General features: G+C 63.3%; 51 protein-coding genes and 1 tRNA gene (1 of these 52 only partly in view). 32 read left to right on the plus strand and 20 right to left on the minus strand.

Annotation, left to right across the window (positions count from 1 at the left end):
* Window positions 1–158, plus strand: a 158-nt coding sequence (locus NKJ20_RS04570) for a GIY-YIG nuclease family protein (RefSeq protein ID WP_502902795.1), incomplete at its 5' end; no start/stop codon positions are given.
* 364 nt (window positions 159–522) lie between these two features.
* On the opposite strand, the gene NKJ20_RS04575 is transcribed toward NKJ20_RS04570, so the two are convergent.
* The 5 genes from NKJ20_RS04575 to NKJ20_RS04595 form a co-directional block, all read right to left on the minus strand.
* On the minus strand, window positions 523–987 hold the full coding sequence (locus tag NKJ20_RS04575) for a Ros/MucR family transcriptional regulator (RefSeq protein WP_352451311.1): 465 nt from the start codon (window positions 985–987) through the stop codon (window positions 523–525).
* A 164-nt stretch (window positions 988–1,151) separates the two neighbouring features.
* Complete coding sequence (locus NKJ20_RS04580) at window positions 1,152–1,856, minus strand: ROK family protein (RefSeq protein WP_352623014.1); 705 nt, start codon at window positions 1,854–1,856, stop codon at window positions 1,152–1,154.
* A 19-nt stretch (window positions 1,857–1,875) separates the two neighbouring features.
* A complete protein-coding gene (zwf, locus tag NKJ20_RS04585; protein WP_352451309.1) occupies window positions 1,876–3,252 on the minus strand; it encodes a glucose-6-phosphate dehydrogenase in 1,377 nt (458 codons plus the stop codon).
* A gap of 22 nt (window positions 3,253–3,274) precedes the next feature.
* Complete coding sequence (gene gnd / locus NKJ20_RS04590; RefSeq protein WP_352742809.1) at window positions 3,275–4,291, minus strand: phosphogluconate dehydrogenase (NAD(+)-dependent, decarboxylating); 1,017 nt, start codon at window positions 4,289–4,291, stop codon at window positions 3,275–3,277.
* Between the two features lie 100 nt (window positions 4,292–4,391).
* Window positions 4,392–6,803, minus strand: coding sequence for a glucan 1,4-alpha-glucosidase (locus NKJ20_RS04595; RefSeq protein WP_352742811.1), 2,412 nt, complete (start codon window positions 6,801–6,803; stop codon window positions 4,392–4,394).
* A gap of 218 nt (window positions 6,804–7,021) precedes the next feature.
* Here NKJ20_RS04595 and NKJ20_RS04600 point away from each other — a divergent pair, with 218 nt between their 5' ends.
* The 4 genes from NKJ20_RS04600 to NKJ20_RS04615 all read left to right on the plus strand — a co-directional run bounded on the left by NKJ20_RS04600 (window position 7,022) and on the right by NKJ20_RS04615 (window position 11,529).
* Window positions 7,022–8,035 (plus strand): ABC transporter substrate-binding protein, encoded by a 1,014-nt coding sequence (locus NKJ20_RS04600; protein ID WP_352742813.1) that lies wholly within the window; start codon window positions 7,022–7,024, stop codon window positions 8,033–8,035.
* A 74-nt stretch (window positions 8,036–8,109) separates the two neighbouring features.
* Complete coding sequence (locus NKJ20_RS04605; protein WP_352681931.1) at window positions 8,110–9,603, plus strand: sugar ABC transporter ATP-binding protein; 1,494 nt, start codon at window positions 8,110–8,112, stop codon at window positions 9,601–9,603.
* Window position 9,604: 1 nt separating this feature from the next.
* Window positions 9,605–10,579, plus strand: a complete 975-nt coding sequence (locus NKJ20_RS04610) for an ABC transporter permease (protein WP_023678190.1) — start codon at window positions 9,605–9,607, stop codon at window positions 10,577–10,579.
* Between the two features lie 2 nt (window positions 10,580–10,581).
* The gene (locus tag NKJ20_RS04615) at window positions 10,582–11,529 is read left to right on the plus strand and encodes an ABC transporter permease (RefSeq protein ID WP_352456288.1); all 948 of its coding nucleotides are present in this window, start codon (window positions 10,582–10,584) and stop codon (window positions 11,527–11,529) included.
* Here the strand turns inward: NKJ20_RS04615 and NKJ20_RS04620 are convergent.
* Window positions 11,526–12,239 carry a hypothetical protein gene (locus tag NKJ20_RS04620; protein ID WP_352451304.1) on the minus strand — a complete coding sequence of 238 codons (714 nt, stop codon included), beginning with the start codon at window positions 12,237–12,239 and terminating at the stop codon, window positions 11,526–11,528. The two genes, NKJ20_RS04615 and NKJ20_RS04620, sit on opposite strands and share 4 nt — an antisense overlap.
* Before the next feature lie 208 nt (window positions 12,240–12,447).
* Here NKJ20_RS04620 and NKJ20_RS04625 point away from each other — a divergent pair, with 208 nt between their 5' ends.
* Window positions 12,448–14,517, plus strand: coding sequence for a 3-hydroxyacyl-CoA dehydrogenase NAD-binding domain-containing protein (locus NKJ20_RS04625; protein WP_352451303.1), 2,070 nt, complete (start codon window positions 12,448–12,450; stop codon window positions 14,515–14,517).
* 8 nt (window positions 14,518–14,525) lie between these two features.
* Here the strand turns inward: NKJ20_RS04625 and NKJ20_RS04630 are convergent, their stop codons facing one another.
* On the minus strand, window positions 14,526–15,338 hold the full coding sequence (locus tag NKJ20_RS04630; RefSeq protein WP_352451302.1) for a helix-turn-helix domain-containing protein: 813 nt from the start codon (window positions 15,336–15,338) through the stop codon (window positions 14,526–14,528).
* A gap of 114 nt (window positions 15,339–15,452) precedes the next feature.
* Between NKJ20_RS04630 and NKJ20_RS04635 the strand changes: the two genes are divergently transcribed.
* The 10 genes from NKJ20_RS04635 to NKJ20_RS04680 all read left to right on the plus strand — a co-directional run bounded on the left by NKJ20_RS04635 (window position 15,453) and on the right by NKJ20_RS04680 (window position 26,482).
* Window positions 15,453–16,583 (plus strand): ABC transporter ATP-binding protein, encoded by a 1,131-nt coding sequence (locus NKJ20_RS04635; protein ID WP_023678187.1) that lies wholly within the window; start codon window positions 15,453–15,455, stop codon window positions 16,581–16,583.
* Window positions 16,564–17,727 (plus strand): ABC transporter substrate-binding protein, encoded by a 1,164-nt coding sequence (locus NKJ20_RS04640; protein ID WP_352451301.1) that lies wholly within the window; start codon window positions 16,564–16,566, stop codon window positions 17,725–17,727. Before NKJ20_RS04635 ends, NKJ20_RS04640 begins: the two co-directional genes overlap by 20 nt.
* A 76-nt stretch (window positions 17,728–17,803) precedes the next feature.
* A complete protein-coding gene (locus NKJ20_RS04645) occupies window positions 17,804–18,667 on the plus strand; it encodes an ABC transporter permease (protein WP_352451300.1) in 864 nt (287 codons plus the stop codon).
* Window positions 18,667–19,479: an ABC transporter permease gene (locus tag NKJ20_RS04650; RefSeq protein WP_292657203.1), complete on the plus strand. Its 813-nt coding sequence runs from the start codon at window positions 18,667–18,669 to the stop codon at window positions 19,477–19,479. The genes NKJ20_RS04645 and NKJ20_RS04650 overlap by 1 nt, the downstream gene beginning before the upstream one ends.
* A gap of 12 nt (window positions 19,480–19,491) precedes the next feature.
* The gene (locus NKJ20_RS04655; RefSeq protein ID WP_352742815.1) at window positions 19,492–20,253 is read left to right on the plus strand and encodes an SDR family NAD(P)-dependent oxidoreductase; all 762 of its coding nucleotides are present in this window, start codon (window positions 19,492–19,494) and stop codon (window positions 20,251–20,253) included.
* Between the two features lie 142 nt (window positions 20,254–20,395).
* Window positions 20,396–21,601 (plus strand): 3-oxoadipyl-CoA thiolase, encoded by a 1,206-nt coding sequence (gene pcaF, locus NKJ20_RS04660; protein ID WP_352742817.1) that lies wholly within the window; start codon window positions 20,396–20,398, stop codon window positions 21,599–21,601.
* Window positions 21,602–21,753: 152 nt separating this feature from the next.
* Window positions 21,754–22,785 (plus strand): BMP family protein, encoded by a 1,032-nt coding sequence (locus NKJ20_RS04665; protein ID WP_352451297.1) that lies wholly within the window; start codon window positions 21,754–21,756, stop codon window positions 22,783–22,785.
* Window positions 22,786–22,995: 210 nt separating this feature from the next.
* Window positions 22,996–24,486: an ABC transporter ATP-binding protein gene (locus tag NKJ20_RS04670; protein WP_502894787.1), complete on the plus strand. Its 1,491-nt coding sequence runs from the start codon at window positions 22,996–22,998 to the stop codon at window positions 24,484–24,486.
* Window positions 24,486–25,541 (plus strand): ABC transporter permease, encoded by a 1,056-nt coding sequence (locus NKJ20_RS04675; protein ID WP_352742819.1) that lies wholly within the window; start codon window positions 24,486–24,488, stop codon window positions 25,539–25,541. The genes NKJ20_RS04670 and NKJ20_RS04675 overlap by 1 nt, the downstream gene beginning before the upstream one ends.
* Complete coding sequence (locus NKJ20_RS04680) at window positions 25,538–26,482, plus strand: ABC transporter permease (protein ID WP_352742820.1); 945 nt, start codon at window positions 25,538–25,540, stop codon at window positions 26,480–26,482. Before NKJ20_RS04675 ends, NKJ20_RS04680 begins: the two co-directional genes overlap by 4 nt.
* Window positions 26,483–26,496: 14 nt before the next feature.
* Here the strand turns inward: NKJ20_RS04680 and NKJ20_RS04685 are convergent, their stop codons facing one another.
* The gene (locus NKJ20_RS04685) at window positions 26,497–27,264 is read right to left on the minus strand and encodes an SDR family NAD(P)-dependent oxidoreductase (protein WP_352681879.1); all 768 of its coding nucleotides are present in this window, start codon (window positions 27,262–27,264) and stop codon (window positions 26,497–26,499) included.
* A gap of 264 nt (window positions 27,265–27,528) precedes the next feature.
* Here NKJ20_RS04685 and NKJ20_RS04690 point away from each other — a divergent pair, with 264 nt between their 5' ends.
* The gene (locus NKJ20_RS04690; RefSeq protein WP_023678176.1) at window positions 27,529–27,684 is read left to right on the plus strand and encodes a hypothetical protein; all 156 of its coding nucleotides are present in this window, start codon (window positions 27,529–27,531) and stop codon (window positions 27,682–27,684) included.
* A gap of 130 nt (window positions 27,685–27,814) precedes the next feature.
* Window positions 27,815–28,762, plus strand: coding sequence for an LLM class flavin-dependent oxidoreductase (locus tag NKJ20_RS04695; protein ID WP_352742822.1), 948 nt, complete (start codon window positions 27,815–27,817; stop codon window positions 28,760–28,762).
* Window positions 28,763–28,796: 34 nt separating this feature from the next.
* Here the strand turns inward: NKJ20_RS04695 and NKJ20_RS04700 are convergent, their stop codons facing one another.
* From NKJ20_RS04700 to NKJ20_RS04710, 3 genes are read right to left on the minus strand one after another with little or no spacing between them, the layout of a single operon-like run.
* Window positions 28,797–29,747: a dihydrodipicolinate synthase family protein gene (locus tag NKJ20_RS04700; protein WP_352742823.1), complete on the minus strand. Its 951-nt coding sequence runs from the start codon at window positions 29,745–29,747 to the stop codon at window positions 28,797–28,799.
* A complete protein-coding gene (locus tag NKJ20_RS04705) occupies window positions 29,737–30,732 on the minus strand; it encodes a Gfo/Idh/MocA family protein (protein ID WP_352742825.1) in 996 nt (331 codons plus the stop codon). Before NKJ20_RS04705 ends, NKJ20_RS04700 begins: the two co-directional genes overlap by 11 nt.
* Entirely contained in the window at window positions 30,729–31,700 is a 972-nt protein-coding gene (locus tag NKJ20_RS04710; protein ID WP_352742827.1) for a Gfo/Idh/MocA family protein, read from the minus strand. The genes NKJ20_RS04705 and NKJ20_RS04710 overlap by 4 nt, the downstream gene beginning before the upstream one ends.
* Before the next feature lie 97 nt (window positions 31,701–31,797).
* Between NKJ20_RS04710 and NKJ20_RS04715 the strand changes: the two genes are divergently transcribed.
* The 7 genes from NKJ20_RS04715 to NKJ20_RS04745 all read left to right on the plus strand — a co-directional run bounded on the left by NKJ20_RS04715 (window position 31,798) and on the right by NKJ20_RS04745 (window position 38,963).
* Entirely contained in the window at window positions 31,798–32,511 is a 714-nt protein-coding gene (locus NKJ20_RS04715; RefSeq protein WP_352742828.1) for a FadR/GntR family transcriptional regulator, read from the plus strand.
* A gap of 32 nt (window positions 32,512–32,543) precedes the next feature.
* Window positions 32,544–34,124 carry an ABC transporter substrate-binding protein gene (locus NKJ20_RS04720; protein WP_352742830.1) on the plus strand — a complete coding sequence of 527 codons (1,581 nt, stop codon included), beginning with the start codon at window positions 32,544–32,546 and terminating at the stop codon, window positions 34,122–34,124.
* 66 nt (window positions 34,125–34,190) lie between these two features.
* Window positions 34,191–35,150 (plus strand): ABC transporter permease, encoded by a 960-nt coding sequence (locus NKJ20_RS04725; RefSeq protein ID WP_023678169.1) that lies wholly within the window; start codon window positions 34,191–34,193, stop codon window positions 35,148–35,150.
* Window positions 35,147–36,052 (plus strand): ABC transporter permease, encoded by a 906-nt coding sequence (locus tag NKJ20_RS04730; RefSeq protein WP_023678168.1) that lies wholly within the window; start codon window positions 35,147–35,149, stop codon window positions 36,050–36,052. Before NKJ20_RS04725 ends, NKJ20_RS04730 begins: the two co-directional genes overlap by 4 nt.
* Before the next feature lie 18 nt (window positions 36,053–36,070).
* A complete protein-coding gene (locus NKJ20_RS04735) occupies window positions 36,071–36,988 on the plus strand; it encodes a dihydrodipicolinate synthase family protein (RefSeq protein WP_352742832.1) in 918 nt (305 codons plus the stop codon).
* Complete coding sequence (locus NKJ20_RS04740) at window positions 36,985–37,995, plus strand: ABC transporter ATP-binding protein (RefSeq protein ID WP_352743003.1); 1,011 nt, start codon at window positions 36,985–36,987, stop codon at window positions 37,993–37,995. The genes NKJ20_RS04735 and NKJ20_RS04740 overlap by 4 nt, the downstream gene beginning before the upstream one ends.
* On the plus strand, window positions 37,995–38,963 hold the full coding sequence (locus NKJ20_RS04745) for an ABC transporter ATP-binding protein (RefSeq protein WP_352742834.1): 969 nt from the start codon (window positions 37,995–37,997) through the stop codon (window positions 38,961–38,963). The genes NKJ20_RS04740 and NKJ20_RS04745 overlap by 1 nt, the downstream gene beginning before the upstream one ends.
* A gap of 16 nt (window positions 38,964–38,979) precedes the next feature.
* Here the strand turns inward: NKJ20_RS04745 and NKJ20_RS04750 are convergent, their stop codons facing one another.
* The 3 genes from NKJ20_RS04750 to NKJ20_RS04760 form a co-directional block, all read right to left on the minus strand.
* Window positions 38,980–39,693 (minus strand): haloacid dehalogenase type II, encoded by a 714-nt coding sequence (locus NKJ20_RS04750; RefSeq protein WP_352742836.1) that lies wholly within the window; start codon window positions 39,691–39,693, stop codon window positions 38,980–38,982.
* 289 nt (window positions 39,694–39,982) lie between these two features.
* A complete protein-coding gene (locus tag NKJ20_RS04755; protein ID WP_352742838.1) occupies window positions 39,983–40,315 on the minus strand; it encodes a DUF167 family protein in 333 nt (110 codons plus the stop codon).
* On the minus strand, window positions 40,312–40,614 hold the full coding sequence (locus NKJ20_RS04760) for a YggT family protein (RefSeq protein ID WP_292657287.1): 303 nt from the start codon (window positions 40,612–40,614) through the stop codon (window positions 40,312–40,314). The genes NKJ20_RS04755 and NKJ20_RS04760 overlap by 4 nt, the downstream gene beginning before the upstream one ends.
* A 166-nt stretch (window positions 40,615–40,780) precedes the next feature.
* Between NKJ20_RS04760 and NKJ20_RS04765 the strand changes: the two genes are divergently transcribed.
* From NKJ20_RS04765 to NKJ20_RS04780, 4 genes are all read left to right on the plus strand, one after another.
* A tRNA-Ala gene (locus NKJ20_RS04765) sits at window positions 40,781–40,856 on the plus strand.
* 239 nt (window positions 40,857–41,095) lie between these two features.
* Window positions 41,096–41,554, plus strand: coding sequence for a hypothetical protein (locus NKJ20_RS04770; protein WP_352742840.1), 459 nt, complete (start codon window positions 41,096–41,098; stop codon window positions 41,552–41,554).
* A 120-nt stretch (window positions 41,555–41,674) separates the two neighbouring features.
* Window positions 41,675–44,887 carry an AfsR/SARP family transcriptional regulator gene (locus tag NKJ20_RS04775; protein WP_352742842.1) on the plus strand — a complete coding sequence of 1,071 codons (3,213 nt, stop codon included), beginning with the start codon at window positions 41,675–41,677 and terminating at the stop codon, window positions 44,885–44,887.
* A 224-nt stretch (window positions 44,888–45,111) separates the two neighbouring features.
* Window positions 45,112–46,449, plus strand: a complete 1,338-nt coding sequence (locus NKJ20_RS04780; RefSeq protein WP_352742844.1) for an LGFP repeat-containing protein — start codon at window positions 45,112–45,114, stop codon at window positions 46,447–46,449.
* Between the two features lie 383 nt (window positions 46,450–46,832).
* Here the strand turns inward: NKJ20_RS04780 and NKJ20_RS04785 are convergent, their stop codons facing one another.
* The 4 genes from NKJ20_RS04785 to NKJ20_RS04800 all read right to left on the minus strand — a co-directional run bounded on the left by NKJ20_RS04785 (window position 46,833) and on the right by NKJ20_RS04800 (window position 50,771).
* Entirely contained in the window at window positions 46,833–48,887 is a 2,055-nt protein-coding gene (locus tag NKJ20_RS04785; protein ID WP_352743004.1) for a M3 family metallopeptidase, read from the minus strand.
* A 90-nt stretch (window positions 48,888–48,977) separates the two neighbouring features.
* On the minus strand, window positions 48,978–49,385 hold the full coding sequence (locus NKJ20_RS04790) for a nuclear transport factor 2 family protein (protein ID WP_352743005.1): 408 nt from the start codon (window positions 49,383–49,385) through the stop codon (window positions 48,978–48,980).
* Between the two features lie 13 nt (window positions 49,386–49,398).
* A complete protein-coding gene (locus NKJ20_RS04795) occupies window positions 49,399–50,043 on the minus strand; it encodes a carbonic anhydrase (RefSeq protein WP_352451260.1) in 645 nt (214 codons plus the stop codon).
* Window positions 50,044–50,234: 191 nt separating this feature from the next.
* The gene (locus NKJ20_RS04800; protein WP_352742846.1) at window positions 50,235–50,771 is read right to left on the minus strand and encodes a TetR/AcrR family transcriptional regulator; all 537 of its coding nucleotides are present in this window, start codon (window positions 50,769–50,771) and stop codon (window positions 50,235–50,237) included.
* 149 nt (window positions 50,772–50,920) lie between these two features.
* Here NKJ20_RS04800 and NKJ20_RS04805 point away from each other — a divergent pair, with 149 nt between their 5' ends.
* A complete protein-coding gene (locus tag NKJ20_RS04805) occupies window positions 50,921–52,198 on the plus strand; it encodes an efflux RND transporter periplasmic adaptor subunit (protein WP_502894784.1) in 1,278 nt (425 codons plus the stop codon).
* On the plus strand, window positions 52,195–55,278 hold the full coding sequence (locus NKJ20_RS04810) for an efflux RND transporter permease subunit (RefSeq protein WP_352451257.1): 3,084 nt from the start codon (window positions 52,195–52,197) through the stop codon (window positions 55,276–55,278). The genes NKJ20_RS04805 and NKJ20_RS04810 overlap by 4 nt, the downstream gene beginning before the upstream one ends.
* 71 nt (window positions 55,279–55,349) lie before the next feature.
* Here NKJ20_RS04810 and NKJ20_RS04815 read toward each other — a convergent pair whose 3' ends face one another.
* A complete protein-coding gene (locus tag NKJ20_RS04815) occupies window positions 55,350–55,811 on the minus strand; it encodes a L,D-transpeptidase (protein WP_352681846.1) in 462 nt (153 codons plus the stop codon).
* 596 nt (window positions 55,812–56,407) lie between these two features.
* Between NKJ20_RS04815 and NKJ20_RS04820 the strand changes: the two genes are divergently transcribed.
* Window positions 56,408–56,575, plus strand: coding sequence for a hypothetical protein (locus NKJ20_RS04820; RefSeq protein ID WP_352451255.1), 168 nt, complete (start codon window positions 56,408–56,410; stop codon window positions 56,573–56,575).
* A 75-nt stretch (window positions 56,576–56,650) separates the two neighbouring features.
* Here the strand turns inward: NKJ20_RS04820 and NKJ20_RS04825 are convergent, their stop codons facing one another.
* Window positions 56,651–56,736, minus strand: partial view of a response regulator transcription factor gene (locus NKJ20_RS04825; protein ID WP_023678149.1) — the end only. Its footprint extends 601 nt past the window's final position; 86 of the gene's 687 nt are visible here — the last part of the coding sequence; its start codon lies off the right edge, out of view — the gene reads right to left on this strand; the stop codon is at window positions 56,651–56,653.

Raw genomic sequence — 56,736 nt, forward strand, 5'->3', positions numbered from 1 at the left:
GCGTGCAGCGCCTGGTCTGGTACGAGGAACATTTCGACATTCGTGACGCCATTCAGCGCGAGAAGTCGCTGAAGCGCTGGCCGCGCCAATGGAAGATCGAGCTGATCGAGAAGACCAACCCAGAGTGGTTCGAGCTTTTTCGCGGAACGGGGTGGTAGTTCGGTTCTGGTCCGCAGGCGCACTGCCGCGAGGTAACGGCATGGATCCCAGGGTCTGCGCCGCGTCGCTTCGCTCCTTGCTCCGCCCTGGGATGACGAAGTGGAGGGGTGTTCGGCCAATCTCGAGAGCTTGTAATTCGCCATCAATCGTCGTCCGATACACCGGACGCGCTGCCCCTCTCCGATATCAGCGATTAGCCTTCAGCCATCCTACCTTCGTCCTAGGGCGGAGCAAGGAGCGAAGCGACGCGGCGCAGACCCTAGGATGCTATGCCGTTAGCTTCGAGCGTCGCAGCTTCCGCTGAACACCAACAGACCGATCAGCAGAACGCGTTCAATGTGCATCCCGCTCGATCCAATGGTATCAAGCCGTCGCCTTGGCTTTCCTGCCCCGGCCCTTGACGGGCGTGGGCGGGGGGGCTTTGCGGCCGAGACCGATCGCCTTGGCCAGCTGCGAACGCGAGGCCGCGTAGTTGGGGGCGACCATCGGGTAGTCCGACGGCAGGCCCCATTTGGCGCGATAGGCGTCGGGCGTCAGCCCGAAATGAACGCCGATATGGCGCTTCAAGGATTTGAACTTCTTGCCGTCCTCGAGACAGATGATGTAGTCCGGCGTCACCGATTTCTTGGGATTGACGGCAGGCGTCAGCGGCGCGGCGACCGGCACTGCCGGTTGCCCGAGCCCGCCTATGGCAGCGCTGACGCTGGCGATGAGATCGCCGAGGCCGGAAGCCGGCAAGCGGTTCTTCTCGACGTATGCGGAGACGATATGGGCGGTCAGCTCGAGCAGGTCGATGTCTTTGCGAGCGTTGTTGTTGTCGTCGGTCAATCTATCTCTCCGTCCATGGGGGTCGCAGAAATTTCTAGTCGGCAAATCTGCGCAATGCAATGACGCCGCACCACGTCACACATTATTTTGAATAATAATACTAACGGCAGCGCGGGATTAACAACCCTGAGCCGGTGCTCGATAATATCAGACAATCAGCAATATCAAATAATCAGGGATTTGTCGCGCCATAGTCGAAATCCGCCCTCGAAGGCGCGTGTGTTGTCGCCGCGTCTGCAATCGGCGGGCAAGTCGGTGAGTTCGTCGACATTGCCGCCGCCGATGACCACGTAATCCGGCTGCATGGCGGCGCGAAGCCGGTCGACCACGTCGAAGACGTGTTTGCGCCATTTCTTCTTGCCGCGCTTTTGCAGGCCGCGTTCGCCGACATAGTCTTCGAAACTGCCGCGCTTCTTGTAGGGAAGATGGGCAAGCTCCATCGGCTGGGCAACGTTATCAACGATCATCGCGGCCCCCAGGCCGGTGCCGAGGCCAAGGAACAGCATGCGGCCGCCCTCATAACTGCCGATGGCCTGCATGAGCGCATCGTTAACGACCTTGACCGGTTTGCCGAACTCGGCGGCGAAATCGCAGCCGACCCAGCCCTTGCCGAGATTGGCGGGTTCGGTCAGCGGCCGGTTGTGGTGCACCGGGCCCGGATAGCCCATCGAGACGACATCGTAGTGCAGCCCTTCGGCGAGCGTCTTCACCGCCGCGACCATCTGCTGCGGCGTAAGCTCCGGTCCGGAAGCGGTCTTGCGCTCGTCGCCGCCGGCGCTGGTGCGGATCTTGACGTGCGAGCCGCCGATATCGATCGCAAGCACGATCTTTTCTTCCTCCGATGCCGGTTGCTTCACCGCCTTGGCCATCGCTTTCGCCTCCCAGAACTCATTTCGCTGGATTGATCCAGCCGTTCGGCGGCCCGAATCCAGCCATGGCTTCGGCCGGCCCCCACGTCTTTGGCGCGTAGACAGGGGGCGGCGTGGTGTCGCCGAGCACCGGGCCGACGATGCGCCAGGCGAGCTCGCTGGCGTCCTGGCGGGTGAACAGCTGGCCGTTGCCGTTCATGGCGTCGCCGATCAACCGCTCGTAAGGCGGCATGTCGCCCTTCGAATCGTCCAGCGCGGTGAGCTCGACCTGCTCACCGACCATGTCATCGCCGGGCGCCTTGCGCCGGGCTCCGATCGAGATTGCCACCTGAGGATCGATGCGGAAGCGCACGTGATTGCAGTCGCCGGGCTTGATCGGATCGAAGACGTCGAGCGGCGGCCGCTTCAGCCGCACGATGACCTCGGTGGCGTGCACCGGCAGGGATTTGCCGGCGCGAATGAAGAACGGCACATCCTGCCAGCGCCAGGTATCGACGAAAAAGCGCACCGCCGCGAAGGTCTCGACCGGCGAGTTCGGCGCCACGCCCGGCTCGTTGAGATAGCCGTCGAACTGGCCGCGCACCACATCGTCCCTGGTCAGCGTCCGGATCGCCCGCAGGACCTGCACCTTCTCGTCGATGAGATCGTCGGCCGAGCGGCCGACCGGCGGTTCCATGGCGAGCAGCAAGAGGATGTTGAGCAGATGGTTTTCGATGACATCGCGAATGCAGCCGACCTCGTCATAGAAGCGGCCGCGGCCCTCGACACCGAAATCCTCGGCCATGGTGATCTGCACGCTCTCGACGTAATTGCGGTTCCAGATCGGCTCGAGGAAGGAGTTGGCGAAGCGGAAATAGAGCAGGTTCTGGATCGCCTCCTTGCCGAGATAATGGTCGATGCGAAAGATCGACTTCTCGTCGAAGACCAGATGCAGCACCCGGTTCAGCCAGCGCGCCGATTGCAGATCGTGGCCGAACGGCTTTTCCACCATCAGGCGCGCGCCCTGGGCGGCGCCCGACTGCTCCAGCCCCTGGACGACCACCTCGAACATCGCCGGCGGCACCGCCAGATAGTGCAGCGGCCGCTCAGCGCTGCCGAGCGCGGTCTTCAGCTTCTCGAAGGTCGCAGGCGCCCGATAGTCGCCGCTGACATAGCGCAGCAGCGATGCAAGCCTGGCAAAGATCTTGTCGTCGATGCTGCCCAAGGCGTTGACGATGCCGTCGCGGGCGCGCGCCTGCAGCTTGGCGAGGTCCCAGGGATCGAAGGCGACGCCGATCACCGGCTCGTTCAGCGTCCCTTTGGCCACCATGGCGTAAAGGGCGGGGAAGATCTTCTTGTGGGCGAGATCGCCGGTGGCGCCGAAAAGCACCAGCGTGTCCGATCGTTCCTGGCTCATGGGCGTGCCTCCCTGTCGCCCGTCACAAGCCGGCCTTGGGTTTTTCGACATGGCCGCCAAAGGCATAGCGCATGGCGGACAGAAGCTTGTCGGCGAATTCGGATTCGCCTTGCGAGGAGAACCTGTCGAACAGCGCCGAGGACAGCACCGGCGCCGGCACGCCGGTGTCGATCGCCGCCTTCAGCGTCCAGCGGCCTTCGCCGGAATCCGAGACCCGCCCGCCGAACTGCGTCAACGACGAATCGGCCTTCAGTACGCCGGCCGTCAGGTCGAGCAGCCACGAGCCGATGACGCTGCCGTGCCGCCAGACCTCGGCCACTTCAGCGATGTCGATGTCGAACTGGTAATATTGCGGGTTTTCGAGCGGGCTGGTTTCGGCGTCGGCGGTGCGCTGCCGTTTGCCGGCATTCGCCGATTTCAGGATGTTCATGCCTTCGGCATAGGCGGCCATGACGCCATATTCGATGCCGTTATGGACCATCTTGACGAAATGGCCGGCGCCGCTCGGCCCGCAATGGAGATAGCCGAAGGGAGCGGTTCCGGCGTCCTTGGCAGGGGCAGGCGAAGCGGCGTCGGCGCCGGGCGCCAGCGTTGCAAAGACCGGATCGAGATGCTGGACCGCGCTGTCGGGGCCGCCGATCATCAGGCAGTAGCCGCGCTCGAGGCCCCAGACACCGCCGCTGGTGCCGACATCGACATAGCTCAAGCCTTTCAAGGCGAGGCGCGCGGCGTGGTCGACGGCCTCGTGATAATAGGAATTGCCGCCGTCTATGATGATGTCGCCCGGCTCCATCAGGGCAGCCACCTGGTCGACGATCTTGCCGGTGATCGCCGCCGGCAGCATCAGCCAGGCGCTGCGCGGCTTCGCCAGCTTGCCGACGAACTCCTCCATCGAGGCGGCTCCGACCGCGCCGGCGCTCACAAGCGCGGCGACGCTCGCCGGGTTAATATCGTAGACGACGCATTCGTGGCCATCACGCAGCAGGCGCCGAACCATGTTGGCGCCCATCCGGCCCAGTCCCATCATTCCTATCTGCATGGTCTCGTCCTGCCTTACTTGAGGGATCGATGATCTAGTGGCGCTGTGATTGAAGCATGATCTTTTCCGAAAACCGGTCTCCACTTTGCGGGATCATGCTCTATCCGGTATCGCCGATGCCGACAGAAAAGCCAGCATTCTCCCAATGGCCGCTATCGGGCCAGAAGAAAGTGAAGACAATGCTATTGCCCGGGCTATTGCCCGGAGCAATCTCGGCAACCTGCAATTCCGCAAGATGGATGCCGAAAGCATTCGCGCTGGTCTCGGTGTCATGGACGGTTGCCCAATTGTCGCTGCTCCAATGAACCACCGCCCGGGCCAGAAGTTCGATGCGCAGCGCCTTGCCTGCCGGGATGGTACGGATCTTGTGGTTGAAGCGCCATGCCCTGAAGCGCGACACCGTCCTGCCCTCGATATAGCGCTTGACGCCTTGCGGCGGCATGTCGAACACCGTGCCGTCGCGCAGCGACCGCAGCAGCTTGATGTGCTCGGAATGCGCCCAGACCAGCGGCTTGGCGCTGCCGGAGGGCCCGCCATGCCGCAATTCGCGCTCCGGCATGTCGGGACCGTCCCAGACCTGCTCCGGTAGCAGGCCGCCCGGTCCGGCAGAGTTCTCGAACGTCCTGAGCAGGCTTGCCGCACTATCCCTACGGCCTGCCGCCAGCTCGTAATGAGCGCGCTCGCCGACCAGCAGCGGCCAGGGCCGGCCCCGGCCGGTTCCATCGAAGGGCGCGCCGTCGGCATGCTCGCCATAGCCATCGCCATTGTAGCGGTACCAGAGCGGGCCCTGCGGCAGTTCGCAGCGCAATTGCGCGTCGATGACCTTGACCGTGTCGAGGATGCGCGGATCGTCGGCTGCCCGCAAGCCGAAGCGGACCAGCGCCAGCGCATCGGGGCTGACGATCGCCTTGGCCGGCCGGTCCGTATCCGCCGGCGGGCGGTTCTTGATCGGGACGTAGCCGTCTTTCGGCGATGCCGCGCCGGCTTTGTCGGGCGGCGCAATGCGGACATAGTGGCCCTCGACGCCGGCTTCATCGCCCGAGGAGCTACCGGCGACGTAGGTCCAGCGTTCGATCTGATCGTTCCAGACATCGGCGGTTTCGCGCAGATAGTTTGCCGGCTCTGTTTTGCTGGCGGCATCGAACATGTCGGCAGCCGCTAGCAATGCGGCGATCTCGACCGCAAGTGTGAACGGGCTGTAGCCGGCGTCTTCTTCCCAGCGGTCCTCGCCGGTGACCGGGCCGTTGCGCACGACATAGGCGGCAGCGCGCTCGATCATCGGCATGAACGAGGAGAGTGCGGCAGGCGGCAAATGCCCGGCGCGGCGCAGTGCGTCGGCAAGCAGCAGCGGGAAGGCGCATTCGTCCATCTGGATGCCCGGCCAATAGGCCGATCCGTCGAGCCAGGCGTTCTGCGGCCAACGGCCGTCCGGCTCCTGGATCGCGCGCAGATAGCCAAGGATGCGCAAGGCTTCCGCCGGGTCGCCGGCGGCGAGGAAGCCGCCGGCGGTTTCGACCAGATCGCGCGGCCAGACCAGGTGATAGCCGCCGAGGTCGTCGTCGCCCTTGTTGAAGCCCCACGGGATCGACAGGCTGGCAACGGCTGCTCCGGCAGACGAGCGGTGTGCCGCCAGCACCGCCGTGCTGAGGCGGTAGCTGTTGAGGCCGGACGCCGCATGCCGGTCCAGCGGCAGCAATCCGGCCTGCCATTTGCGCCATTTGTCGACGTAGGATCTGGCTGCGGGCCCAAAACCTTGCTTCAGGCTGGCGAAAGCAGTTTGCGCCGCCTGTTGCGGCGTCGCGCCGAAGCCCAGTGCCAGCAATATTTTTGGGTTCGCAGCCGAAAAGGCGATCTCGCCGGTCAGCGCGACATTGCCGTCCTCGGCCCTGCGGCAGGCCGGATCGAGCCGGCCGCCTTGACGAAGCTGCTGCCAGCCGTCGGAGACGCCGACATAGCCGGCCGAGCACACCTTCCACGGCAGCGACGAGGCGAGCGCCAGGCAGGTGCCGCGTCCCGATGCAAACAGGACAGGCTGTCCTTCATGGTCGTCGATCCAGGCGGTGTTGCCCATGCCGGCGTTGACGAGGTGCGGTGCCAGCAGCGCGTAGACGCGGTAGTCGGCGGCCGCGCCTTTGAGCGGCGTGAACATAATCTCCTGCAGCAAGACGGGACGTTCCGGATCCGTCAGGATGCGCTTTTCGATCCTGTAGGTTCCATCGCTTGCGGTGTTGACCAGCCGGTAGGCAGGCACCCCGTCCGCCAGGGGTTCGATACTGTGTTCGGCGTCGCGTTTTTCTTCCGAGAAATAGCCGTCGGGTCCGGTGACGATCAGCCCCAGATCGCGGGTGCAGGCGCTATCGAGGCGCGGGTAGTAGATCTCGTTGAGGATACCGTGGCTGATGGTGAACCAGATCGGGCAGGCCGGCGAGAGCGCGGTGCCGACGCCGCTCTTGGCGCTCGACGTCCAGCGTGCCGGAATGCCGGGTGCACCCGGGGCAAGGTTCGTTGCCATTCAATCGGTCTCCAGTGCCATCCCTAGACCAGGAGTCGAACCGGTTTCAATGATTGCACCGCAAGTTGATCGCCGGCCATGGATTGCTGTTGACAGCTTGCCGCCTATCTGCATTTGTCTGATAATAGATAAAAAACAAGATTGTGAGCGTATCAGCCAATACCCACCAGCCAGCCATTAACCACCAGTAAGACAGCAACTCACGGGAGGAGTATGACATGAGGAAAATATTCGTTTTGGGGGCTCTTGCGGCGATGCTCGCCGCAGGTACCGCGTTTGCCGACACCAGCGGCAAGAAAATCGCCTTCTCCAACAATTACGCCGGCAATTCCTGGCGGCAGGCGATGCTGGACAGCTACGCCATCGTTACCAAGAAGGCGGTTGCCGACAAGGTGGTCGGCGCCGCGGACGTCTTCACGACGGCCGACAAGGAAGTGCCGACGCAAGCAGCCCAAGTGCAGAACCTGATCCTGCAGGGCTATGACGCGATCGTCATCAACGCGGCGTCTCCGGATGCGCTCAACGGCGCCATCAAGCAGGCCTGCGACGCCGGCATCGTCGTCGTCTCCTTCGACGGCATCGTCACCGAACCCTGCGCCTACCGCGTCGTCGTCGACTTCAAGGACATGGGCAAGCAGGAAGTCGAGCAGATGGCCAAGTTCCAGCCCAAGGGCGGCAACCTGCTGGAAATCCGCGGCCTCGCCGGCACCTCGATCGACGATGCCATCCATGCCGGCATCCTCGAAGGCGTCGCTGCCCATCCCGAGTTCAAGATCGTCGGCTCGGTGACCGGCGACTGGGACCAGACCACGGCACAGAAAGCCGTAGCGACGATCCTGCCTTCGCTGCCGGATGTTGTCGGGGTCGTCGACCAGGGCGGTGACGGCTACGGCGCGGCGCAGGCTTTCGCCGCCGCCGGCAAGCCACGCCCGACCATCATCATGGGCAATCGCCAGGACGAGTTGCAGTGGTGGAAGGAGCAGAAGGAAAAGGACGGTTACCAGACCTGGTCGGCATCGATCGCACCGGGCGTATCGACGCTTGCCTTCTGGGTGGCGCAGCAGGTGCTCGACGGCCGCACCGACGTGCCGCACGACCTGCTGGTGCCCTATCTTGCCTTCACCCAGGACGATTTCGAGGCCGCGCTGCCGAAGATTCCGAAGGGCGGCGTCGCCAGCCACGAATACACGCAGGAAGACGCCGTCGCGGCGATCAAGGCCAACATCAAGTGAGCATGGCGCTATTGTTGCCGCCACGGATAACCGGGTATCGTTGAGGGATGCCCGAGGCCAATGCAGACATCATCATGCCGGACGGCGCCGAAAAGCTTTTCGGCGCCGTCAGTTTTGACATCATAAGACTGGACGGAGCCGAAAAACATTTCGGCGCCGTCAGGGCGCTCGCCGGTGTCGATTTCAGCGTTCGTGCCGGAGAATGCGTCGGTCTCGTCGGCCATAACGGCGCCGGAAAATCGACGCTCATGCATATGGTGGCGGGCACGCTTGCCCCCGACAGCGGGCAGATCGCGGTCCGCGGCGGTGTCGAGGCAAGTTATTCGGTGCCGCGCGCGCAGCAGCTCGGCATACGCTGTGTGTTCCAGGAGCTGTCGCTCTGCCCGAACCTCAGCGTCGCCGAGAACACGCGGATCAACCACGCGTCGCTGCATGGCTTCGGCTGGCGGCGCAAAGTGGCCGATCTGATCGCTGCCAAGCTCGACGAGATCTTCCCCGGCCACAGCATCTCGGCATCCGACATCGTCGGTGATCTTTCCATCACCAGCCGGCAGATGGTGGAGGTGGCGCGCGCCTTCACGGTCACGCAGGAGCCGCTTGAGCTGGTTATCCTCGACGAGCCGACATCCTCGCTCGACGCGCATACCGCCGGCCAGCTGCTGGCGTTCGTGCGCCGCTTCATCGCCGCCGGCAAGAGCTGCATCCTGATCTCGCATGTGTTGGGCGAAGTGCTCGGAAATGCCGACCGGATCGTGGTGATGCGCGACGGCAAAGTGGTCTCCGCCGGGCAGGCCGACGCCTTCGACCGCGACAGGCTGGTGACGGCGATGGGCGGAGCGGAGGCGCGCGAGAAGACCGCCGCAGAGATTGCGAGCGGCAAGCCGGAGCCCGGTCCGCTGCGGGTCCGGGCGCGCCCGGCGCGACAGCAGGACGGCAACGAGCTCGTCGCCCGTGCCGGTGAGATCATCGGCCTTGCCGGACTTGCCGGGCATGGGCAGACCGATCTTTTGCTGGCTATCTTTGCTGCGGCTTCCCGTGCCAAGACCGGCATCGAGGTCACCGCGCCGGTGGCGCTGGTTGCCGGCGACCGCCAGTCGGACGGGATTTTTCCGCAATGGTCGATTGCCGAGAACATCGGCATCCGTTCGCTGGCGCGATTGCGCAACGGCCTCTTGATCTCGCCGCAGCGCGAAGCCGAGCTCGCCGAGTTGTGGCAGCGGAAAATCGGCATCCGTACGCCCGACATGAACAACAACATCTTCTCGCTGTCCGGCGGCAACCAGCAGAAGGCGCTGTTCGCGCGGGCGCTCGGCTCCGACGCCAAGATCGTGCTGATGGACGATCCGATGCGCGGCGTCGACATCGGCACCAAGCTCGAAGTCTACGACCTGGTGCGCGAGGAGGCTCGCCATGGCCGCACTTTCCTCTGGTACACCACCGAAACCGAAGAGCTCGACAATTGCGACCACATCTATGTGTTCAAGAACGGCCGGATCGTCGCCAACCTTCGTCGCGACGAACTGACGGAGGAAAAGATCATCCAGTCGTCGTTCGGCGATGCGGCCTGAGATGACAGCGGTATCCGTCGAGAATGGGCTAAAATCTTCGGCTCGCGCCACCAGGCGGGCGCGCATGCTGCGCAGCCTGCTGCCGGCACTGTCGCTGGCGCTGGTGCTCATCGCCATCGCCTGGCTCAACCCGCGCGCCATCAGCTATTTCGGTTTCAGCCTGATGCTCAATCTGGCGATCCCGATCGCTCTGGCGACGATCGCGCAGATGTTCGTCATCGCCGGCAACGAGCTCGATCTGTCGATCGGCACCTTTGTCGGCTTCGTCGGCTGCGTGACGGCGACATGGCTGAAGGACGCGCCGCTGCTCGGCGTCGTGATCCTGCTCGGGTCGATCGGCGTCTACGCGCTGCTCGGCGCGCTGATCCATCTGCGCAACCTGCCCTCTATCGTGGTGACGCTCGGCATGAGTTTTGTCTGGCAGGGCATGGCCATCCTCATCCTGCCCAAGCCCGGCGGCAAGGCGCCGGACTGGCTGCTGGCGCTGATGGCCTTCAAGCCACCCTTCATTCCGTTCCCGATCATCGCGGCATTGCTGATCGCAGCCGTCGTCCACTTTGGCCTGATGCGAACCTCCTACGGCGTCATCCTGCGTGGATCGGGCGGCAATTCAGCCGCACTCAAGCGCGCCGGCTGGTCGCTGCTGCGCACCAAGATCGCGCTGTTTGCGCTGACCGGCCTGTTCGGCGTTTTGTCCGGCATGGCGCTGATCGGCATCACCACCTCGGCCGATGCCAATATCGGCAATGGCTACACGCTGCTTTCGATCGCCGGCGTCATCCTCGGCGGCGGCGAGTTCGTCGGCGGCCGGGTGTCGCCGATCGGCGCCGTCATCGGCGCGCTGACGCTGGCGCTGGCGGCATCGCCGCTCTTGACGTTCATGCACATTCCGCCCGACTGGCAGGTGGCCGCCAACGGCGCCATCCTGATCATCGTGCTGGCGGCGCGGGTGCTGATCAGCCGCAGGGAGAGGTGAGCATGGCATCGCTGCGGACACTGCTCGCCAGACCCTGGATCTGGTCGTTCTTCGGGGCGCTGCTGGTGTGGCTGGCGACCATCGCCTTCACCGGCGGCTATGGCGGCGGCGGCATGATCACGGCGGCGCTGTCGCTCGCCGTCTTCACCGTCATCGTCGGCGTCGGCCAGATGTTCGTCATCACGCTCGGGCCGGGCAATGTCGACCTGTCGCTGCCGGCCAATATCGGCCTTGCCAGCGCCGTCGCCATGAAGGTCATGGACGGCAATGATGCGATGATCGCGGTCGGCCTGCTGGCAGCGCTGGCCTGCGGCATGGCGATCGGCGCCGTCAACTACCTGCTGATCTGGGCGCTGCGCATTCCGCCGATCATCGCGACGCTATCGGCCAGCTTCGTCATCCAGTCGGTCGATATCAGCTATGGGCGGGGCCTGCAGATCAAGCCGCCGCCGGGCTTTGCCGATTTCACCAACTGGCAGATCTTCGGCATTCCGGTGCTGGCGATCCTCACCGTGCTGTTCACCATCGGCGCCGGCATCGTTTTGCAGCGCATGATCTACGGACGCTCGGTGCTGGCGATCGGCCAGAACATCCGCGCTGCCTGGCTGGCCGGCGTCAATGTCGGCCGCACCCGCTTCCTCACCTACACGCTGTCGGGCGCGCTCGGCGGCCTCGACGGCGCACTGCTCGCCGGCTATTTCCGCGGCGCCAATGTCGATATCGGCAATGAGTATCTGCTGGCCTCGATCGCCGTCGTCGTCATCGGCGGCACGTCGGTGGCGGGCGGCAAGGCCAATGTGCCGGGGGTCTGGGGCGCGGCACTGTTCCTGGTGCTGCTGTTGACCATGCTCAACACGTTCGGCGTGAGCGTCGGCGTCCGCCTGGTGCTGACCGGGCTGATCATCGTCGGCGTCATCACCGCCGCCGGTGGGCAGAAGGCGCTGCGCTAGCAAGAATCAGGTGAGGGCGATCGATCTTTCGATTTCATTTTTTCCCATTTCGAAGAGCGTTCCCCACGGGTTCTCGAAAAAAGAATGCTGTCAAGAACGAAGCTGTCTTCTCCGGACACTCCCTTCCTGATGTGCTGGATTTCTTCGCCAGCGCGCAAGCGCCGAATGATTTCGATGCCACGTATTCCGCGTTCTCGAACAGCTTTTTCCCAGAAGTCGTTGCTGAGCGGATTGCGAAATTTCAATTCAAATCGGCCAGTTCCGGACAACACCAGCCGAGACAACTCTTGCAGTCTATCGACCGTCGTGCGGACCGCCCATTTGATCGCTGTCGTTCTCACATAGAGGTCAAGATCCAGTAGGCAGTTCGCCAAAGCCTTGGCGATCGCTTCGTCGTAGTAGCCGGACGTAGACATGTAATTCACGAAGGCAACTCGGCAATCGGGGAGGGGGTCGCTTGCAAACTCCGTTGCCGGTATCTTCAGGACTTCGACTGCTTCGCCCAACTCGCCAAGGCAGTAAGCCGCGCGGAGCCGGTCGCTGGATTTCTCGGACTGCATGAGGCCGACGAGAAATTCCAGATCAACTCCTCGCCTCCATCTCCTTAGGAGTTCCTGCCCGGCTCTGTAGCTTAGATCGTGGTCATGATCGCCGTACCGGGCTTCGTCCATAAGAACGGCAGTGGACTCTCCCGCTAATTCTTTGGTCATTCCTGGTGTTGGCGACGGCCAAAATGTTGGTTGTGTTCGAATCGATACTCTCTACATCCAAAGCGACGTCGTCAATCGTTACCCGCCGGCTGACTCCACCGGCCGGTCCTGACGACCGATCGACCCGACGAAAACACCGGTTTCCATGAGAGCATTGGCGCTGTAAAGCCAATCGCGCCTTCGCCAGCATCGTTTGCAAGAGGTTTGCGTGTCCGATTTCGTCAGCACTACAAGGCACGGCAACGTCGCGGTGGTGAGCATCGACAATCCGCCGGTCAACGCGCTGAGCTTCCATGTGCGCGAGCCGCTGATGCAGGCGCTCGTTTCCCTGCGCGACGAGCCGTCGGTCGGAGCAATTGTGATAGCATGCGCCGGGCGGACCTTCGTCGCCGGCGCCGACATCACCGAATTCGGCAAGCCGGCGCGGCAACCGGACCTGGGCGCCCTAGTCGCCATGCTGGAAACCATCGCCAAGCCGACGGTCGCGGCCATTCACGGCACTGCGCTCGGCGGCGGCCTGGAACTGGCGCTCGGCTGCCATTTCCGTGTTGCCGACCGAGCGGCAAGGCTCGGCCTGCCGGAAGTCAAGCTCGGCCTGCTGCCGGGGGGCGGCGGCACGGTTCGCCTGCCGCGCCTGGTTGGTCCGCTGAAGGCACTCAACATGATCGTTTCGGGAACGCCGATCGGTGCGGCCGAGGCGCTCGCCGCCGGCCTGGTGGATGCCGTCTTCGATGGCGACCTGACCGCGCAAGCGGTGAGTTTCGCCAGCGAAACGGCCGCGAAAGGCGGTCCGTTCACACCGGTGCGCGACCGCAATGATCGCCTCGACCAGGCCGACTTGCCGGCGTTCGACAAGGAAGCGGCAGTGCTTGCCGGCAAAGCACGCGGCCTCGAGGCGCCGATCGCCTGTGCGCAGTCGGTCCGCAACGCCCTGACGCTGCCCTTCGACGAAGCGCTGGCGGCGGAGCGCGACCTGTTCGTCAAGCTTGTCGGCGGGGACCAATCACGCGCGCAGCGGCATTTGTTCTTCGCTGAACGTGAGGCGGCAAAGATTGCCGGCAAGGACGTCGTCAGGCGCAAGATCGCCCGGGTCGGCGTCATCGGCGCCGGCACGATGGGCGGCGGCATCGCCATGGCGTTCGCCAACGGCGGCGTCCCCGTGACCTTGCTGGAAGCGACGCACGAGGCTTTGCAGCGCGGGCTGGCGACGATCAACAAGAATTATGCCGTTTCCGTCATCCGCGGCTCGCTGAGCGAAGACGCCAAGCGCGAGCGGCTGGATTTGTTCAGGGGCAGCACCGACTATGCCGACCTCGCCGATTGCGACCTGATCGTCGAGGCCGTGTTCGAGGAAATGGCGGTCAAGAAGGAGGTATTCGGCAGGCTGGATGCCGTGGCCAAACCGGGCGCGATCCTCGCTACCAACACCTCCTATCTCGACGTCAGCGAAATCGCCGCTTCGACGTCGCGGCCGCAAGATCTCCTCGGCATGCATTTCTTTTCGCCGGCTAACGTCATGAAGCTTCTGGAAATCGTCCGCGCCGACAAGACTTCGCCCGACGTGCTGGCGACCATCGTCGATCTGGCACGGCGGATCGGCAAGGTGCCGGTCGTCGTCGGCGTCTGCCACGGCTTCGTCGGCAACCGCATGCTGGCGGCGCGCGGTGCGGAACTGGAGACGCTTCTGCTGGAAGGCGCAATGCCGCGCCAGGTCGACCAGGTGTTCACCGATTTCGGCTGGCCAATGGGGCCGTTCGAGATGAGCGATCTCGCCGGCCTCGACATAGGCTGGCGCAACCGCAAGGCGCGTGGCCAGACGGCCGTGATCGCCGATGCGTTGTGCGAACAGGGACATTTCGGCCAGAAGACCGGCAGCGGCTTCTATCGCTACGAAGGCGGTTCGCGCACGCCGCTGCCCGATCCCGATGTCGAGGCGCTGATCCGCAACAAGGCTGCCGAGCGCGGTGTTGCACCGCGCGCGATCGGCGCCGAGGAGATCATCGAGCGGACGCTCTATCCGATGATCAACGAGGGCGCCAAAATCCTCAAGGAAAAGATTGCCGCCCGCGCCTCCGATATCGACGTCGTCTGGGTCAACGGCTACGGCTACCCGGTCGGCAAGGGCGGGCCGATGTTCTGGGCGAGCCTCGAAGGCGTGGACAAGATCATCCGGCGGCTGGATCACTGGCACCAGCAGACCGGCAAGGATGTCTTTCGAGTGGCACCCCGGCTCAGGCAGATGGCCGAAACCGATTCCTGGGACGGCGCTGCCGGCTGAACTTGGGACTACCGAATCCGTGCGTCCATGATCTCGACAAAACGCGCGAACAGACCCGCCTGCGACTTTATCTTGAGCTTGCGGTAAATGTTGCGGCGATGAACTTTTACGGTTCCCGGCACGATGCGCATCGCCCTGGCAATCGATTCCGTGGAATGGCCCTGAAGCACCAGATCGACGACATGCTGCTCGCGCGGCGTGAGCGAAAGGCTCTTCCAGATGTGAGCACGTTCGAACTCACTGACCGGAGCAATCGCCTCGTCTTGCTTCGTCCCAACCGGTCCGTCAGCCGGAAGGGTAGGCCAGCGCAGCCTGACGAGGCTGATCACCGCAGGCGCCATGTCGCGCAGCAACCTGGCATCGGCGGTTCCGAACGGCCCCGAAGCGCGCAATCGCATTAGCGAGACCACCAGCGCGTCCTTTCCCGGCAGCGGCACGAAAAAGCCGACCTCCTCCGCAAGCCTGGTCTGGCTGTAATAGGAGCGGTAATATTCGCTGGCATAGAAGCGATCCGGCGCCAATTCGCGCATGCGCCAAAAGCCTTCCTTGCGCTCGACTGCCGCATGGTGGAACGGATCGAGCAGATAAGGCCCTTCCTGATAGAGCGCGACGAAGACGTGGCTTTCGGCCGGCGAGAATGTCTCGAACAGCAGCGGCGGGCGTGAGGCGCCGCGATAGCCGAAGATCACGCAATGATCGAAGCTGACATGCTGGCGGAGCCAGGCGACCATCGCCTTGCCGAAAAGCTCGCCGCTCGTCTCCCGCGTCGCTGCGATGAGCGCAGCGAGCCGGCTGTATTCATCCCTGCGTGAAACGCCCAATTCATACCCCTCCAGACGAGAAAATAGATGAAATATACCACCTGGGAGGTATATACTAGCCGCCATTGGCTCTGATAGCGTTTCGAGACCAACTAGCCGCTGGAGCCCGCAGCTTTGACCGCAGTGCCCGACATCGAGTTTCGCGGGGTCACCAAACGCTACGGCAGCGTGATCGCGGTCAGCGGCATCGATCTTGCCATCCCGCCGTCTGCCTTTGTCGCGTTGCTCGGGCCGTCCGGCTGCGGCAAGACAACCTGTTTGCGCATGATCGGCGGTTTCGAACAGCCAAGCGAAGGTGTGGTATTCATCCGTGGCCGCGACATGGCCGGCACGCCGCCCTATCGGCGGCCGGTCAACATGGTGTTCCAGCAATATGCGTTGTTTCCGCATCTGGATGTGGCGGACAACGTCGCCTATGGCCTACGCCAGGCGCGGCCGCGCCTGTCGTCGCGGGAGATCAGCCTGAAGGCAGGCGAGGCGCTCGCCATGGTTCGGCTTGCCGGCTATGGACGCCGCAAGATCCATGAGCTTTCCGGCGGCCAGCAGCAGCGTGTCGCCCTGGCGCGGGCGCTGGTCAACAAGCCGGCGGTGCTGCTGCTCGACGAGCCCCTGGCGGCGCTCGACAAGAAGCTGCGCACCGACATGCAGATAGAGCTGCAGAACCTGCAGCGCGAGATCGGCATCACCTTCGTCCTGGTCACCCACGATCAGGAAGAGGCACTGTCGATGAGCGATTTCGTCTGCGTCATGAATGGCGGGCGCATCGTCCAGCTTGGGCAGCCGAGCGAAATCTACGACGAACCCGCCGACCTCTTCGTCGCCGATTTCGTCGGCAAGACCAATCTCTTGAGCGGCAAGGTCGTCGGGCTCTCGGGCAAGCTCGTCGAGGTAGCGCTTGCCGACGGCACCGTCATCGCCGCGCGCAAGCGCACTTCGCTAGCCCAGGGCGAAGCCGTCTCGGTAAGCCTGCGTCCTGAATCCTTAAGTCTCGGCGCGCCCGGAAGCGGCCGGCTGAACGGGCTTGTCCGCAACCGGATCTTTCTCGGTTCCACCGCGGAATATGCAATCGAGGTCCAAGGCATCGGGACGCTGCTCGCCAAGGCCGATCATCTGGTTGGCGGTGGAAATCTCTTCAAGCCGGGTGAACCCGTCGCCGTCGGCTTTACAGCCGGAACGCCGCTGGCGTTTCCGGAGAATAACGGGACCAACCAGAGGGAAAACAAAAATGTCGAAATCGTATCGTGACGGACTGCCGATAAGCCCTGAAAAATTCGTCGACCAGTTGATGCGCCTCAAGCGCGGTTCCATCGGCCGCCGCGAGTTCCTTGGCCTCACCGGCCTAGGCATCGCAACGGCAGTAATGGCCCGCGAACTCGGCATCATGCCGTCGCCAGCCTTCGCCCAGGAGGGGCTTGGCGACCGCATGTCGATTGCCACCTGGCCCAATTATCACGACCCGGCGACGTTCGAGAATTTCAAGGCCGAAACCGGCGTTGCCGTCGAGGTGAACGTGTTCGGGTCAAACGAGGAGATGCTGGCCAAGCTGCAGGCCGGCGCCTCGGGCTGGAGCCTTTTCGTTCCGACCAACTACACGATCTCGACTTACAAGAAGCTTGGCATCATCGAAGCGCTGGATATGGCCAAGCTTGCCAATTATGACGGCTCGCAAGAAGACCCGCGCTTCACTGGGGAAGGCACCATCGACGGGGTGACCTACGCTGTGCCGAAGAATTGGGGCACCACCGGATTTGCCGTCAACACCAAGAAACTGACCAAGCCGATGACGAGCTGGAAGGAATTCTGGGACACGGCCATGGCGGAGGGCGACGGCCGGACCATGGTTCATGATTACCAGCTGACCACGATCGGCAACGCGCTGAAATATTTCGGCTTCTCGTTCAACTCGCTGAGGCCGGAGGAACTCGCCAAGGCGGAGGAATTGCTGCTGAAGGTCAAGCCGCATCTGTTCGCGGTCTCTAGCGACTACCAGCCGTCGATGCGTGCCGGCGACGCGTGGATGACGATGTGCTGGACCAATGACGGGGCGCAGCTCCACCGCGACATCCCCGAAATCGCCTACGTGCTTGGCAAGGAAGGCGGCGAGATCTGGACCGACTTCTACGCAATACCCAAGGATGCGCCGAACAAGCCTGCCGGCTATGCCTTGCTCAACTATTTGATGAACCCGAAAGTCGCGGTCAAGGAGCACCTGGCCAACGGTGCGCCTTCCACCGATGCGCGGGTCAATGCGCTGCTGCCCAAGGAGGTGCTGGACAATCCGATCCTCTATCCGGCGGCGGATCTGCTGAAGCCGCTCGAATTCGGTGCGGCTGCGACGCTAACCGATCCGGGCCGGGCCGAATTGATGGCACGCTTCAAGTCGGCTTGAACCGGGCAGGCCACAGGCTCGATGCAGGCAACTCCCCGGCGGACAGATGTCCGCCGGCACCCGGGCGGTTTTTTCAATGCGCAGCAACGTCCTCCGTCACAATCTCCTGACCGCCCTGCTGCTCGGTCCAGCAACGGCGTGGCTGGTGGTGTTTTTAGTTTTGCCGTTCGTGGCGATTGCCGTTTTCAGCGTCGGCGAGCGGGCGCCGGAAGGCGGCTATCAGGCCGCTTTCACCTTGGCGCAGTTTGCCAATCTTCCGGCGCGGGCGACCGCCTTCTGGAACACCATGGTGCTGGCGCCGGCGGGCGCACTGGCCTGTCTTCTCGTTGCCTATCCGGTCGCCTATTACCTCGCTTTGCGCGCACCCGAACGGTGGCGGCTGATCCTGCTGGCGCTTGTCGTCATCCCGTTCTGGACCAGCCTGCTGATGCGAACCTATGCCTGGATGTATGTGCTTGGCGGGCGCGGCATCCCAGCTCTGCTGGCCTATGTCGGGATGGAGGACGTGCGGCTGATCAACACGCCGGGAGCGGTTCTGCTCGGCATCGTCTATGGTTATCTGCCGCTGATGATCCTGCCGATCTATGTCAGCCTCGAGCGGCTCGACCGCCGGCTGCTGGAGGCCTCCGCCGATCTCGGCGCGACGCCGATCTCGACATTCCTCGGCGTGACGCTGCGGCTGTCGCTGCCAGGTGTGATGACCGGCTTCTCGCTGGTCATGATCCTGCTGCTCGGCGAATATCTGATCCCGACGCTACTCGGCGGCGGCAAGGTCTTCTTCATCGGCAACGCGCTGGTCGATCTGTTCCTGCAATCGCGCAACTGGCCATTCGGATCGGCAATCGCCATCACACTTGTGGCGGTTTCAGTGGTCGTGCTGCTTGCCGCGAACCGCATTTCGACCCGGCTTTCGGGTGCCCGCCGGGTGGACCTGATCTGATGCGTGCCTTCGTCGTTGCGGTCTTTGCCTTTCTCTACCTGCCGATCGCGCTGGTGGTGCTGTTTTCGTTCAACGCCGGCCACCACGCCAGCGAGTTCACTGGCTTCTCGGTGCAATGGTACGGCAAGGCCCTGGCAAACCCGTTCCTGGTCGAAGCGCTGAAGAACAGCCTGTTCATCGCCACGACCAGCGCCTTGCTGGCGGCGCTGTGCGGCACGGCGGCCGCGCTTGGCCTGGCGCGTGTCGGCGCGCGGACGCGAGCCGTGTTCGATGCGCTTTTGGGTGCTGCGATCGTCGTTCCTGGTGTCGTCATCGGCATCTCGACGCTGGTCGCGCTGGTCCAGCTATTCGGGGTGGTCAACCCGTTTGTCGCTTCGCTGTGGCCGAACGACCAGCCACCGCGCCTGGCGCTCGGCTATGGCTCGATCATCGCCGCGCACGGGCTGTTTTCGATGGCGCTGGTGGCGATGATTGTCGGCACGCGCCTCGGCAGCCTCGACCGCAATCTGGTCGAGGCCTCGAGCGATCTTTACGCTACCCCGCTGACGACGTTCCGCAGCATCGTGTTGCCGCAGATCATGCCGGCGGTGATCGCCGGCTTCCTGCTCGCCTTCACATTCTCCTTCGACGATTTCATCGTCGCTTTCTTCGTCGCCGGCGCACAGACGACATTGCCGATCTATGTCTTCGCCTCGATCCGGCGCGGGGTCACGCCGGAGATCAATGCCATCGCGACGATCGTGCTCGTCGCCTCCGTTCTGCTCGTGGTGCTTGCCCAATGGCAACTGCGGCAACGAAAACCATCACACTGAAAGATAGAAAACATGATTCTGAGAGATCGCATCGCCGTGGTGACGGGTGCCGGGTCGGGGATCGGGCGTGCCGGCGCCATGAGGATGGCCAGGGAAGGCGCGCTCGTGGTGATCGCCGACAGGGACCAGGCGGCGGGGGAAGCAACCGCTTCCGACATTCGTGCGGCCGGCGGTCGGGCCGAGGCCATCGCCACCGACGTCGGCGAGGATGCGGCGGTCGAGCAGCTCATTGCGGGAACGCTGGGCCGGCATCGACGGATCGACATCCTGCACAATCATGCCGGGATCCAGGTCGGCGGCACGCTGACCGAAGTCGGCGCCGACGGCATGGATGCCTCCTGGCGGATCAATGTGCGGGCGCAGTTCCTCGCGGCCAGGCTGGTCATGCCGTCGATGATCGCGCAAGGCGGCGGGGTGATCCTGAATACCGCCTCCAATTCGGGTGTGTTCTACGACCGCGAAATGATTGCCTACGCAACGTCAAAACATGCAGTGGTGGCGATGACCCGGCAGATGTCGCTCGACTATGCCAAACACAATGTCCGCATCAACGCGCTGTGCCCCGGCTGGGTCGATACGCCCTTCAACGAGCCGTTCATCGCGCAGATGGGCGGGCGGGCGGCGATCGAGAACTATGTCCGCACCAAAATTCCCATGCAGCGCTGGGCCAGCGCGGAGGAAATCGCCGAAGCGATCCTGTTCCTCGTCTCCGACCGCTCGTCCTTCATGACCGGTCAGGCGCTGGTGATCGACGGTGGAGAAAGCATCGGCTGATCCGCCGCTCCCGGTGGGCGGCAGCTGAAATTCTCTTTGGCCTAACGGTCGGCGGCGAGATGTGCTTTCGTCTCAAGGAGAATGCGGCCAACATGGCTGGGTCGGGAGCAGAAATCATCAGCGCAAACGGGAAGGCTGCATAATGGCCGAGGCCTATATCTGCGACTACATCCGCACGCCGATCGGACGCTTCGGCGGTTCGTTGTCGGCGGTCCGTGCCGACGATCTCGGCGCGATACCTCTGAGGGCGCTGGTCGAGCGTAATTCGGGCATCGACTGGGCCGCCATCGACGATGTCGTCTATGGCTGCGCCAACCAAGCCGGCGAGGACAATCGCAATGTCGCGCGCATGGCGCTGCTGCTGGCCGGCCTGCCCAAGGAGGTTTCCGGCTCGACCGTCAATCGTCTCTGCGGTTCGGGCATGGATGCGGTGATAATTGCTGCCCGCGCCATCAAGGCCGGCGAGGCGGAGCTGATGATATCAGGCGGCGTCGAATCGATGAGCCGCGCTCCGTTCGTGCTGCCGAAGGCAGAGACCGCCTTTTCGCGCAATGCCGAGATTTACGACACCACGATCGGCTGGCGCTTCATCAATCCGCTGATGAAGAAGCAATACGGCGTCGATTCGATGCCGGAGACCGGCGAGAACGTGGCGGAAGAGTTCGCTGTCTCCCGCGCCGACCAGGACGCATTTGCCGTGCGCAGCCAGGACAAGGCTGTAGCCGCACAAGCCAATGGCCGGCTGGCAAAGGAAATCACGCCGGTGACGATCGCGCAGCGCAAGGGCGATCCGGTCGTTGTCGACAGAGATGAGCATCCCCGCGGGGGCACGACGGTCGAGGCGCTGGCCAAATTGCCGACGCCCTTCAGGCAAGGCGGTACGGTCACGGCCGGCAACGCGTCGGGCGTCAATGACGGCGCGGCGGCGCTGATCGTCGCCTCGGAAACCGCCGTGAAAAGATACGGGTTGACGCCGATCGCCCGTATTCTCGGTGGTGCCACCGCCGGCGTCGCTCCGCGCATCATGGGCATCGGTCCGGTGCCGGCCACGCAGAAGCTGTGTGCCCGGCTCGGCCTGGAGCCGCAACAGTTCGATGTCATCGAGCTCAACGAGGCCTTTGCCTCGCAAGGCATCGCCGTGCTGCGCCAGCTCGGCATTGCCGAGGATGCGGCGCACGTCAACCCGAATGGTGGCGCCATCGCGCTCGGCCATCCGCTCGGCATGTCCGGCGCGCGCATCACCGGCACGGCGGCATTGGAACTGCGCGAACGCGGCGGCCGCTACGGCCTCGCCACCATGTGCATCGGGGTCGGCCAGGGGATCGCGGTGGCGCTGGAGAGATTGTGAGCAAGCGTCGATTTGCCGGGCCATTTAATGGCGCGTTCCGCCCACTCAAATTTGACCATGTGGACAAAAGCCGGGCACCGCTCCATAGTTCCTTCGCCGATATTCCAGAGAAGAGAGCCGGCTCGACACGGCGCCAATCAGAGGGGCATGCAATGGACAACGGGAAGAGCAGAATCCAATCGAAACGCGAAGGGCTTTCGCGACGCAACGTGCTGGAGCTGGGCGCGCTCGGCCTAGCGGCAGCGATGCTGCCTGGCAGCGCCTTTGCCAAGACCAAGAAGCTGAAAGTGGCGGCGATCTTCGCCACGCCGATCGAGGAGCCGTGGGACAACCAGATCCATGTTGCCCTGCAGAAGGCCGAGAAGGAACTCGGCATCGAATACAAATGGTCGGAGAAGGTGCAGACCGCCGATTTCAGCCGCGTCATGCGCGAATATGCGCAAGGCGGCTATGAGCTGGTGCTGGGCGATGCCTTCGCCGCCGAGCGCGAATCGCGCAGGACCGCCAAGCAGTTCCCGAAGACCGCCTTCCTGTTCGGCTCCGGCGCCGGGCCGGCCGAGCCGAATTTCGGCGTTTTCGACAACTGGATCCATGAGCCGGCCTATCTGTCCGGCATGATCGCCGGAAAGATGTCGAAATCGGGCACGATCGGCGCCGTCGCGGCGATGGGCATTCCGGAAGTGAACCGGCTGGTCAACGCCTTCTTTGCCGGCGCCAGGGAGGTCAATCCCAACATCAAGAAGAAGGTCGCCTTCATCGGCTCGTTCTTCGATCCGCCAAAGGCAAAGGAAGCGGCTGTCGCCCAGATCGACGCAGGCGTCGACGTCATCTATGCCGAGCGCTTCGGCGTCATCGAAGCGGCGGCGGAGAAGAAGATCCTCGCCATTTCCAACATGTCGGACCAGTCGAGCCTCGGCCCCGACACGGTGATCACCGGGCCGGTCTGGGATATGTATCCGACCGTCGAGCAGGCGATCAAGCTGGTCAAGGCCGGCGTCTTCACCGCGCAGGATTACGGCGATTTCTCGCGCATGGCCAAGGGCGGCTCCTACCTCGCGCCCTACCACAAGTTCGACAAGACGCTGCCGGCCGAGGTCAAGGAACTGGTCGAGAAGAAGAAGGCCGAGATCCTCGACGGCAATTTCCGCGTCGACGTCGATGAGAATACGCCGGTCTCGGACTGAGCGGCGCATCCCTCCCCCTTGAGGGGAGGGTGGCCCGCAGGGCCGGGTGGGGTCCTCGGCGACGCGCTCCATCTTTTTCGGTCTAAACGTCGAGGCAGCTGAGGGGACCCCCCGCCTCGCTTCGCTCGGCACCCTCCCCTCAAGGGGGAGGGATATCGGCGTCAACGCCACCAGGATCCCGCCTTGTCAACGCCTGCCCCTCTCATCGAAATGCGCGGCATCTCCAAGAGCTTTGGCGCCGTCAAGGCGAACGAGGCCGTCGATCTCAGCGTCGCGCCGGGTGAAATCCTCGGGCTGCTCGGCGAAAACGGCGCCGGCAAGACGACGCTGATGAACGTGCTGTTCGGCGCCTATGCGCCCGATGCCGGCGAGATCCTGGTGCAGGGCCGGTCGGTGGCGATCAACAGTTCGGCCGATGCGCTGGCCGCCGGCATCGGCATGGTGCACCAGCATTTTCATCTCGCACCGCGGCTTTCGGTGCTGGAGAACCTCTTGATCGGCATTCCCGGCAGATCGGGCCGGATCGACCGCGCCGGCGGGCTGGCGCGGCTCGCCGAGATCGGCCGCCAGCACGGGCTGACGCTCGACCCGGACCTCCCCGTCTCGGCGCTGTCGGTCGGCGAGCAACAGCGGCTCGAAATCGTCAAGGCGCTGTTTCGCGGCGCAAGGCTGCTGATCCTCGACGAGCCGACGGCGGTGTTGGCACCGACCGAGGTCGACGGGCTGTTTTCGGCGCTGCGCTCGATGGCGGCACAAGGGCTCGGCATCATCTTCATCTCGCATAAGCTCAACGAGGTGCGAGCGCTGACGCATCGCTGCGTCGTGCTCCGGCATGGGCGCGTTGCCGGCGACGTCGATGCGCCGGCCAGCACCACGTCCTCGGAGATGGCGCGGCTGATGTGCGGCCACGAGATCGTGCCTCCGGCCAGAGGACCGTCGATGCCCGGTGCGGCCGTGCTGACCCTCGACGGTATCTCGACATCGCATCATTCCGGCATGGCGCTGCGCGATGTTTCGCTGTCGGTTCGTGGCGGCGAGATCCTTGGCATCGCCGGCGTCTCCGGCAATGGCCAGCGCGCGCTTGCCGAGGTCATCTCCGGCGTGCGTGCGCCCGATGCCGGGAAGATGACCATAGCCGGCAAAACGGTTTCGCGGTTCTCGCCGAGCACAGTGCAGGCGCTCGGCCTCGGCCGCATCCCGGAAGACCGTATGACGACAGGGCTGGTCACCAATCTGCCGCTCGCCGATTCGATGGTGCTGCCGCGCATCGGCACGGCGGCGTTCAGCCGCAACGGCCTGATCAAGCCGGATGCGATCCGCGCCTTCGCCGAGGCGCAGATCAAGGCCTACGATATACGTTGCCCCGGGCCGATGACGCGCGCCGGGGCGCTTTCCGGCGGCAATCTGCAAAAGGCGCTTCTGGCGCGCGAACTCGCTTTCGATCCGAAGGTGCTGATCGTTTCGCAGCCGACTCGCGGCCTCGACATCGGCGCCGCGCGCTTCATCCACGAAAAATTCCTCGACATGCGCGCCAAGGGCTGCGGCATCATCCTCATCGGCGAGGATCTGGAAGAATTGCTGATGCTCTCGGATCGTATCGCGGTGATGTATGAGGGCCGCATCGTCGGCACGCTGAACAGCGCCGACGCCAGCATTGCCAGACTCGGGTTGATGATGACCGGAGCGGAGGGCCATGCCTGATGTTCCGTCTCGAGGCCCGCACCTCAACGCCCGCCTGGTTCAATCTGGCGCTGCCGCTGCTCGCCATCGGCGCGACGCTGACACTGTGCAGCGGCCTCATCGCACTGGCCGGCGCCGGCGTCGTCGAGGCGTATGGCGTTATGTTTTCGGCGTCGCTGGGCGACAGCTACGCCGTCACCGAAACGCTGGTGCGTGCCGCGCCAATGATCTTCACCGGACTGGCCGTGGCGGTCGCCTTCCGGGCCAAATTCTGGAACATCGGCGCCGAAGGGCAATTGCTGGCTGGTGCGGTGGCGAGCTGTGCCGTCGGTGCAATCCCGATGCCGGGGCCGCTCGCCATGCTGCTGATGGCGCTGGCGGGCGCTGCCGCCGGCGCGGCCGTCGCCCTGATCCCCGCCACGCTGCGGGTAAAATTCAGGGTCGATGACGTGGTCAGCTCGCTGCTGCTCAACTCGGTCATTTTCTACGCACTGATGGCGCTGATCGAGGGGCCATGGAAGGACAGTTTCAGCGGCTACCCGATCTCGCCGCCGATCGAGGATACGGCCAATTTTCCGGTGCTGCTCGAAGGCACGCGGCTGCATCTCGGGGTCGTCGCGGCGCTGGTCGCCGCACCGGTCGTCTGGTTCGTGGTCGCGCGTACGACGCTCGGCTTCCGCATCAGGGTCACCGGCGAAAACCCCGAGGCGGCGCGCTATGGCGGCATCAATGTCGAGCGGGTGCTGATTTCGACGGCGCTGGTGTCTGGCGCATTGGCCGGCCTTGCGGGCGTCGGCGAGGTCGGCGGCGTGCATTTCCAGGTGATGAGCGACATCTCGCCGGGCTATGGCTATTCCGGCATCGTCGTCGCCATGCTGGCGAGGCTCAATCCGCTCGGCGTCGTGCCGGCGGCGATCTTCCTTGCCGCGGTGATGACCGGCGCCGAGGCGATGTCGCGGGCGACCGGCGTTCCGGCCTTCCTCAGCGATGTCATCCAGGGAACGGCGCTGCTCGCCATGCTGGTGGCGCTGCTGTTCACCGCCTATCGCATCCGTCGCGTGGGAATAGCCAAATGAGCGTGGTGCTGGAGCAAATCTTCCAGGTCGGCTTCCTCGCCGCGATCATCCGCATCGCCACGCCGCTGGCCTTCGCGACGCTGGGCGAGATGTTCTCCGAGCGCGCCGGGGTGCTCAATCTCGGCATCGAAGGCATCATGCTTTTGTCGGCGATGACCGGCTTCACCGCGGCGAGCCTCAGCGGCAGCCTCTGGCTTGGCGTGCTAGCGGCGGTGTTGACCGGGGCGCTGATGGGCGCCGTGCACGCGCTGTTCACTGTAGCGCTCGGCCTCAGCCAGCATGTCTGCGGCATCGGCGTGACGCTGTTTAGCTCCGGCCTTGCCTATTTCCTCTACCGGCTGATCTTCGGCCAGCAATCGGTACCGCCGAACATCAAGGGGTTCGAGACGCTGCCGATCCCGATCCTGTCCGGCATTCCGGTGCTCGGGCCGGCGGTGTTCAACCAGTTTTCGCTGGTCTACATGGCGATGCTGTCTATTCCCCTGGCCGCCTTCGTGCTCTACCGCACGCCGTGGGGCCTGTCGGTCCGCATGGTCGGCGAAAACCCGCGCGCCGCCGATTCGGCCGGCGTCAGCGTCATCGCTACGCGCCTCCAGGCGGTGATCCTCGGCGGTGCCTTGATGGGGCTGGCCGGTGCCTTCCTGTCGATGGCGCAGTTCAACGCCTTCACCTTCGGCGTGGTTTCGGGGCGTGGCTGGGTGGCAATCGCGCTCGTCGTTTTCGGCCGCTGGGATCCGTGGCGATCGGCAGGCGCGGCACTGCTGTTTGCCTTCGTCGATGCCCTGCAGTTGCGCATGCAGGCGAGCGGGCTTGGCCACATCCCCTACGAGGCCTTCCTGATGCTGCCGTTCATCTTCACCATCGTCGCTATGGCGGTGATGTCGCGCAATGCGGTGGCCCCGTCGGCGCTGCTCAAGCCGTTCCGGCGCGAAGAGCGGTAGCGGCGCTTCGCCTTTCACATCGCGGTGAAGCCGTTATCGACGAACAGATGGGCGCCGTTGACGAAGCTGGCCTCGTCGCTGGCCAGGAACAGGGCTGCCTTCGCGACCTCTTCCGGCTCGCCGATCCGCCCTTGCTGCGCCGCCATTGCCGCGTCGGAGACATCGACGCCGAGTTTGTCGAGATCGGCGACCTCGCGCAGGCCATGCGGTGTCCTGATGAAGCCTGGACAGACCGCATTGCAGCGGATGTTGCGGTCGCGGAACTCGACGGCGATGGCACGCGCGAACATATGGCAGGCGCCCTTGGTGGTGTCGTAAAGCACCTCCATCGGCGTCGCCGCCACCGCCGAGATCGACGAGGTGCAGACGATGGAACCGCCGCCGGCGGCGATCATGCCGGGCAGCACAGCACGCGTCATCAGGAACATCGAACGCACATTGACGGCATGCAGCCAGTCCCATTCCTGCAGCGTGGTCTCCAGGAAGGGTTTGATGACGAGGGTGCCGGCATGGTTGAACAGAACCGTGACCGGGCCGAATTTTTCCGTCGCGCCCTTCACCGCCGTTTCGACCTGCGCCTCATCCGATACGTCAGCGACCCAGTGCTCGGCGACATGGCCGCGTTGCCTGATTGCCGCCGCGGTAGCCGCCGCCGCTTCGCCGTTGCGGTCGACGATCGCCACCTTGGCGCCCTCGGCCGCGAAAAGCTCCGAGGCCGCACCGCCCATTCCTGTCGCGCCACCCGAAATGATGGCGACCTTGCCGGCCAGTCTTGTCCCCATGGTTTGCTCCCTGCTGCCTTGCCGTGACGTCGCGGCTTTCCGCTGAAGCGATGCTATCCCTCATCCATTGGATGGCCAAGGAGCCACAGACACATGGACCTGACGTTTCCTGCCGTCACCCCGGCATGCCGCAAAAGGCAGCGCTAAGCAGTAAAAGCACTAACTTGTCCGCCGTTTGGAGAAAATTGTTCTAAGGATCGCGCGAAAATAGCACTCGACAAAGTCTACTGATTTTATAGATTAAGCGCCGAGACGGAGGTCGATATGTCCTATAGCCAGAACGCTCAGACTGCCCGCAAAGGCCAAAGGCTGGGTTCCGACCAGGTGTGGCGGCCGGCCTATGCCGGTGCTTTCGCCTATCTCGTCTTTGCCCTTGCGTTTGTATTCACCGGGGCAGTGGTACTGGGGCTGATCCCCTGATTGTCAAGGCTCTGATCATCGAGGCTTCCTCGGGATAGCGGCCTGCCGTTTGCAGAAATTCCGGAGTTGATGAACCGAATGCCGGTGTGCATTTGCGCGCCCTGATTCCAACGTGATGGAGGAGATGGCAATGCCGATCGAGTTCACGCATGTTCCCGGTAAGATCCACGCTGCCGACGCCAGCTTTTTCTATGACTTTGTCGAGACCGCGACGAAGCTGTCACTGATCGAGGATGCTGGATTCCAGAGGATCGTCATCGACGACCAGGCCGGGCTGCTGACCAATATGGACCTTGCCGCCCAGACGCTGGACCGGACCTCGTCCCTGGAGGTCGTGCTCACGCATTGGGCAGGCGTGATCGAACCAACCGTGGCGGCGCGACAACTCGCTGCCCTCGACGCGAGAAGCGGTGGCCGGCTGTCGCTCAGGATGCTCAGCGAGCCGCTGAGCGACGACGATGCCGAGGCACGTCCGGCCGGCCATACGGTGGTCTGGCAACGCATCGATGAATATCTGGTGCTGCTGAAGCGGTTGTGGTCGAACGACAGGCCGTTCGACCATGAAGGCACCTTTTACAGCATCAAAGGCGGCTATGTGCCGCGCAAGGGGCCGCATGGTGCCGATGTGACCATCCGCATGGGCGGGCAGTCGGGCACTGCGCTCAGGGTCGCGGGCAGGCATGCGGACGTGTTCGAGCTGGCGCCTGGCTCGCTTGCAGAAATCCGCCAGTCAATGGAGCGCGTACGCCGCGCTGCTGCCGAACACGGCCGGGCCGGCAAGCTGCGTTTCGCGCTTCCCGTCCGAATCCGTTCGGAAGACAAACCGGCCGCTTCCTGCCAGAAGGCGCTCGAACTTGCCGGGCCGCCGGCGCAGGTCGCGCTTTCGCTGCTTTCCTACGCCGCTTTGGGGATCAAGGAGTTCATGATCGTCGGCGTCGACAGGCCACGCGAGATTGCGACCGCCGGCCGCGAGGCGATCGCGCTCTTGCGCAATTCGCTGACACGGCGCGAGGCCGATGTCCCTCAGCCGGGGGCGTTTGCGTCACGCGCGACACAGGGAGCACGCGCCGGCTGGTGAAGAGCCTCCGTCGTCCCGCGCCTTGGTGACGGGTCTACCACCATTCCGGGAAAGCCGCGTGAGCCGCCCTGGCCAGCGTCGGTATTTCCTGATCGGGAACGGAGCTGTAGGGCCAGAGCAGTCGTGGGCCGAGCGGCGCCCAGCCGCCGGCCGCCGCCATCGCCTTATCGAGTGCTGCATCACCGACATTGTAACGGGTGCGAAACGGTAGGACATGTGCGGCGAGGAAGGCCTGTATGCGGGCCTCGAGTTCGGCAGCTGCGGCCATGTCGGTGCGGATCATCTGCCACCACTGCACCGCGCCCTTCGGGTTGAGGCAGGCAACATTGGAGTAGCTGCCATGGGCTCCCCCGGCATAGCCTGTTGCCAGCGTGTGGCCGGGGACGAAGACGGAAAATCCGTCCAGTCTGCGGCGCGTGTCGGCATACCAGCCGGCGTCGCCGCCCGGCAGCTTGGCGCCGACCAGCGATGGCACGGCCGCACGCAGACTGGCGATGCCGTCGAGCGTCAGGCGGCGCTTGGCGTGCGGCGGGTTGTAGAGCACCAGCGGCGTTTCGGGCGCGGCCTCGCAGAGGCCGCCGGCAAAACGCATGATCTCGTCGTCACTGGGCGGCCACCAGTCGGGCAAGGTGAATTGAGCCGCCGTCGGGCGAAGTCCGGCGACCCGCGTCAGTCGCTCCAGCGCGACGCGCGGATTGGACTGGCTGATGCCGATCTGGAAAGGAAGGCGCGCGCGGCCGGCTATGGTTGCGACCAACTCACAAAGCCGGTCGAATTCGGGCTCGGTCTGGCAATGGAATTCGCAGGCCGTGCCATTGGAATAGACGCCGTCGACGCCTGAGGCGCAGAGCCGGGCGATCGTCTCTTCCGTCGCCTGCCAGTCGATCGCTCCGCGATCGTCGATGGCCAGCATCACCGCGCCCCAGATGCCGCGCGGTGCGTGTGCGGGCAAGCGGGCCAGATGGTCGTCGAGGTCAGCGTCCACCGGCGATCTCGTGTTCGCGGCGGGTTTCGTTCGACGCGAAGGCAGCCTCGATAATGGCGATGATCTTGCGCGCATAGATGCCGTCGACCGGCACCGGCGTGTCATCGGCAATGGCATCGCGCATTGCGCTCCATTCGCGCACCAGCGCGTTATGCATCCAGTTCGGCTCAAAGGAACCGGGCAGCTCGGTCCAGACCGTCTCGCGGCCAAGCATGGTGCCGCGGTCCATGTCGATGCGCAGCGTTCCCCGCTCGCAGACCAGATCCATGGCATAGGTGGTGGCGCCGGTGCGATAGCCGACGCTCTGCACCTGGCCGATGCCGCCGCCGGCGAAGCGCAATCCGAGCAGAGCGCTGTCGTCTGCTTCTTGGTCATGGAACTTGGCGCCGAGCATGCCGCTCACCGACACGACATCGTCATCCATCAGCCAGACCAGGCGATCGACCGCGTGGATGCCGGCCGTCAACAGCATGCCGCCGCCGGTCGCCTTGCGCAGATGCCAGTCGCGGCGATTGTGCTCCATCCACAGCTTGATGATCCAGCTCGATCCGGCGAGCGGCCGGCCGAGCTCGCCTTCCTCCAGAATTTGCCTGGCCGCCATGCAGGGCAGGGCGAAATGCATGAGGTGGGCGACCATCAGCTTGACGCCACCCTTGGCCACGGCGGCGTTGATCGTATCGCAGGCAGCCACCGTCGGCGCCATCGGTTTTTCGAGCAGGATATGCTTGCCGGCCTTTGCCGCGCCGATGGCCATTTCGGCATGGAGATGGTGCGGGCTGGCAATGAGGACCGCATCGACCTCCTTGTCGTCCAGCAGCCTTCGCCAGTCCGCGTAGCCGCGGCCGCCATGTTCAGCGGTGAATTGCTGCAGTGCGTCGGCATTTCCTCGAGAGGCGGCGACGAGGCGAATGCCGCCAACCTCAGGGATTGCCCGCGCATGGGCTGCGCCGAAATCGCCGGCGCCGATAATTCCTATTCCAATCATGGTCCTGCCTTTTGATAAGCGGCGTCGATCAGCGACATCGCCGCAACATAATCTTCGATGGACACCGGCGGAGGCGCCTTTCTGGCCAGCCGGTCAAGCGTATCGCGCATGAACAGACGATAGCGCGTTGCCGGCAGTTCGACCGGCAAGTCGACGATTGCCGCGTCGTCGAGCGTTGCGCAGATAACATGGTCGCCATGATCGATGAGGGTGGCATTGGCACTGACGATACGCCACTCGAAGTCACCGCCGGGGCGCATCGAAGCAAAGGTGTAACCGGCCTCGACGATGAACAGCGCGCCGGCCTCGTCTTCCAGCACCAGAAGTGCGTGATCCTCGACCGGGCCGGGATGGATGCGGTTCGCGATCGAAACGCTTTTCAGGCCGAGCTTGCCGGTTGCGAGGCTGAGTGCCGCGTCGACGCCGTGTATGCCGAGATTCCTCAACGCACCCCCGCCACCAACCGCCGGGTCGAGCACCCAGGCGACACCGTCGGCGATGTAGCGTTGCGGCGGGCCGTTGACCAGCCGGAACTGGCAATGCGCCACGGGGCCGGCGCGACCTTGCCGGCGCAACCTTTCAAGGCCGGCAACGGCCGGCCCGAAACGGTTGGGCAGGGGAACAGCGACAAAAGCCTGGTGCTGCCTGGCAAGGTCGCGCAGCGCCATCAGTTCCCTCGTATGGCTGGCCGCCGGCTTCTCCAGGATCAGCGGTATCCTTGCCGCGATGATCGCAAGTGCCCGCGCCGGCACCATCGAAGGGTGCCCCATCAACAGGATCGCATCCGGCGGGCTGGAGAGTATCTCCTTGAAATCTTCGATAAACGGCAGGTCGTGGTGCGCGGCGAACGCTTGCGCTTGGCCAGGATCCTCGTCCCAGATACCGGCGATCTCCGTGCCACAAAAGCGTGCGGCGTCGAGGTATATTTCGGCGTGCCAGTGGCTCGAGCCGGCGAGGGTAATCTTCATTCGGAGGCAGCAGGTTTGTTATGGGCTTGCAGGATATCCTACAAGTGGCTATACGACAAGCGGCGGGCAAGCTTCAGCGGATGATGAAAGCAGTGGGATGGCGGAACTGAAGTCGATCGAACCGTTGAGCAGACCGCCGCTGCTTCACGTCACCGTGCAGGAAAGCCTCAGGGCCTATATCGAAAGCAACCAGCTCAAGGCAGGCGATCCCCTGCCGCCGGAGACGTTCCTGGCGCAGCGGCTCGGCGTCGGCCGCAACTCCGTGCGGGAAGCCATCAAGGCGCTGGAATCGATCGGCATCCTGGAGACGCGACGCGGCATCGGCGTGTTCGTCAAGGAGTTCTCGTTCAAGCCGCTGCTGGATAACCTGGCCTACGGTTTGCAGGATTCGCTGCGCGATGTCGAAGAGTTGCGCGAAATCCGTCGCGTGCTGGAAACCGGCCTCATCGCCAAGACGATCGAGATGATCAGTGCCGAGGACATCGAGGCGCTGCGCCAGTTGACCGAGCGCATGCGGCAACGTGCCGAGCGCCATGAGAGCTTCGCCGAAGAGGACCAGCAATTCCATCAGCTGCTGTTCCGCTGCCAGAACAATCGCATGCTGAGCGCGCTGATCGACATCTTCTGGACGGCGTTCAACAAGGCCTCGAATTTCACCAATCTCGATAATCCGACGCCGCTGGCGACATGGCGCGACCATCACGAGATCGTCGAGGCTGTCGCCGCCAAGGACGTCGACCAGGCGCGTCGGCGGCTCGACGACCATTACCGGGGGATCCAGCAGGTTATCGCAAAAAACCGAACAAGCTGAAGAACAACCTGACTATGCCAAGGGAGGAAACCATGCGTATCAGGACCATCGCATTCTCAGTCGCCGGGCTGCTGCTCGCCAGCATTGGCCCATTGACCAGTGTCCAGGCACAAAGCGCCAAGACCATTGCGGGCGGCTTCGACGTCGGTCCCGGCGGTTTTCCCAAGAACTTCAACCCGCTGGTGGCGACCGGCGGCTACACCTGGCTCAGCACCTATTTTGAACCGCTGGTCATCTACAATGCCGGGCTGGCTGATATCGAAGGCGACCTCGCCAAGGACTACAAGATCAGCGACGACCAGCTGAGCTATACGTTCAACCTGGTCAACGAGACCTGGCATGACGGCAAACCGTTCACCTCGAAGGACGTCAAGTTCACGCTCGAGCTTGCCAAGAACAAGGCCTCCGGCAGCCTGTTTGCCGCCCGCCTCGCCAACATCGCCTCGGTCGATGCCCCGGATGACCACACCGCAGTGGTGAAGCTATCGAAACCGAACGGCTCGTTTCTATCCATCCTCTCGCAGCTGATGATCCTGCCGGAGCATGCCCTGGCCGCTCTGCCGCCGGAATCGCTGGCGACAAGCACCTGGTGGTCGACCACTCCGGTCGGCACCGGCCCGTTCAAGTTCAAGCGCTACGTGACCGACCAATATGTCGAACTGGCAGCCGATGACGATTATCGCGGCGGCAAGCCGAAGGTAGACGTGCTCATCAACCGCTATTTCGAGTCGCCGGCGGCGGCCGTTGCCGCGCTCCGTGCCGGCGAAATCCAGTTCACCTATGTCGAGCCCGACGATGCGGCATCGTTCAAGAGCGACAGCAATTTCAAGGTGATCGAAGGTGCCTCGTACGTGGTCAACTATATCGGCCTGAACCAGAAGGTCGACCTGTTTAGGGATATCCGTGTCCGCCAGGCGATCATGTACGCGATCGATCGCAACGCCATCATCGACAGCCTCTACGGCGGTGCCGCCGAGCCAGCCAATTGCGGCTATGTCGCGCCGCATCTCGTTCCCGCAGGCCTCGAACCCTATGCCTACGATCCGGCAAAGGCCAAGGCGCTGCTGAGCGAGGCCGGCTGGGACAAGATCAACGGCGACAAGCCGATCACCTTGCTGACCTATTACGGCTCGCCGCAAGCGGCCAATGTGATGGCCGCTGTCCAGTCGATGCTGGCCGAGGTCGGCATCAATGTGGTGCCGCGGGTCGTAGATACGCCGACCTACAACGGCATCGTCTACAAGCAAGGCACGCCGGACTGGAACGCCTTTCCGATGGTCTATGCCGGCCTGCAGAACGGCCCCAACCCGGCCGGCCTCAATCCCGGCCTAAACAAGTCGCAGATCCCGCCGGCAGGCTTTAACACCATGCGCATCGAGTTCGACGATCTGAGCACCGCATTGGACGCCGCGCTAGGCCAAACCGATCCGGCCAAGCTCGATCAATCCTGGCAGGGGGTCTGCAAGGTCATGAACAAGGAGCTACCCTGGGCGACGTTGTGGGTGGCCAACCGCTACGGCGTAGCCTCCAACAAGCTGCATGACTTCGTCTGGACGCCGGCGCCGGGCGGCGGCCCCTACGCAGCTCACCCCGAGCGCTGGGACATCCAGTAAGAAACCCGCAACCAAGCGAGCAGGCGGGACCACTTTGGCGCCGCCTGCCGCCGCCACGGAAAGCCCATGTTGAGCTTCATCGCCCGCCGCAGCGCCACAGGATTGCTGATGCTGGTCGCGCTCAGCGTCCTCATCTTCATCCTGTTGCGGCTGGCGCCGGGCGATCCGATCGACGCCTATATCAACCCATCGGTCCCCATGTCGGCTTCCGACCTCGAGGGCCTGCGCGAACGGCTCGGGCTCGATCGGCCGCTTCCCGTGCAATATCTCGCCTGGCTGCGCGCGGCGCTGAGCGGTGACTTCGGCTATTCGATCCAGCGCAGCGGCGTTGCCGTGCTGCCACTGGTCATGGAACGCATCGGCCCGACGGCGCTGCTGATGGGTACGGGCCTGGCGATCGCCATCGTGCTCGGCATTTCCGCCGGCATTTTCAGCGCGGTGCGCCGTAACGAACCATCCGACATCGCGCTGTCGGTGCTGTCGTTTATCGGTATCTCCAGCCCGGCTTTTCTGACAGCGCTGCTCGGTCTCTATTTCTTCTCGGTGCTGCTGCGCTGGGCGCCGTCCGGCGGCATGCAGACCGCGGGTGCGCCGTTCTCGGCGACGGATGTGCTTGCGCACCTCGTCCTGCCCGCCTGCCTGCTGTCCGTCGGCCATGCCGCGCTGATCATGCGTTACATGCGCGCCTCGCTGCTGGAAGTGCTCAACCAGGATTACGTGCGGACGGCGCGTGCCAAGGGCGTGCGCGAGTTCTGGGTGATCATCAAGCACGCGACCCGCAATGCGCTCTTGCCGGTCATTACCTTGATCGGCTCGACTGTCGGCATCGCCATCGGCGGCGCCATCTTCCTGGAAAGCGTGTTCAACTGGCCGGGCATGGGACTGCTTCTGGTCAACGCCGTCGGCACCCGCGATTACCCGGTGATCATGGGCGCTACCCTGGTGATCGGCGTTTGCGTCATCCTGGTCAACCTCTTGACCGACGTCGTCTATGCCGTCGTCGACCCGCGCATTCAGGTGGCATGATGGCAATCACGGCGCCAGATCCTACAGTTGACCCGACAGCCGTGCCGCAAACCAAAGGCCCGCTTCGCCGCGCGCTCGACCGCTTTTTTGAAAACCGCGCGGCGCGTGCCGGGCTTTTGATCGTCATCCCGATCCTGCTGGCGGTTTCGACGTATCCTTTGTGGTGGCCGTTCGGTCCTAACACCATCGACCTCCGAGCAATGAACAAGGCGCCGTCGGCCATTCATTGGCTGGGCAGCGACGGCGTCGGGCGCGACGTCATGGCCCGGTTGCTGCAAGGCGGGCGGATCTCATTGCTGGTTGCCGTCAGCTCGGTCGCCATCTCCACCGTCATCGGCTTCCTGGTCGGTGCCGTCGCCAGCTTTGGTGGGCGTCTCGTCGACGGCACGGTGATGCGCCTGGTCGACCTGGCGATGACGCTGCCGCCGGTGATCTTCCTGTTGGTGCTGGCTTCGATTGCCGGCACCGGTATCGCCCCGACCATACTGGTGATCTCGCTGCTCTCCTGGCCGGTGCTGTCGCGCATGGTGCGCGCCCGGCTGCTCGAACTGCGCGAGCGCGATTTTGTCGTCGCCGCCCGCGGCATGGGGGCAGGGCTGCCGCATCTGCTGTTCCGGCACGGCCTGCCCAACTGCATCGATATCCTGGTCGTCTACGCCACCTTGCAGATCGCCAACGCCATCCTGCTCGAGGCCGGCCTGTCCTTCCTCGGCCTCGGCATCGCACCGCCCGAAGCCAGCTGGGGCAACATGCTCAATCTCGCCCGCTCCACCGTCGTGCTTGAAAATTACCCGTGGCAATGGATGTTCCCGGGCGCCGCACTGGTGCTCACCGTGCTCGCCATCAACTTCATCGGCGACGGCCTGCGCGATGCATTCGACCCCCGCTCCGATCTCAACTGACCTCAAAGGTTCATCAAAATGCCCCTGTTTACCGGCGTCGTGCCACCTGTCGTTACCCCGCTCAATACCGATTTCAGTGTCGATTTCCCGTCGTTCACCCGCACCATCGAGAACCTGCTCGACGGTGGTGTTCACGGGCTGTTCGTGCTCGGCTCGACCAGCGAGGTGGTCTTCCACGACGAGGCGGGCCGCAGGGCCATCCTCGAGCACGCGGTGAAGGTCAATAACGGCCGGGTTCCGATCTTCGCTGGGGTCATCGACCCGACTACCGACCGCGTCATCAACCACGCCCGGATCGCCAGATCGGCCGGCGCCGACGCCATCGTCGTCACCGCGCCATTTTATACCCGGACCAGCCAGCCCGAGATCGGCGACCACTTCCGCTATATCAAGGATGCGATCGACATTCCGGTCATCGCCTACGACATCCCGGTCTGCGTGCATATCAAGCTGGAGCGCAAGACCACGGTCGGCCTCGCCCGAGAAGGCGTCATTGCGGGCATCAAGGATTCCAGCGGCGACGACGGCAATCTGCGTTACGTGCTCAAGGACATGGTCGACGACCCGGGTTTCTTCGGCATGACCGGCTCCGAGATCCTGGTCGACAGCGTGCTGGCCATGGGTGCGCACGGCGTCGTGCCGGGGCTCGCCAATGTCGATCCGCACGGCTATGTCAGGCTGTGGAAGCTGACGCAGGCGGGACGGCATGCCGAAGCCCGCCTGGAGCAGGAGCGGTTGTTGAAACTGTTCGAGATCGTCTGGATCTCGCTCGGCAGGACAAGCGCCGGCTCGGCCGGCGTCGGCGCCTTCAAGGCGGCGATGAAGAGCCTCGGCATCATTGCCTCCAACACCATGGCGCGGCCGCAACGCAGCCTGAACGAAGAGGAAACCGCAAAGATCGACATGATCCTTCGCGATGTGGGGCTGCTCCGCTGAGCGCCATGCCGATCCTCTCGATTTCCGGCCTGCGCGCGGTGTTCCGCATTGCGGGGCGCGACATCGCGGCGGTAAGGGATGTCGACCTGACGATCGGCTCCGGCGAGACGGTGGCGCTCGTCGGCGAATCCGGATCCGGCAAATCCGTCACCAGCCTGTCGATCATCGGCCTCTTGCCGAAAAGGGTCGGACATATCGCCGAGGGGTCGATCGCGCTGCGGCGCAAGAACGGCACGGTCACCGAATTGACCAGCCTCGATGCCGAGTCGCTGCGCAAGATACGCGGCAACGAGATCGGCATGGTGTTCCAGGAGCCGATGACCAGCCTCAACCCGGTCTACACGATCGGCGAGCAGATCGCCGAACCGATCCGCATCCATCTCGGCAAATCGCACCGCGAGGCAGAAGCAGACGCGGTGCGGCTGCTGGCGCAAGTCGGCATTCCCGATCCGAAGCGGCGGGCGCGGCAATATCCGCACGAACTGTCGGGCGGGATGCGGCAGCGCGCCACCATCGCCATGGCGCTGTCCTGCGATCCGGGCTTGCTGATCGCCGACGAGCCGACAACCGCATTGGATGTCACCATACAGGCCCAGATCCTCGATCTTTTGGCCGAACTGCAGGCTCAGCGCGGCATGGGCATCCTGTTCGTCACCCACAATCTCGGAGTCGTCGCCGAAATCGCCGACCGGGTGGCGGTGATGTATGCCGGGCGTATCGTCGAAACAGGTACGGTGAGCGAAGTGTTCACCCGTCCGCGTCATCCCTATACGGCAGGGTTGATGCGCTCGGTGCCGCGGCTCGGCCAGGCCACGGCGCTGAAGATGGCGGGAACGCCGCTGCCGACCATTGCCGGAAATGTTCCGTCGCTCGCCTTGCTGCCCAAGGGCTGTTCCTTCGCGCCGCGTTGCCCGATGGCTATCGCTGCCTGCCGCGCCGCGGTCCCGCCATTGTTTGGGGCGACGCCGACCCAGCAAAGCCGCTGCCTGCGTTGGGAGGAGCTCTGATGGCCGACGCCCCTTTCCTCGCTGTCAAAAACCTGACCAAGCATTTTGCGCCGACAGCGTTCTCGCGTGGCCCGGTGGTCAGGGCGCTGGAGGACATTTCCTTCGATGTCAGGCGTGGCCAGGTGGTCGGCCTGGTCGGCGAATCCGGGTCCGGCAAGACGACGATCGGCCGCTCGGTGCTGCGTCTGATCGAGCCGACATCCGGCCAAATCAACTATGACGGCACCGACATCACCAGGCTGGGTGCCGCCCAGTTGCGCCGCCAGCGTCGCAAGATGCAGTATATTTTCCAGGATCCCTTCGCCAGCCTGTCGCCGCGCATGACGATAGGGCAGATCCTCACCGAAGGCCTGGACATTCAAGGCATCGGCAAGAAGTCCGAGCGGCGGGCGAAGGCCGAGAAGGCACTTGCCGCGGTCGAGTTGCCGGTCGACGCCTATGACCGCTACACCCATGAATTTTCGGGCGGCCAGCGCCAGCGCATCGGCATCGCCCGGGCGCTGACGCTCGAGCCGGAATTCATCGTCGCCGACGAGCCGGTCTCGGCGCTCGACGTCTCGATCCAGGCGCAAATCATCAATCTGTTGCGCGACCTGCAGCTCCGGCTCGGGCTGACCATGCTGTTCATTTCGCACGATCTGGCTGTCGTCGAGTACATCTGCGACACGGTCATCGTGCTCTATCTCGGGCGCATCATGGAGGTTGCGCCGGCGGCCGAGCTTTATGCCCGGCCGCAGCATCCCTACACGCGCGCGCTGCTGTCAGCCATTCCGTCGCTCGATCCGCTGGCCAGGCAAGACCGACAAGTGCTCAAGGGCGATATTCCAAGCCCGGCAAACCCGCCGTCGGGCTGCGTTTTCCGAACCCGTTGCCCGTTTGCGCTGGAGGCTTGCGCCGGGGGTGTGCCGCCGCTGAGGGCGACAGCCGAGGGCCATCTGAAGGCCTGCATCCGCGACGACATCGCTTAGGTTTTTTGTCCTGTGCCTACGGGAGAACTTGGGCGAGATGGACAAGGTCGTCGGCCACAAAGTCCCAGCTCTCAAGAGGCGAGAGATCGGTCATCTGCGCCGGGCCATGCTCTTTTGGCCGAGCAACAAAGGCGGTTCCGATACCGCACCTTCGCGCCGCAGCCAGGTCGTCATTATGCGCGGCGACTAACACGGCCTCCGAAGGCCGCACCCCCAGGATCTCCACTGCGCGGAGATAAGCCTGCGGCGCAGGCTTATAGGTGCCGAACACATCCGAGCCAAGGACGGTGTCCCAAGGCAGGCCGGCGCGCTTGGCCATATCCAGCAACAGCCGGGTATTGGCCCCTGACAAGGGCACGATGATGAAGCGTTCCTTTAGCCTCGCAAGGCCTTTCAGCGAATCGGGCCACGGCTCCAGCCGGTGCCAGGCGAGGTTGAGTTCCTCAAGTTCGGCGGTCGGCAGCTCGGATGGGGCCAGCCCGAACTGGACGAGGGTGGCGTCCAGATTCTCCCTGTTGATCACGTCAAGTGAAACGAAAGGCCGGTGCCCCGTCCGCACCGCCTCGGTCGAGGCGTCATAGCGCGACGCCCACGCATCAGCGAATTCACCGGGATCGACCTGCTCTGCACCAACTCGCGCGAGGAAGGCGCCGGCCTCGCTTGCGATACCGCTGCGCCAGTCAACGACGGTTCCCAGAACATCGAAGAATAGGACTCGAGTGGCGGTCATATTGAGCTTTCCGGTCGGGTTGCGGTGCGTGTCCTGCCGCATCAATCGCGATAGGACGGATCGACCTCGTCGAGCTGCTGATCAGATAGTCGAAATGTTTAAAAGCCTGATCGCGAAGGTGGTTCCCCCAGGCTCATTGAAACGTCGTCGACGCCAACCCATATGCAATCCGCGTCGGATGTTTCCTCCCATTCGTCCGGCGCGTTCCCCTCTGAAGGTTTTCGACCTTCACATCTGGCCGGGCTTTGCAGCCCGGCCTTTTTTTGCGGGGTAAGTAAGCGAGCCGAGATCATGGCGCAGGGGTGCCCAGCGTATCGATGCGCTTCGCCAGCGCCGCGGGATCGCCAAGCATGCGCAGCGTCTTCAGCCGAGCTGTGCCGCCGGCGGCGATCGAGACGCCCGATGCCGGCACGCCAAGCGCCTTAGCTACCAGCCTTTCCAGCGCTCGATTGGCGGCTCCGTTTTCCGGCACGGCGCGGACGCGGGCTTTTAGATAGCTTCGCCCATCCACCGATGTTTCGATGCCCTCCAGCCTGTCCATCGCCGCTTTCGGCGTCAGCCGGACGAACAGGTCGATGCCGTCGGCGCGAAGTCGAAAGAAACGGTTCGTCCCGTGACTCACATCGATCCGATACCGAACATCGGCTGAACGGTCGTGTCTAGGAACACGCTGATAAATGTCAGCGCAAGCAACAGGATGATCGGCGAGATATCGATCCCGCCAAGGTCCGGGAGGACGCGGCGGATCGGCCGCAATGCCGGCTCGGTCAGCCGATAAAGCATGTTGCCGATAGAGTCGACAAGCTGGTTGCGCGAGTTGACGACGTTGAAGGCGTAAAGCCACGAGAAGATAGCCGCACCAATCACAATGTACCAATAGATATTAATCGCGGCATGCAGCGTATAAAAGACTGCGATCATCGGTTGCTCCTTGCGAACGCCCGACATGTAGCCACTGTAGGTGAAAGCGGCAAGAGCCGCCTTCCGCCGCATGGCGAAGCCGGACGAACGGCCGAACGGCATTTCGGCAGCAAGCGCAGCCTTGACAGGAAACCGCAGCGGCCGATAAAAGCCCCATCCGCTGGACGGGGCTGTAGCTCAGCTGGGAGAGCGCGTCGTTCGCAATGACGAGGTCAGGAGTTCGATCCTCCTCAGCTCCACCAGCGGATTTTTAGAATCCCTTGCCTGGTTGCATGCCGAAGACCCGCTTGGAGTCCATGGCTATCCTCAGCTGAAGCAACCGAATGCATCGCGGGCCTCTGCCGGCTTGGCACTATCGTTGCCGGGTGGATTCACATCGGCGACGTAAAGGCCTTCTACACCAGTAGCGTATGCGGCCTATTGCTACTGCGCCTCGTCCTTGCCAGACTTGGCCCGTCTTCAAAACCGAGGGGAATTCACCATGACCAGCACGACAAGGCGTGATTTTGTAGGTCTTACAGGAATGGCAGCGACTGCCCTGGCCGGTGCTGTTGCAACACGAGCTACCGCTGCGGAAAGCGACGTATCGCCATCGTTCGATGAGATTCTTCAAGAGTACAATCAAAACAACACAGAAAGGACTAGATCAAAGCTGGCGATCTATGTGGTGCTTTCTCATCTGCACGCCAGTCTCGAGGACGAATTTAGCGACCTTGGGCTAGAGCTGCCTTTAGGGAAAAAAGCGTTGCCATCGAACCTGCCGGCCAATTTCGCGGACGCGCAGGTTGCACCCCTTCCTTGGCTCTTCAAGCCCTCGGAAGTTACCGACCACGAACGAAACGGCTATGCGACGATTGCAATGCGAATGAACGCAGTGATGGCAAGACACACCGCCGACGTGAGTGTCGGGGTTTCGCATATCATGTCGCACAAGGGATAACCGCGACCTTGCCGGCGAGCACGGCACGTCAGGCGAGCACAACGCCGGCCGGCGATTTGTTGTTGCGGGCGAACCGATTGCCTGTTTTCGCGAGGCGACTGCGCTGCGAGAGTCCTCACAATGGATAAATCCCTCCGGGACGCGCCGCGCGAGATAGCAAAGCTCTCGGCACCCCGGCCAGTGGGAATTGTCAGCCGTCCGCGCGTAGTGGCGCTGCTGTCGCAGGCCCTCGACAGCGGTGCATGCTGGCTGGCTGCGCCTGGTGGATACGGCAAGACCACCGCGGTGATCGACTTTCTGGAACACAGCGGGCCGGAACAAGGCGGCCTGAAGCAGGGCGAATCGGCGTACAACTGGTATCGGGTCGACACCGAGGACCAGGACGTTGCGCGCCTTTTCCACTATCTGACGCTGTCGCTCGACGGCAGGCATGCCGGCATGCCGGTGTTTGGTCCGGAATATGCCGACAATTCCGACGATTTCGCGCGGCTGTTCTTCCGCACCTATTTCTCGCGGCTTGATCCGGGCACGATCCTGGTCCTCGACGATCTGCATCGTGCCGATGCGCCAGGCTTTCGCCGGACGCTGGCGATCCTGTTGCGCGAACGCCCCAACACCGTCCGCTGCATCTGCACATCGCGGATGCTGCCCGAGGGCGATGTCACCGACCTCGTGCTGTCGGGACAGTTGCCGGTCCTCAACCAAACACTGCTGGAGTTTTCGCCTGCGGAGGCTCGCAACCTCATCACCGCCCGCTCGCAATCGCCGTCCGAGGTCGGCGACATTTCGGAGGCGCGCGGCTGGGCGGTGGGCCTTCTCCTGCTGGCCAACGCCGGAATGTACTACCCGCTTTCGCAGACCGGCCTTGCCGGAGGCGCCGGCCTTCGGGAGATTGTCGGACGTTATTTCCTGCGCGACATCGCGCCGGAGGACCAGGATCTGCTTATCAGGCTCAACGTTCTGCCGGAGATCAGCACGGAGCTTGCCGATGCGTTCCTGGGCTCGCCGCAGGCTGCTCGCCTGCTGGTGCGGCTGCAGCATCGCCAGCTGCTGATCACGCGCGACGGTCCGGGCGGCGCCGCCTTCCAGCTGCATGACTTGTTGCGCGAATACCTTGCCGGCCTACTGGACCGGCGCGTGACGGAAGCGGACCGTTCCAGGCTGCGCGAGCAGGCAGCAAAGGTCCTGCACGAGGCAGACAAAACCGACGCGGCAATCGTGCTGGCGTTGCAGGCGGGCGCCTGGCCGCTGGCACGCCAGCTCATTCTGGAGTGCGCTAACGGCGTTCTCTCGCAAGGGCGCAGGGCCAGCTTCGTCGAATGGTGCAACAGGCTGCCCCCCGACCAGATGGACGGGTGGGTCCATTATTGGCTGGGCGTCGCCTTCGCATCGGACGATGCGAAGGCCGAACCGCACTTCTCCAAGGCATGGCAAGCATTCGAGAACACCGACATGCGCGGCCAATGCCTGACGGTCGCGCGGGCGGTCGTAGTCAAGACTGCCAGCTGGCGTACGCATGAGGGGCTGGCGGATTGGACGCGCCGAGCCTCACAGGTTCTTGCCAGGGGATTGCCGGAGTTGGATCCGGAGGAACTCATGATGGTCAGGCTCGGCATCCTGCGGGCCGTCGATTTCGCCGAACCTGGCGAATTCGACGTCCATGACGCGAAGCGCCTCGTGAATGATATCCAGCAGCGCCTGACACATCTGCCGATCGAGGATTCGGTCGAGTTGCGCCTGCTGGCAAGCGAAGCGCTCATCGACTACGCGACCTCGTCGGGGCAGCGCGACATTTTTGCCAATGCCGTGGACAGCGTTGCCGCCGATCTCGAACATCCGGATATCCCGCCGCTGGTGCTCGGCATGTGGCTGGTGTCCTTTGGCTCGGCCAGCGGCCGTTACTTCCCCTATTCGCGGCGCGGTTTTGTCTATGCCTCGGCCGAGGATGCGTTGCGACGCGCAACGGCGATAGGCGAGCAGCGCGCCTTGCGGGGCGTCGAGTTCAGCGCCCTCTATCAGCTTCAATTGCTGATGAAGCTCCACAACAGGTTCTCGGAATTCAATGCGCTCGTCTCCCGGCTGGGCGAGATCGCGGACAGCAGGTTCACAACCCAGGTCGCTGTAGTCGCCGACTGCCACGCGGCGATGCACACGCGCAACGGCGACTTCGTCAAGGCTTATCTCGACTGCGATGCCTTCATGGATGCGATCGAGCGGGCGAATGAGCCGATGATCGAACGCTGGCCGCATTACGTCACCAAATACCAGGTCCTGCTGGCCGATCGGCGTCCAGCGGAGGCCATTGCGCTACTCCAGGAGATCGTCGAAAGGCTGAGCGGCGGCCCTCGCCAGCGCGTCGAACTCAACATTCTGGCCGCTCAGGCCCTGGAGCAGAAGTGGAACGGCGGCGCGTCCTATGGCAGTCGTCTGGCTGAATTCATGGAGGCGTTGCGCCAGGTCAACCCCTCCGCAATCCTGCTCAACCTGCCGGACCTATTGGCCGATCTTGTCGCCGATGCGCTGGAGCGAAAGATCGACGTCGATCTCTGCCGCCGTGTCGTTCGGGCGCGATATCTGGTCCCGCCCGCTGGCCGACCCGCCCAGTGGCCTTGGCCGCTCAGGATCCACTTGATGGGAGGCTTCCGCCTCGAAATCGATGGTGCCGAGGTCGCGCCCGGTGCCAAACCTACCCGCGCGCTCGACATATTGCGCATTATCTGCCTGTCGAGGGACCAGGTCTGTTCGGTGGAAACCCTGCAGGATTGGCTCTGGCCCGACCTCGACGGCGACCAGGCCAAAGCGGCCTTGGAGCAGGCGCTGCATCGTCTGCGCAAATTGCTCGGGCAAGGCGAACTCGTAACGCTGAGAGAAGGCCGTTTGCGGCTCGCTGCCGACAAGGTCTGGATCGATCTGCAGGATTGGGAAGACCGGCTGAAACCCGTTCTGTCGGGCCAAAGAGACTGCGCAATCGAGGAGCAGGAGATGCTGCTGGAAGGCTTTGTCGGCCCGCTTTTCTCGAATGCCCCGATGCCCGCCTGGTCGAATGCCGCGGCCGACCGGGTGCGGGATGGGTTTGTGGAGCTTGCCGTGCGGATCGCCAAACACTGGCAGAGTCAAGGCAATGCGGATCGGGCACGCCAGGCGTGCCGGCGTGCGCTCGATTTCTACCCGGAATCGGCCAAACTCCATGGCACGCTCATCCAGGAGAGCCTCTCCAGGAACGATCATGCCGGCGCCATCGAGGATTACCGGCGCTATGAACGCGCGCTCGCTTCGACCGGCGATGACGAGCCCTCGCCTTTGCTGCGTTCGCTCGTGCGCCCGTTTCTCTAGACCGGTTCATCGTTTCACGGAAACGCCGAACCGCTCTATCTCTTTATTTTTGCGCAATTCCGGACGGAAAACCGTTCCACACTTTTCCTGGAATTACTCTGGCGCAGCTCGGAACTCTGTAAGCCGTCCGTAAGTCGCGGTCTGGGAACCTCGGCTCGTCGATCAAAACCGATCGCCGGAGGCCTGAAGCCCCCGATACCAACACTCACAGGAAGGAAAAGGTCATGCCGTATACTGCCAGAGCAACTTCGAGAGTGCGTGCCGGCACCATCCGCGCTGGAGCCACAAGACTTTCCGACCAGCTCAGGATCGGGCCTTGGTCGCTCCTCTCGCCCGAAGCTGTCATACAGCAAAAGTACAACTCCCTTGGAGGCGCCGGCTTCGCCGAGATCGACAGGAAGGACACTGGAAAAGCCTGGTATCTCAAGAACGGCTCATGCATTTGTTACAACGATGCCATGCACGACGCCTTTGAGATCCATGGCGAAATCTACAGGAAGTGGATTGCGCTTGGCGGTCTCGCGTGGGGCATTCCCTGCACCGACGAAACCGGAACTCCCGACGGCGTCGGCCGATACAATCACTTCAACAACAATACCGCTTCGATCTACTGGACACCGAACACCGGTGCTCAAGCGATTTGGGGGGCAATTCGCGGCAAATGGGCAGCAATGGGCTGGGAGCGCTCGGTTCTCGGCTATCCGGTCACCGACGAAACCGGAACTCCCGACGGCGTCGGGCGCTACAACCATTTTGCCAATGCCGGCTCGATCTACTGGACACCGAACACAGGAGCCAACGTGGTGTACGGTGACATTCGAAAGAAGTGGGAAAGCTTGGGCTGGGAACAGTCATATCTGGGGTACCCAACGACCGACGAGACCGAATTTGCCGACGGTGGCCGTGCCAATCTGTTTGAAAACGGCGGCATATACTGGTGGCCCGACACCGGCGCGATCGACCTTCGAGACGTCGTCGTCCACTATACCGGCCTCCATTGCTTCGGCGAGACCGACTGGGATCAGGGATCGAGTGCGGACGAACCCTATGTCATCGTCAGCGTGACAACGCCGCAGATCGCCGACACCAGGCGCAGCCAGGTCTATGGCGACGTCGATGCCGGAGATACGAGACCCGACCTTATGGAAATCTATCGAGGCAAGCCCTACGGCATCAATATCGGCACGGTGCTGATGGAAAACGATTTTGGCGACCCCAACAAATACAAGGACGAGGTGCAGAAGATCGTCATGGGCGTCCATACGGCGGGCACGCTGGCTTTGGGCCTCATTCCGGTGGCAGGACCTATCATTGCCGCGATAGCCGGCCCCGCCCTGGGATCCTTGATGCCATCGATCGGCGGCGCCATTAGCGATCTCTTCGATTGGGGCGATGACAGGATCGGGAGCGCGACAGTGACCATCTCCGCAAAGCAGATGGTGTTGCTCGCGGCACGTACGAACAATACCACCTTCAGCCGGATTGGGTTCAAAGTGGAAACGCCCCTGATTTCCGGCGAGGGGGCTTCCTACAAAGCCTATTTTGGCTTTGTGCCTGCCTAGGCCAATCGCCTCGGCAAAAACCTTCGCCGAGACAATCAAACTTACCAGCCCCGCCTTCCATTGGCGGGGCTGCCACTTCGCGACTGAGAGTTTCCGTAGCGGTCGTCGCAAGGCGCGATCCAGATGCGGCAGCGGCCGATCAGCATAGCGGGCAAGCTGTCGTTGCCTGCCCCGCACAGCCCGTAGCACCGCCATGAACGCGGCTCCTTCGGCCGGAACGATGGAGACCGCATTAAGTGCAGTCACCTCAACGACGCGGCCGCAGCCAAAAAGGCCGAACGGGACCGGCGGAAACCGGATCAGGCGGTGCGTAACCCGACGCCATGACGGCGGCCGAGATCAATCAGGATGGAAAGAGAACCGGTGACAAGAGCGGGCATGCATCACACCAGCCCGCGCTTGGCCATCATCGCTTCCGGTGAAGGCATCTTGCCGCGGAAGGCGGTGTAGAGTTCTTCGGGGTCCTTCGAGCCGCCGGCGGCGTAGATATTCTTGCGCAGCCGCTCGGCCAGCGCCGGGTTGAAGGGATCGCCTGTTTCCTCGAAGGCGGCGAAAGCATCGGCGTCAAGCACTTCCGACCACATGTAGGAGTAATAGCCGGCAGAATAGCCATCGCCGGCAAAGATATGGCCGAAATGCGGGGTGCGGTGACGCATGGCGATGGTGTCGGGCATATTGAGCTTTTCGAGCGTTTCGGCTTCGAAACGAAGCGGCTGGTCCGGCGCATCCGGGCGGGCGTGATAGGCCATGTCGACCAACGCCGAGGCGGTGAACTCGACCGTGGCGAAACCGGCGCCGAAGGTGCGCGCCGCCAGCATTTTGTCGAGCAGCGCCTTTGGCATCGGCTTGCCGGTCTTGACATGCAGCGCATGTTTTTCCAGCACCGCCGGTACCGTCAGCCAGTGCTCGTAAAGCTGCGAAGGCAGTTCGACGAAATCGCGGCTGACCGAGGTGCCAGCGACCGACGGCCAAGTGACGTCGGTCAGCATGCCGTGCAGGGCATGACCGAATTCGTGGAACAGCGTCTTGGCTTCATCGACCGACAGCAAGGCGGCCTCGCCGGCCGGCGGCCTGGCGAAGTTCATGATGTTGTAGATGACCGGCTTCGAGCCAGGGCCAAGCCTATAACCAGATTTCAGCGCGCTCATCCAGGCGCCGGAGCGCTTCGAGGGCCGCGCGAAATAATCGGCGAGGAACAGGCCGCGCTCGCTGCCGTCGGCATTCTTCACCACGAAAACACGTGCGTCCGGATGCCAGGTGGCAATGCCCTTCTTTTCTTCGAAAGAAATGCCGAACAATCGTGTTGCCACGTCGAAACAGGCGTCGATGATGCGGTCGAGCTGCAGATACGGCTTCAGCTCGGCCTCGTCGAAGGCGAATTTCTCGGCGCGCAGCTTCTCCTGATAGAAGCGCCAGTCCCAGGCGGCGAATTTCTCGTTGCTGCCGGCCTCGGCCGCCAGCCGCTGCAATTCGGCCTGGTCGCCTGCGGCCTTTTCCACCGCCTTTTCCCAGACCGGATCGAGCAGCGTGTGCACCGCCTCCGGCGTCTTGGCCATGGTATCGTCGAGCTTCAATGCGGCGTAGGAAGGATAGCCGAGCAGCTTCGCCTTCTCGGCGCGCAGGCGCAGCATGTCGCGCACTACTTCCGTGTTGTCGGTGGCGCCGCCATTCTGACCACGCATGATGAAGGCGCGGAACGCCGTCTCGCGCAGATCGCGGCGTTCTGAGAAGGTCGAGAACGGCTCGTAGATCGAACGCGACAGAGTGACGGCGTAGCGGCCCTTCTGGCCGCGCATCTCGGCGGCTTCCGCCATCGAGCTTTTCAGGAATTCCGGCAGGCCGGCAAGGTCGGCCTCGTCGAGGAACAACGCCCAGTCGCGCTCGTCGGCAAGCACGTTCTGGCCGAAATTGGTGCCGAGCGAGGACAATTCCTCGTTGATCAAGGCCAGCCGCTTCTTGCCTTCGGCGTCGAGCCTGGCGCCGGAGCGGACGAAGTTTTTCCAGGTCTTTTCCAAGACCCGCAGCGTTTCGGCATCGAGCTTCAAAGCCTCGCGGCGCTGATAGAGATCGTCGATGCGGGCAAACAGTCGCTCATTCATCGAAATCGCCGAGAAGTGCCGCGACATCTTCGGCGAGATGTCGCGCTCCAGCGCCTGGATCGCCTCATTGGTGTGGGCGCCGGCGCGGCACCAGAAGATCGAGGAGACACGGTCGAGCACCTCGCCGGCAAGCTCGAGCGAGGCAAGCGTGTTTTCGATCGTCGGCGTCCCGGTGTTGCCGGCAATCGCTCCGATCTCGGCCTCATGCGCCTTCAGGGCCGCGTCGAAGACCGGAGAAAAATCGCCGTCTCCGATGCGTGTGAAATCGGGCAGGCCGAGCGGCCCTTGCCATGCGGTCAGCGGATGGGCGGCGAGGTCGACGGTGGACGGCATGGGCAAACTTTCGCTGAGTGGCGGGAGAAGATGGATCGCCACCGATGTAAGGCGCCGGCCGGTTGCGCGCAACAGCGGGTCCCGTTCATGGTTCCGTCAGTAGCTGTCGCAGTTTTCGGCGATCGCGGCCTGCGAACTGGCGGTGATCTGGTCGTTGGCGACCGCAAAGGTCTCCTGCATCAGCATGTCGTTGCTGGGAAAATCATAGCAGGCGATGACAGTGGTGACGCCGCCCTCCGATTTCTCGATCCGATGGCGGATTTCGGCCCCGGCGACGGCGCCTTGCCACTCGGCGATCGAGGCGATGAATTCCTGCTTGCTTTGCACTACGCCGAGGTCGTCGAGCTTGATGCGGACGTTGTCGGCAAGCAGGTCCGACAATTCGGTGCGGTCGCCGATCAGCAGTGCCGAATACCAGCGGTCTATGATCGCGCTATCGTCGGCACGGGCGACATTTGCCGAGCAAAGCAGTGCCGCCGCCGCGAACGCGAACCGAGCTCGCATCATGCCTCGTCTCCTACTCCGTCTCCGGCCGCTCGAAATCGCCGGTTTCCTTGTTCATCACCCAAAGCTCGCCGGTCGAAATATCGAACCAGGCACCGTGCAGCGACAGTCGCCCCTTGCCTTCGAGGATCGAGACGCAAGGGAAGGTACGCAGATTGGCGATGGAATAGCGGATCGAGATGCGCTCCAATGCCGTCTGGCGCTCGGTCGCGGTCATGAAGGTGCTCGACGATACGGTCTCGGCCGCGGGCGCGATCAGGCTCATCCACTTGCCGATGAAATCGCCCGGCGACAAGGGTGCGGCCGTGGTGTCGAGTGCCGCGCGGATGCCGCCGCAGCGGCCGTGGCCCATCACCACGATGTTCTTGACCTTGAGGCTCTGCACCGCAAATTCGAGCGCCGCCGATGTCGAGTGGAACTGATCGTCTGGCGCATAGGGCGGCACCAGATTGCCGACATTGCGCAGCACGAACAGCTCGCCCGGCCCGGCATCGAAGATCGCTTCGGGCGCGGCCCGCGAATCGCAGCAGGCGACGATCATCGTTTCCGGTGCCTGGCCCTCTCGCGCCAGCGAGCGATAACGGCCGCTTTCGGTGAGATAGCGGCCGCTCATGAAACTGCGGTAGCCGGTGAGAAGATGCTCGGGAAGATGGGGCATGGGCAGCGGTGGGAGCCTTTCCGGGTTAAAGGCACGGTTCAATCCCGAAAGGCTCTAGCGCATCGGCCCGAAAATCGGAACCGATTTTCGGAAAGCGGAATGGCGTGGTTTCGACGTACCAGCCCGTGTTTTGACACGGGTGAACGAACGCCGCCATTAATCGGCCTCAGAACCGCAGATTGGCGGTTCGACTATTCCGCGATGTCCAGCAGGGTCGATATCAGCAGCCGGCGCTCTTCGGGGGAGAGAATGTCCGAACCGAACAGGTTCATGCTGCGAAGCCCTTCGATGGCGAGATAGCAGACCAGCAGCGCCTTGAGGTTCGGCGTCTCCTGCTTCAGCCGCTCGAACAGCTGCCGCCTGAACGATTTTATCGGCGTCAGGAAATCGGGATCCTCGGCAATCGCCGAAAATATCCAGGATGCCGACGGTTTCGATTCCTCGGCATGCTCGGCCGAAAGCTTGATATAAGTTGCAAGCGGGCTTTCGCCGTTGACGCCGGCCGTGCGGGCGGACTCCAGCGCCTGCTCGAAGGCGCGCAGGTAATCCTCCACCAGCGCCTGCATCAATTTCGCCTTGGTTGGGAAATTGTAGAGAAGACCACCCTTCGACACGCCGGCACGGCTGGCGACCGCATCCAGCGACAGGCTGCCAGGACCCGTCTCGCGCGCCACGGCGGCGGCGGCGGCGAGGATCTTCTCGCGCGAATTTGCTCTGCGGGCCTTCATCAAGCGTTCCCCATTCATTAGCTTAGGCGGAATTGACAAGACCGTCCAGACGGTACAGTAAGATCGCCGTCATTTGAAATTGGGACCAGGCACAGGTATGTGTTCCGGTCATCCGACCGTTATGCTGGGCCGTGGCCGAGGGACTGTTCGTGATCAAGCGCTTCATCATCGCCTTCATTCTGCTCGTGCTGGTGTGCGGCGGCATCGTCGGCTTCAACCTGTTTCGCGACAATGCGATCAAACAGTTCTTCGCCACCATGAAGCCGCCGGCCGCGACCGTGTCGACGGTCATCGTCAAACCGATGTCCTGGACGCCCGGCATCGAGGCGATCGGCACTGTCAGTGCCGTACGGGGCGTCGACCTCACCGTCGAAACCGCGGGCATCGTCAAGGACATCCTGTTCCATGCCAATCAAAAGGTCGCCGCCAACGCCGTGCTGCTGCAGCTCGACGATGAAGTCGAGCGGGCCGACCTCGTGGCATCGAAAGCGCAAGCCACATCCGACCAGACGACGCTGATGCGCGCTCTTGAGCTGCAGAAGCGCGGGGTCGGCACCGACGCTACGCTCGACACGGCGCAGGCAGCAGCATCGGTCTCCGCCGCGCAGGTAAACAAGCTGCAAGCGGTGCTCGACCAAAAGCAGTTGACGGCCCCCTTCAAGGGTACCGTCGGTATTCCGAAAATCGACCTTGGCCAGTATCTCACACCTGGCACCGCTGTGGTGACCTTGCAGGACATGGATACGATGCGTGTCGATTTCACCGTGCCGGAGCAGCAGCTTCCGCAGCTGAAGATCGGACAGACGGTGCGGTTGGGCGTCGGCGGCGGCGACATGCCGTTCACCGGCAGCATCCGCGGCATCGATCCGAAGATCGACCCGACCAGCCGGCTGGTGACGGTAAGGGCGGAGGTCGGCAATCCCGAAGGCAAGCTGACGCCCGGCCAGTTCGTTCAGGTGCGCGTCGAACTGCCCGAGGAGAACGACGTGCTGGCGCTGCCGCAGACGGCGCTGACTTCCAGCCTGTACGGCGACTTCGTCTTCGTGGTGCGCCCGGCCAAATCCGCCGAAGCCAACGGCGCGGCGCCCGAGGCAAAGCCGGGAGAAAAGCCGGCTGCAGATGCTGCCAAGCCCGCAGCCGAGGCACCCGCGGCAAAACCCGACGAAAAGGCGGCCGCTACCCCAGCCAAACCGGCAGCGGAAGGCAAGCCGGCAGCGGAAGAACAGAAGCCGCAGCTCGTGCTAGCCCAGGTGTTCGTCAAGCCAGGCCGCCGCAACGCCGGCCTGGTCGAGATTCTGGAGGGCATCGCGCCCGGCGACGAAGTCGTTACCGCCGGCCAGAACCGGCTCTCCAACGGCATGTCCGTTGCCGTCGACAACACGATCGATCCGAGCAAGCCAGGGAACCAGCAGGCAGCCCAGCAATGAGCTTTTCCGACCTCTTCATTCGCCGCCCGGTCCTTTCGACCGTGCTTGCCTGCATGATCCTGCTTCTGGGTTTTCAGGGCATCTTCAACCTTTCGATCCGGCAGTATCCAGAGGTTGAAGAAACGGCCATCACCATCACCACGGCCTATCCCGGCGCCAGCGCCGACCTGATCCAGGGGTTCATTTCCGCGCCGATCGCGCGTGCCGTCGCGTCGACCGAAAACATCGATTATGTGACATCGGCGAGCCGGCCGTCATCCAGCACCGTGACAGTGCAGATGAAACTCGGCTCCGACCCCGACGTCGCGCTGAACGAAGTCTTGTCGAAGGTGCAGAGCGTTCGCGGCGATCTGCCGGACGAAACCAAAGATCCGGTGATCGTCAAGGGCACCGGCCAGCAGTTCGCGATGATGTACATCTCGATGCAGAATCCGAACATGACGCCGGAACAGCTCACCGAATATATCGAGCGCGTCGTGCGGCCGCGTATCTCGACGGTCGAAGGCGTCGCCGACGTGCAGATTTTCGGCGCCGCCGAATATTCGATGCGTGTCTGGATCGACCCGATCAAACTGGCGGCGCACGGCGTGACGGCGGCGGAAGTGCTGACCGCCATCAACGAATCGAATTTCCTCTCGGCGCCCGGCGATACCGAAAACGAATATGTGGCTTCCTCGATCACGGTTCGCTCGACCCTGCAGACGCCGGAGGCTTTCGCTGCCCTTCCGCTCCGCTCGAAAGACGGCAATGTCGTGAGACTGCGCGACGTGGCCCGCGTCGAGCTCGCCGCGGCGAGCACCGACACCAGGGTCACCTTCAACGGCAAGCCCGGCATCTTTCTCGCCATCTTTCCGACGCCGGCCGCCAATCCGCTGACCACGGCGTCGGCAATCCACAAGATTGTGCCGACCATCCAGGAGACGCTGCCGCAAGGCATGACGATGGAGATCGTCTACGATTCAACCGAGCAGATCAGTGCGTCGATCGAGGAGGTGTTCAAGACCATCGGCGAGGCGGTCGCCATCGTCATCGTTGTTATCCTGCTCTTCCTCGGCTCGTTCCGCTCGGTGCTGATGCCGATCGTGACCATTCCGCTGTCGTTGATCGGCGTCTGTTTCCTACTGTTTTCTTTGGGTTATTCGATCAATCTTTTGTCATTGCTGGCCATGGTGCTGGCGATCGGCCTCGTCGTCGACGATGCCATCGTGGTGGTGGAAAACATCCACCGCCACATGGAGGAAGACGGCTTGTCGCCGATGCAGGCGGCGTTCAACGGCATGCGCGAGATCTCGTCCGCCGTCGTCGCCATGACGATAACATTGGCCGCCGTGTTCGCGCCGCTGGCCTTCACCGGCGGCCTGACAGGCGCACTGTTTCGCGAATTCGCGGTGACGCTTGCCGGCTCGGTGGTGCTTTCGGGTGTCGTTGCCCTAACCGTCACGCCGATGATGTCGGCACGCATCCTGAGGGCCGGCTCGCACAGCCGCTTCCAGCGCATTGTCGACAACACGTTCGGGCGCGTCGAACACCTCTATGAGCGGCTGGTCAGCGGCTCGCTGAAATATCGCCCGGTGACGCTGATGATCGTCATCGCACTGGTCGCCACGACCGGCTTCATGTTCACCAAGACCGCGAGCGAACTGGCGCCGGAAGAAGACCAGGGCTTCTTACTGTCTATCGTGAACGCGCCGCGCTATGCGACGTCGGACTACACCGAGACCTACGTGAACCAAATTCTCGGGCTGGTGAATGATATCCCCGAAACCAGGGCGCGGTTCTCCGCCGTCGCGTTCCAAGGCCCGACGAACAGCGCTTTCGTCGGCTTTGCGTTCAAGGACTGGGCCGAGCGCGCGCGCAGCTCGAAGGAACTTCAGGAAGACATCACTGCCCGCCTTGCCAAGGTGGCGGGCGTCAAGGCTTTCGTCTTCGCGCCGCCGACGCTGCCCGGCTCCGGCGGTGGCCTGCCGATCACGATGGTAGTGCGCTCGACCGGCGAGGCCTCCGAAGTCTACGAGGCGGCGGAAAATATCAAGAACAAGGCGCAGGCCTCCGGCCGCTTCCTCGCCGTGGAGAATTCGATGTCCTACGACGCGCCGCAAGTGACGGTGACGATCGACCGCGACCGCGCCGCGGCACTCAACCTGCCGATCGCCGACATCGGCCGGACGCTGACGCTTCTGGTCGGTGGTGCCGAGGTGGCGCAATTCGACCGCGAATCCAACAGCTACGACATCATCCCGCAGGTGCCACAGCAATTCCGCGACAATCCCGAAAAACTGGGCGAGTATTTCGTGCGCAGCGTCTCAGGCGAGATGGTGCCGCTTTCGGCGGTGGTGAAGATCTCGACCAACGCGTCGCCGGCCGCCATCGAGCAGTTCAACCAGTTGAACTCCGCCACGATTTCCGCTCTGCCATTGCCCACCGTCACCACCGGTGACGGGCTGAGGACCATCGAGGACATCGCTAGGGAAAGCCTGCCCGACACCTTCTTCATCGACTACACCGGTCAATCGCGCCAGGAGAAGGAACAGGGCTACACGATCATCATCGCCTTCGCGGCGGCGGTGCTCGTCATCTATCTGGTGCTGGCGGCGCAATTCGAAAGTTTCCGCGATCCGCTGATCATCATGATGGCGGTGCCGCTGTCGATCTTCGGCGCGATCGTGCCGCTTAATGTCGGGCTCGGCACGCTCAACATCTACACCCAGGTCGGCTTGATCACGCTGATTGGCCTGATCACCAAGCACGGCATCCTTCTGGTCGAGTTCGCCAACCAGCAGCGTGAAATGCACGGCATGCGGCGGCGCGATGCGATCATCGCCTCGGCCAGGGTGCGGCTGCGGCCGATCCTGATGACGACGGCGGCGATGGCGCTCGGCGTGGTGCCGCTGATCATCTCCAGCGGCGCGGGTGCCGCGGCACGCTATTCGATGGGCCTGGTGATCTTCACCGGTATCCTGGTCGGAACCATGTTCACGCTGTTCGTGGTGCCGATGTTCTACACCTTTATCGCCAGCAAGGACCTGCCGCATCACGCCGAAAAGCCGGATCCGAAGCTGATGCCGGTAATGCCGGATTAGATTGTACTAACATTGTACAATAAAAAGACCGGATTTCCGGCCTTTTTTGAGAGCGACGAGAGCAGTATCGCTCACTTGACGATGACGATGCGGGTGTTGGCCGGGCCGAAGACCTCGACGAGCTGGTAGAAATCGGCGGCGTTGTCCGGATGCAGACGCACGCAGCCATGCGAGGCTGGCTGGCCGAGGCGCTTGATGACGCTTGTCGCATGTACGGCGTAGCCGCCGCTGAAGAAGACCGAATGCGGCATCGGGGCGTTGTCGTATTTCTTCGAGTACCACATTTCATGCATGCGGGTCGGCTTGAACGAACCGGTCGGCGTGACGTGCGTCCTGTCGCCGGTCGAAACTTTCCAGGCGAATGTCGGCCGGCCGTCGACCAGGATTTCCATGGTCTGCTGCGATAGCGACACACGCGCGACGATCTTGTTGGCGGCGTGGGCTGCGCCGTTGCCGGCACCGAAAAGCAAGGCAGTACCGGTGATGACGGCGGCGGCGATGTTGATGAGCTTGGCGGAAATGGCAGTGTACATGATGTCTCCCCTATTCTGCCGGTCGGGGCCGGCTCAATTCGATGACCGGCTTATCGGGGCGTCGTGTTTCAAGCCGATTTCGCTAGATGCTCGTTTGTGTTTCGATTCTGTTTCCCCTGACAGAAAAGGTCCGTGCAAAGCAGCTTGCAGTTGCACGACGTCGTTATGACGGTGGCGTGTTTGCCTAGGCGGATCGGCCAAACCGCGGCGCGAATACGCGATTGTCTTTCGTTTGATAGGAATTCACCTGACTCCGAAACCGAGCTGCAACAAAGCGCAGCCTCGGCGGCATGATCCGGATACAGCGAACAGGCAAAGTTGACCTAACGAAAACAGCGGTCAACGAACGATCGGAAGCCAACACTGTTTTCGCGACGGTCTGGATTGGTCTGGACAGTTTCCAGCCTGCGCGTCGACCGGCTCAAGCCCCTCTGGCGGGGGCGGCTTAGGGCCGTTGAGGATGCGCGGCGCCTCCGGCAACTTGCAGCCGAGAGGACCGAAGGCCCGCGCCGCAACGGGGGGCTCCGCTGGCGGCGCGGGCGCTTCGGGGGTTCCCCTGAAGTGCCCGTAAATTCCAATTTTGAGGAACGAACAGGATGAAAACGAAATTCGCGGCTTCCGTGCTTTCCGCCCTGCTTTATGTCCAGGGCCTGCTCGGCATTGCCGGCCTCGCCACCGTGCTGCTGAAGGAACGTGCCCATGCCGGCGAGGTCAGCACGAACAGTGACATGCTGTCCGGCCCGTCGCTTCTCGTGGTGCGCTGAAGAGCATCGGACCCCAAAGTGGAAACCGGTTTTGGGAAAATCGATGCTCAAGACAAAAGGGTGGCCGTCCTGCCTTCAATCGGTGAATTGCGTGGGCGGATCGAACCGGTAGCCCGCACCCCGTATGGTGGTGATGGTTTCGGTATCGAGCTTGCGGCGCA

The organism is Mesorhizobium sp. M0185 (assembly GCF_040322175.1).
GTDB lineage: Bacteria > Pseudomonadota > Alphaproteobacteria > Rhizobiales > Rhizobiaceae > Mesorhizobium.

Coding starts and splice junctions, on each gene's coding strand:
- zwf (WP_352451309.1), bottom strand. CDS start 3,252: ATGAGCCAGGAACGATCGGACACGCTGGTGCTTTTCGGCGCCACCGGC.
- NKJ20_RS04615 (WP_352456288.1), top strand. CDS start 10,582: ATGGCATCGCTGCGGACACTGCTCGCCAGACCCTGGATCTGGTCGTTC.
- NKJ20_RS04645 (WP_352451300.1), top strand. CDS start 17,804: ATGCGCAGCAACGTCCTCCGTCACAATCTCCTGACCGCCCTGCTGCTC.
- NKJ20_RS04610 (WP_023678190.1), top strand. CDS start 9,605: ATGACAGCGGTATCCGTCGAGAATGGGCTAAAATCTTCGGCTCGCGCC.
- NKJ20_RS04665 (WP_352451297.1), top strand. CDS start 21,754: ATGGACAACGGGAAGAGCAGAATCCAATCGAAACGCGAAGGGCTTTCG.
- NKJ20_RS04690 (WP_023678176.1), top strand. CDS start 27,529: ATGTCCTATAGCCAGAACGCTCAGACTGCCCGCAAAGGCCAAAGGCTG.
- NKJ20_RS04770 (WP_352742840.1), top strand. CDS start 41,096: ATGACCAGCACGACAAGGCGTGATTTTGTAGGTCTTACAGGAATGGCA.
- NKJ20_RS04655 (WP_352742815.1), top strand. CDS start 19,492: ATGATTCTGAGAGATCGCATCGCCGTGGTGACGGGTGCCGGGTCGGGG.
- NKJ20_RS04725 (WP_023678169.1), top strand. CDS start 34,191: ATGTTGAGCTTCATCGCCCGCCGCAGCGCCACAGGATTGCTGATGCTG.
- NKJ20_RS04795 (WP_352451260.1), bottom strand. CDS start 50,043: ATGCCCCATCTTCCCGAGCATCTTCTCACCGGCTACCGCAGTTTCATG.
- gnd (WP_352742809.1), bottom strand. CDS start 4,291: ATGCAGATAGGAATGATGGGACTGGGCCGGATGGGCGCCAACATGGTT.
- NKJ20_RS04705 (WP_352742825.1), bottom strand. CDS start 30,732: ATGATTGGAATAGGAATTATCGGCGCCGGCGATTTCGGCGCAGCCCAT.
- NKJ20_RS04745 (WP_352742834.1), top strand. CDS start 37,995: ATGGCCGACGCCCCTTTCCTCGCTGTCAAAAACCTGACCAAGCATTTT.
- NKJ20_RS04750 (WP_352742836.1), bottom strand. CDS start 39,693: ATGACCGCCACTCGAGTCCTATTCTTCGATGTTCTGGGAACCGTCGTT.
- NKJ20_RS04790 (WP_352743005.1), bottom strand. CDS start 49,385: ATGCGAGCTCGGTTCGCGTTCGCGGCGGCGGCACTGCTTTGCTCGGCA.
- NKJ20_RS04675 (WP_352742819.1), top strand. CDS start 24,486: ATGTTCCGTCTCGAGGCCCGCACCTCAACGCCCGCCTGGTTCAATCTG.
- NKJ20_RS04730 (WP_023678168.1), top strand. CDS start 35,147: ATGATGGCAATCACGGCGCCAGATCCTACAGTTGACCCGACAGCCGTG.
- NKJ20_RS04685 (WP_352681879.1), bottom strand. CDS start 27,264: ATGGGGACAAGACTGGCCGGCAAGGTCGCCATCATTTCGGGTGGCGCG.
- NKJ20_RS04600 (WP_352742813.1), top strand. CDS start 7,022: ATGAGGAAAATATTCGTTTTGGGGGCTCTTGCGGCGATGCTCGCCGCA.
- NKJ20_RS04605 (WP_352681931.1), top strand. CDS start 8,110: ATGCCGGACGGCGCCGAAAAGCTTTTCGGCGCCGTCAGTTTTGACATC.
- NKJ20_RS04800 (WP_352742846.1), bottom strand. CDS start 50,771: ATGAAGGCCCGCAGAGCAAATTCGCGCGAGAAGATCCTCGCCGCCGCC.
- NKJ20_RS04810 (WP_352451257.1), top strand. CDS start 52,195: ATGAGCTTTTCCGACCTCTTCATTCGCCGCCCGGTCCTTTCGACCGTG.
- NKJ20_RS04710 (WP_352742827.1), bottom strand. CDS start 31,700: ATGAAGATTACCCTCGCCGGCTCGAGCCACTGGCACGCCGAAATATAC.
- NKJ20_RS04715 (WP_352742828.1), top strand. CDS start 31,798: ATGGCGGAACTGAAGTCGATCGAACCGTTGAGCAGACCGCCGCTGCTT.
- NKJ20_RS04580 (WP_352623014.1), bottom strand. CDS start 1,856: ATGGCCAAGGCGGTGAAGCAACCGGCATCGGAGGAAGAAAAGATCGTG.
- NKJ20_RS04780 (WP_352742844.1), top strand. CDS start 45,112: ATGCCGTATACTGCCAGAGCAACTTCGAGAGTGCGTGCCGGCACCATC.
- NKJ20_RS04650 (WP_292657203.1), top strand. CDS start 18,667: ATGCGTGCCTTCGTCGTTGCGGTCTTTGCCTTTCTCTACCTGCCGATC.
- NKJ20_RS04815 (WP_352681846.1), bottom strand. CDS start 55,811: ATGTACACTGCCATTTCCGCCAAGCTCATCAACATCGCCGCCGCCGTC.
- NKJ20_RS04735 (WP_352742832.1), top strand. CDS start 36,071: ATGCCCCTGTTTACCGGCGTCGTGCCACCTGTCGTTACCCCGCTCAAT.
- NKJ20_RS04775 (WP_352742842.1), top strand. CDS start 41,675: ATGGATAAATCCCTCCGGGACGCGCCGCGCGAGATAGCAAAGCTCTCG.
- pcaF (WP_352742817.1), top strand. CDS start 20,396: ATGGCCGAGGCCTATATCTGCGACTACATCCGCACGCCGATCGGACGC.
- NKJ20_RS04595 (WP_352742811.1), bottom strand. CDS start 6,803: ATGGCAACGAACCTTGCCCCGGGTGCACCCGGCATTCCGGCACGCTGG.
- NKJ20_RS04680 (WP_352742820.1), top strand. CDS start 25,538: ATGAGCGTGGTGCTGGAGCAAATCTTCCAGGTCGGCTTCCTCGCCGCG.
- NKJ20_RS04760 (WP_292657287.1), bottom strand. CDS start 40,614: ATGATCGCAGTCTTTTATACGCTGCATGCCGCGATTAATATCTATTGG.
- NKJ20_RS04695 (WP_352742822.1), top strand. CDS start 27,815: ATGCCGATCGAGTTCACGCATGTTCCCGGTAAGATCCACGCTGCCGAC.
- NKJ20_RS04670 (WP_502894787.1), top strand. CDS start 22,996: ATGCGCGGCATCTCCAAGAGCTTTGGCGCCGTCAAGGCGAACGAGGCC.
- NKJ20_RS04620 (WP_352451304.1), bottom strand. CDS start 12,239: ATGACCAAAGAATTAGCGGGAGAGTCCACTGCCGTTCTTATGGACGAA.
- NKJ20_RS04640 (WP_352451301.1), top strand. CDS start 16,564: ATGTCGAAATCGTATCGTGACGGACTGCCGATAAGCCCTGAAAAATTC.
- NKJ20_RS04820 (WP_352451255.1), top strand. CDS start 56,408: ATGAAAACGAAATTCGCGGCTTCCGTGCTTTCCGCCCTGCTTTATGTC.
- NKJ20_RS04720 (WP_352742830.1), top strand. CDS start 32,544: ATGCGTATCAGGACCATCGCATTCTCAGTCGCCGGGCTGCTGCTCGCC.